Genomic DNA, 43129 nt, shown 5'->3' with positions numbered 1-43129 from the left:
TTCGCTCAGGCGAATTAAAATTAAGAAGAAGAAAAGAAAAAGAACCGCGGCTCTGCATTTCCCTTGACAAGAGCACATAGCAGGAATGACGGCGGAGAGACGCGGAAGAAGGGCCTTTAGTCCCCCTTTCGTAAAGGGGGAATTATAAGGGGGAATTATACTCCGGCGGGGTCAGGAGGAATCGATGGGCACGTCACGCCGTGCCCCTACGTCGCACGCGGGGATTCATCAAAACGGGCACGTTCCCGCGGGGCCGCGGGATGCCCATACAGGGGCGTGTATTAGGTTCGAAAAATCCGTGTGAATCTGAGTTCATCTGTGGTCAGAAATTAGTTCAAGGTTTAATCTTCAAGGTTCAAAGTTGAAAGATGAGAAGAAGGAATTCTCCGTTACCTCTGTTTGCTCCTGTGAAGATGTTTCTAATCCGCGAAAATCTGTGGAATCCCGGATCGGGTCCAGGACGGCGTCTGCGGATAGCCTTCTTTGTGGCGAAACCGGTCAACGCAGGAGGAACGGGATTTCTACGCGCAGGGCCTTCTCCGGGCACTCGACTTCGCACGGGAGGCAGAACCAGCACGTGCGGAACTTGCCGAACGGGCCGCCGCACGAGTAACAGCGCGAGGCCTCGGCGCGGGCGGCATCCTTATCAATCGAGCCGCCAACCTCTTTGAAGTCGCCCTTGTCTTCGAAGCGCTTTTGCGGAATCTTGACGCGTCCGAGGCTGGATGCGCTTGCAGTATCTATCTCGAACTCGAGCTCGACCGGTCCGCGATATCCTCTTCCGTAGGTGAGATGCCTGCCTCTGAGGAATCTGTCGACTGATTCGGCCGCGGTTCTGCCGGACGCCATCGCATCGACGACGGACGACGGCCCGGTTGCGTAGTCGCCGGCCAGAAACACCTTCGGATCGGAAGTTGCGAGCGTGAGCGGGTCGGGCTTCGCATCGTCAGGATTGACGATGCCGGAAACCGCGAGGCATGCGTGTTCGCGTTTCTGGCCGATGGCTATGACGACATGATCGGCTTCAATTGTTTTCAATTCGCACGAGTCGAAGCATGGACTGAATTTCCCGCAGTCGTCGAACACCCGCAGGCATCTTTGAAGCTCTATAGCCGTGGCCTTTCCGTTCTGCCCTTTGATGGTGGCGACGCCCCAGCCGTGGTCGAATGTGATACCCTCCGCCGTCGCCATATTGACGATGCCCTTGAACGCGGGCAGCTCGCCTTCGGTCTCCAATGAAACGACGCGAACGGTTCCGGCGCCGAGCCTGAGGGCGGTGCGCGCCGCATCCACCGCGACGTTGCCTCCGCCGATGACGATGACGTTTCCCGATAATTCCGGCGCGCGCCCGGAGCGGACGTCCTTGAGCAGCGGCAATCCGTGATGCACGTTCCGAAGGTTCTCGCCCGCGATGCCGAGCCTGGCGTGGCCGCCGCAGCCGGCGGCGATAATCACGGCGTCGAACTCGTTCTTGAGATCGTCCAGCGTCTTGTCTTTCCCTATCTTCACGCCGCAGTGTATGACGGCGCCCATTTTCTCCAGCACGTCGATTTCTTCAAGGAGCGCTTTAAGCGGCAGATTGAATTCCGGTATCGCCCAGCGAAGGAAGCCGCCGGGCTCGCTTTCCGCCTCGAAGACGGTGACCGCATGGCCGTGCATGCGCAGGTCGAACGCCGCCATGAGTCCGGCGGGACCCGAACCAACGATGGCTACTTTCTTTCCGGTCGCCTTGTCCGGCGCGGGAACGGCTCGTTCTTTTCCGTGCATCGAATCGACCAGATATCTCTTGAGCGCGCGGATAGCGACCGCCTCTCCCGTTTGGGTATTCCGGTGGCAGGCAGGCTCGCAGGGGGCGGTGCAGACCCGGGCGAGAATGCCGGGGAACGGGAGAGTTTTGGTCAGTACCTGATATGCCGTCTCGTCGTCGCCGCGCGCGATAAGTTGAACGTAGCCGTGGCAATTGACGCCGAGCGGGCAGGCTGAGCGGCACGGGGCAAGCTGCATCCTGAGGTTATCGAGGACGCAGACCTCGATGCATTCGCCGCAGTAGATGCATTTCGAGTTATCGACGATTACATTATCGGTGAGCGCTTCCAGAAAATTTCTTCGTTGCATTTCAGGTTCCTTATAATGTCAAGACAGGCGCGTGCGAAATGAGCACGTCTTCAGGCGACGCGCCGCCCATTTTCAGTACGATGTGCTTGCGCCACTTCTCGTCTTTTGCCGGGTAATCGGAGCGATAATGCCACAGCCCCCAGCGGCTCTCGGTGCGCTCCTTCGAGGCGAGCGCACTCATGAGTGCGCATTGGATGATGTTCTCGACCTCGTACGTTTTGAAGAGGTCGTGCACGTCTCTGACTCTGACGATCTCGAACAGGTCCTTGCGGAATCGAGTCATCCACCAAATCGCGCGATCGAGCTTGTAGTTGTTTTTCGGCGGCACGATGTAGTCGTTGATCATCCTGCGCACCTTGTACTCGAACTCCTCGATCGGGATTTTCCCGTTGGGTTTGTCGCCGCGCTCGTCTCTTTCCCGGATGAACGCCTCGACCTGCGAACTGTCCAATTCGACCGGTCCGCGCGCGGCGGCAAATTCGGTTGCGTTCTCGGCGGCTATCTCGCCGTAGACGAATGCGCCGGTCAGGTGTCCTCTCGCGACCAAAGAGGTATCGCCGGCGGCGTAGAGGCCGGGCACGGTTGACTCGGCTTTCGTGTTAACGCGCACGCCGGTCTGTCCGTGGCCGCCGCACAGGAAGACTTCAGTCGGCCACAGCTCTATTTCGCCCGTGCGAAAGTCGACGTCGCGCCCCTGGTAAAAGCGCTGCTGAACCGGCCGCTCGGTGCTGAAGAGGATGTCTTCGATTTCGCGTATCTTGTCCTCAGGGAGGTGGTCGAGCTTGATGCGCATGGGGCCGCGGTGGGCCTGGTGCTCGGCGTGCATCATGGGGATGCTCGGGTGCGATTCGTGGAAGGGCTGATCGAACGCATTGAACAGGTGTGCGCCCCTCGTAAGCGTGATATAGAGCAGGGGAGCGTTGATGTCCTTGACGATGTAATAGGTGCAGGTGTACTCGAAGCCCGAAAGCTCCGCGCCCGCCTTGTACGCCAGGATATAGCCGTCGCCGGTGTTGCCGGGGAAATCATAGACGCCATAGAGGTAGCCGCTGTTGGGGAGTCCGAACCGCGCGGTTCCGCCCGCGCTCAGGATAACCGAGCGCGCCCTGCAGACAACGATCTCGCCGGTGCGCACGTTCATGCCGATTGCGCCGGTTGCCGCGTCGCCCTGCTTCAGGAGGCGCATCGCCATTGTCCGGTTGACGATCTCGATGCCGAGCTCATGACAGCGGCGGGCGAGGATGGTCTTCAGCTCGGGCTCCTTCATGGTTACACAGAATTTGCCCTTCGGGTGCACTTGCAGGACTTCGTAGTTGCCGTGCTTATCGGTGGGAAAGCACACGTCCCACGACTCGAGCTTCTTGAGCAGGCCGAAGCTGCGTTTCGCCATCTCGTACGCCTGCGGCTCATCCATGACGCCGTGACACGCGATGCTGTTGGACTCGACATATAATTCCGGCGTGTCGAGGCCCGGGATCGCGACGATGTTGAGCGCATCCATACCGCGGGCGATGCAGCCGGAATACTTGATGTGGCCCTTCTCGAAGACAACGACTTTCTGGGCGGGATCAACTTCTTTTGCGCGGATGGCCGCCATTGCTCCGGCGCTGCCGCCGCCAATGATAAGGACATCCGCGTCGATGATCGGGTAGTCGTGGTTCATAAAATTTGTTCCTCACGTTTTGCCGGGGAAGATGTCCGGCGGCTGCGAATAATGACCAATAATAGACCGGCGCGGCGGCAAAGTCAAACGGGGTTGTCGGACGAGTAGAACGAGGTGGACAAGTCGGACGGAATGGACGGGGTGGACGAGGTGGACAAGTCGGACCAGTCGGAGGGGGGCGACGAGTTGGACGGGGCGGACGAGGTGGGCAAGACGTCGGACGAGGTTGACGGGGCGGATGGGGACGGGTCCGCACAGGTGGGACAAGTCGGACAAAAAACGGTGGGCGCCAGAGCGAGCGGTTGGCGCGGGCGATGGCCTTGCTAAAAGACGCCCGATTTCTGATATACTTTTGCAGGGAGTTCTGGTCCACATATCGATAGCATGAAAGATAGGCGTTCGTTACATAAAAGGAGCATGTTATGGGAGAACAGAAGAAACGAAAGCCGTCGTGTGCGGCGTGCGACCTCGATCTCATGAGCAGGGCCTGTGTGTTCGACACCGGCCAGGGGAGCAAAGGCTGTCCCACCCTCACCAGAGCCGATATCCTGGACGAAGCGAACAAGGAGTATGATGATCCTGTGATAGGGGAGTTTGCGCGGCAGGCGTCGATTCAGGAAGGCGAATGCTATGCCAACCGCGATCAACAGCCGTACGTCCTGCAGCCGACGAAGACGCGCCTGATCGAGCTCATCGAGTTCGCCAAGAAGATGAACTATCAGCGGCTGGGCCTGGCATTTTGTATCGGCCTCGTCAGGGAAGCGGATGTGGTCAATACCATTCTTGAGGGGCACGGTTTTGAAGTTGTTTCGGTGTTATGCAAGGCGGGACGCACTTCGAAAGATAAGATTGGGCTCACTGAGGAGCAGAAGATATATCGCGGGATGGACGAGCCGATGTGCAATCCGATATACCAGGCGAAGCTGTTCAATCATGAAAGAACCGATTTCAATATTCTGCTCGGTCTCTGTGTCGGGCACGATTCGCTGTTCTTCAAGTTTGCCGAGAGGCCGACCACTGTTCTGGCGGTCAAGGACCGCGTGACCGGCCACAATCCTTTGGCGGCGGTCTATCTGTCCGAATCGTATTATCAGAAGCTAAGATTTCCGTAGTGAAACGTAGCGCGGCAAAACCGCGCCGGGTTCATATGAATAGTAGGGGCGGCCCCGCGCGGCCGCCCCAAAATCCATTATCCAACAGCCTGCGCTTTCTCCACTTCGACCGAGACGGCGCGGTCAACGGGCTGGGTGCACCAGTTCCAGCGGTAGTAGTCGAGGTGTCCGTAGCCGCCGACGAGGTCGAGCCATTTGATCATACCCGGGATAGCGGCGTCGTAGCTTTTCCATTTCTCGAACTGGTACGGCTCCCAGGCGTGGTAGATGATGACCTGTCCCGGCCGCGGGCCGGCGTCCGATTGGGCGGAGCGCGCGGCTGAGGTGAGCTTGACGTGCACCTTGAAGTCGTCGAAGTCGTTATAAACGCGGACAAGGTCGCCGTCCTCGATGCCGCGCTTTTGGGCGTCTTCCGGATTCATGAACATGAACGGGCGTCCCTGGTGCGTGCGCGCGAGCGTGTCGTCGGTGATCCAGATGGAATGGATGCTCCAGCGCTGATGGCCGCTGGTCATGCGCAGAGGGTAGTTGCCGCCCATGCGCGGGTTGTCCTTATGGACGGGGAAACCTTCGCCGGCTTCGAGGAACCAGTCGTGGTCGATGTAGAACGTGATCCGCCGGTTGTAGGTGGGATAGGGGATCTTTTTCGGGCCGGTGTGGAACGTGAGGGGGACGATCGGCTCGTCCGGCTTGATCTCGGTCATCAGGTGCGAGGCGATAACATCGATTTCGGATATCTTGGTGAATCGGATGATCCCCTCCTTGCGAAGCGTTGCGAGGTTTGTGTCCTGGGGGAGCGAACCCTGCTTTGCGCTCATCTGGAGCGAATCGTTGAGCGCCTGGTCGGCGGTCTCGCGCCCGAACGTCACATCGTCAACTATTTTGGACAGATCGCGCGTAACGCCGCGCCTGTCCTTGTACTTTTCATGGCCGGTCTCTTGCGCAAGCGCGCGCAAGCGCTCGGCGAGCAGCCTCATGATCGTCCACTCTTCTTTGGCTTCGCCGAGCGGAGCGACAGCGGCCTCGGTCAACGTGAGCCATGGCACGTGCGGGGTGGGGAAGCGCGTGTCGGTTTTCTCATAGAAGCCGGCGCCCGGCAGCACCATGTCGGACATCAATGCGGTCGTGCTCCAGCGCGTTTCGATCGTGAAAATGAATTTGTACTTGTTCCATAGAGATGGGTAGATGTTTTTCAGCCAGCCCCGGTTTTTGCGGGCCGGGCTTGTTCCGAAATAGCAGTAAACCAGCGGCTGCTGGTCGGGATACGGGCGGGTTAGATCCTGCCACCACCCGCGCTCGATTGCCTCGTTGAAATATTCCTCGAAAGGCCGTTTCATCGTGGGGCAGTGCCATGCCTTGTTGTTCCAGGTGTCGCGGTAGCCGGAATGGAAATAGTAGAGAAATGCGGGGGGCACCATTGTGCCCTCGCGTCTGCTCCACTGTTTTTCGGACTCGCGCCTCATGATCTCGTCGGTCAAGTCGGGGTCCTTGGCCTTCATTACGAAACGCCCCAATTGCCAGCGCCCGTACTGAAAGAGAGTGCCGACGTCGCGGCGCTCGAACCAGAGCAGCTCGGTTCCCTCGAATAAAGACTCGCTCCAGCCGCGGATACCGCTGCCCTTGTTGCCGACGCTGCCGGTGAGCGCCAGAAGCAGGCACATGGCGCGTTCCATAAGGTCGCCGTGGTAGTATTTGGCCGAGTTCCAGCCGACCAGTATCTGAACGTGTCCTTTCGCTTTCCATGCTTTCTCTGCAAGACGCCGTATTGTATCGGGATTCACACCGCATATCTTCGATGCCTGCTCGGGCGTGTAATTTTTATCCAATTGTTCGCGCAAAAGAGCGAAAGCAGGTCTTACCTCGACCGATTGTCCGTCCTTGAGCCTAACCGAGTAGTTCCCCTCGAGGGCCGGATCGCAGGGGAGCGCCAACGTGTTGCGAGGCGCCTTGATTGGCGCGTCTGCGGCCGGATTCCAGAAGTAGAACTGATCCTCGCGTCCGACGCCCGTCAAGTCGGTCTCGCGCAGGAATTTGCCCGTATCCGTTCTGATCAGCAGCGGCAAATCCGTCTGTTCCTTGACAAAAGCGGTGTCGTAATTGCCTTGTGAAACAAGCACTTGTGCTATACCGAGGCCGAGTGCGGCATCGGCGCCGGGCTCGACCGGAATCCATTCGTCCGCATGGATTGCGGACGGCGAGTAATCGGGCGCGACGGTAATGATCTCGGCGCCGTGATAGCGCGCTTCGGAGATGAAATGGTATGAGGGGATTCGGGTGTACACCGGGTTCATGTGCCAGATAAGCAGCAATTTGCCGAAAAACCAGCCGTCGACCGAGTCGCAGAACTGGAATTTGCCGAAGGTCTCGAATACGCCCTTGTTGAAGTCGCCGATGGTGGAATCGAGGTCCAATTCTGTCGCGCCAAGCGTCTGGAAAAAGCCCCAGAGCGCCATGAGGTGTATCCAGCCGCCGTTGCCGGGGCCGGGCTCGAAGATGATCGATTCGGGGCCGTTGGTCTTGATGGCGTTTATCAAATTGTTGCAGATTTCATCAAAGGCCTCTTCCCAGGATATTCGCTTCCACTTCCCCTCGCCGCGTTGGCCGACGCGCTTCATCGGGTACTTCACTCGGTCGGGGTTATACATCATATTGCTGAAGGAGCACCCCTTTTGGCAGCCGCGCGGATTCCAGTCGGGGCCGGTCGCGTCGATGACCGGGTATTTGCCTGCCTGCTCCTCGCGCCAGACGATGCCGTCCTTTGTGTAGACTCGCCAGAGGCAGTTGCCGGGGTAGCAGTCGACCAGGTGCGTCCCAAAGGTCACCTTGTCCCACTTCCATTCGGTTCGGTGCAGGTCCTCCCAACCGCCGTACTTCCATTCCTGAAAGACCTTCTCGGTCGCGCCTGCGATTCCGCCGAGAAACCCGAGCGAGTCGAGGGCAAGGGCTGCAGTCGTTGTGGCGCTCACTTTCAAGAAGTCTCTTCGCGTGAATCTCATATGGTCCTCCACGGTAGCCGGTGCGTGTATGGCGGAAGGGTGTGATCTATGGTCTTTTCGGGCCACGAAGCAGTTTCATTGTCAAGGCTTAAGTATTTGGTAATGATGATATTAATATTCATATATTCAAGTTTTACTTGAACCAATTTTACCAAAGTGATTTTGCTGGTCGAAGCGGGCGAACCAGCGGCGAAGCCCCAATGAACGAACGTTTAACAAGGAGGCGTCGGCGGATAAAATCAACCATTCGAACAGACCATAGAAAGATTCTTGCCCCGCGAAGCGCGGGGTCAGAATGACCCTGCGGAAGCGCGGAGGAAAAAAGAGAGCACACGCGGGACGCCTGTCTCGTCGGAGAAAAGAGCACAGGCGGGACTTCTGTTCCGCCGAGCCGCTCCGCGCGTCGGAAATAACAGAGGAGATCATTCACTCGCTCCTGTCCATTCCGTCTCTTTTTGGGAGCCTGGTCAGATGCGAAAAATCATTTTGCGAGAGAGCACGCAAATTTCAAGAATCCCGTTTTGGAACTGCTGAACGGTTGCCGGGGCTTCCCCCCGCCGCAAGCGCACCGTCAAACCGGTTATACACGTGCAAGAAGGAATCGTCCTGCTGTGCACCAAAGTATCACTTGTGAACGGAACGCCTGCGGACGCCGGCCAGCGCGATTTGGTTTCCGCCGGCGCGTTTTGCGTTGTACATTGCTTTATCGGCGCTGTTGATGAAATTCTCCAGTTCGAGTCCGGCGCGAAACTGTGCGAGGCCGATACTGAGGGAGAGCGCGCCGCTGAACGCTTGTTTAAGAGAGCGCTGAATGCGTTCGGCCACTTCAGTTGCCTGTCTGATTGTGGTTTCGCTCAAGATAATCGTGAATTCATCACCGCCGTAGCGGAAGGCGTGGTCGACGTATTCGCGGGTGCACTCATTGATGATGGAGCCAACCTGCTCCAGGATGCGGTCACCCGCAAGATGGCCCTGAGAATCGTTAAACTGCTTGAAATTATCGAGGTCGAGAAGCAGGAGGCACAGGGGATGCTTCTGGCGGGCGGCCCGGATCATTTCCTTTTCAAGCACGCGGTAGAAATGTCGCTGGTTGAAAAGGGAGGTCAGATTATCCTTGATGGAAAGCTCTTGCAGCTCGGTCTGCAGTTTTTTCTGTTCGGTGATGTCCTTGAAGATCGCTATTATTGCGAGGTCGCTGTCTTCGACATCCTGAAGGAGCGAAGCAGAGACGCTGGCAGTAGTAATCTGGTTGCTCGAAACAGAGAGGAGCTCGATCTCGCAGTTTCGTACTTTCTGCTGAAGATGGATGGTTTTAATGAGGCGTTCCGCCGCGGGTCTGCCGCCGGAGCAAAACGTGCAGATATGCTGTCCCAGCACCTCTGCGACCGGTCGCCCGAGAAGGTTTTCGGTTGAGCGGTTGCAGAATCTGATCTTGCCGTTCAAATCGAAAGAAATGATGGCGTCGACGCAGCTCTCGATCAGATTCTCGAGGTATTCCTTCGTTTTGCGCAGCTCGTGAAAGACCTTCCGCTGCTCCTGGGTCGCCTCGCGGACCCTCTGTTCAAGGAACTGCTGGTAGTCGCGGTTTTCGATTATGAGGCGCTGTTTCTCCAGTGTTCGTTCGATGCTGATGACCATGTGGTCGAGGTTGAACGGTTTTGTGAGATAGTCGTCGGCGCCGGCTCTCATGGCCTTCACTGCGCTTTCGATCTCGGCCATTCCGGTGATAACGATAATGCCGAGGGCGGGGTATTTTGCTTTCAGCACCTCGATGAAAGTGAACCCGTCGATGCCGGGCAGTCGCAGGTCGGAGATGACGAGGTCAAACTGCCGCTCTCGCACCAGCGCAAGCGCGGTTTCGACATTGGGCGCCGCTTCGCAGGAATAATTCTCCGCTTCGAGCTTTGTTTTTATTAATTCGAGCAGATCGGGGTCGTCGTCAACGATCAACAGCTTGCGTTCTGGGGAATTGGCTGGCTTCATTTCCGCTCCTGTTCCAGCAGTAGTATATCTCAAGAAAACTTTGCAAGTCCAGCGAAAAGCCGCCAAGGTTTTATCTTTGGCGCGGAGAGCGATCTGTTCGACGCCGCGGCGGATAGTCGTTTCTTGTTACGGAACAACTGCGAGTTTTCCCGGTTGTAATTTCTTGCAATTTGTTCGAGATGCGTGTTACAATTTGGACAGGAGCACTCTGAAAATTACATCCCTTATAACTGGAGAGAACGACAGATTTATGGAAAAGTTACATACCACCCTCAATCATATACGGGAGTGCATGGATCAGTTTGTCATCGGCCATGATGACATAAAAGAAGCAATTTTGCTGGGTTTGATAGCGCGCGAACACGTCTATGTCGAGGGTCCTCCCGGGACCGCGAAGACGATGCTCGCCGAAATCGCGGCCAAGGCTGCGAATCTGGAATTTTTCTTTTACCAACTACATCGCGACACCCGCCTTACGGAGTTGATCGGAGATTATGTCATTCATCGGGAACGCGAGGACCAGAGCGAGATGATCCGGCAGGACATTGTGAAGGGCCGGATTTTGACGGCTGATATCTGCGTATTGGACGATATCTCTCGCGCGCCCGGAGAAGCGTTGAACGTGCTTTTGCGGGTGCTGAATGAGCGCAAATTCGGGAAGGAAAGGATTCCGCTGATCACGACGATCGCGACCGGGAATCCGGCGAAGGACGATTATTATAACGAGCCGCTGGACCTGGCGAATCTGGATCGCTTCACGCTGCAGCTTCGTGTCGTTGGCCTGATCCAGAAGAGCCGCTGGGAGATGGCGAGGAAAGTGATCGATTACTATTCTCAGTTCGATTTTGACGATCAGGAAATCGAGCCGGATACATTAGGTAGTCTGAAAGCGAATCGGGACATTCTCCTGAAGGTAACGCTTCCGAATGCCGTCAAGGAGATGTTGCTCACCTTTATCACCAACCTGATGACCAGGTTCGACCTCAACGACAACAATTCTCTCATCACCGACCGCACGTTCCTCGTGAAAGCGGTCAAAATGCTCAAAGCCAAGGCGGTTCTGGAGCGGCGCTGGGTGGTTGAGCCTCAAGACATGATCGTCCTGAAGTACCTGACGACATTTCGGGTTCCGCCGGAGGTTCACGAGAAGATCGAGGACCTCATAAAAGAGGCGGAGCAAAAAAAAAATGATGAAATAGAGCAGGAGCAGTTGTCGGAGCAGGAGCCTGAGGAGACTGTTCCGACCGAGCAGTCCGAGGAGAGCATCGAGGCCGAGGCCTCTCCCACCGAAGAGGAGACCGAACAGGTTTCCCCCTATCGAAAAGAAGTTCATTACGACAAGATCACCAAAGAGAGCCGGCGCCAGGACGAGCATGCGCCCCTGAACAAGGAAAAGATCGACGATCTTGATGCGATCCTGAAGGTCATCGAAGGAGAGGTGCAACGCAGCATCGCGTCGCGGCGCGAAGTTCAGGGGGGAGTTCCGAAGCAACTGCGCTCGATGCGGTCGCTTGACGATTTCTTCGATTCCGATCCGGGCGAAGGCTCGGTCTGGATCGACGACTCCAATCCGACGACTCCGCATGTCTTTCGGCGCACTCGCAAGGAGCGAGGCGGGCGAGTCGCCGTTATCCGCGACATCAGCCAATCGATGACCGGCAGGTCGTCGCTGTGGGTCTCGATGGTGGTCATCGGCCTGGTCGAAATGGCCAAGCGCAGCAAGATGACCGTCGGCTATATCGAGTTCAATCATCAGTCGTACAAGTACATCGACGACGGCCGCTTCTTCACGCACAATTATGAGGCGCTGATGCGCAAGAGCATGGAAACCCAATGCTCCGGATTCACCGATTATCAGAATGCGCTCGACGACGCTCTGAAGGAATTCGGAGCAATGCGGGGCGGGCGCCAGCACGTGATCTTTCTCACGGACGGCATGCCCACCAGCGGCGATAAAGAAGTAAAGCAGGAACTGAAAATGGCAAAAAAGATCGGCGTGGCCATCCACTCGATCTTTATCGGTCGCGAGCAATGTCCGCCGATCCTGAAAAAAATCTCGAAAGAAACCGGCGGGATCCATTTTCAGGTGATGCCGGACAAAGAAGGAATGGTCAAGATATTTGAGTTACTGAACTAGACTTACAGCGATTTCGGCGATCGGGAACAGCGAGTGGCCGACGAGTGAGTTGGTTCCATTTTGCCCCGGGAACAGAGAGGTTGCCCGACGATTGAGGGCTGGTTCTTGCTTCGGGGACAGGCGCCATTCTACGAATTCAAAAAGGCATGAATTCCGTAAATGGAGCAAGTCCCCCTTCGCTTTGTAAGATGGGGACAGAGACCACATTTTTATTAATTAGCATTAAAATCTATTAACGATTTAAATATGGTCTCTGTCCCCATATTTTTAGCGTTATTTTAAGATTTGAATGTTCCTCAAAGGACGCCGGCATTTCATGGATCCTTCAGGATATCTTACCGACATCGGCGGTCTGCGCGTTGGGCATGCAACCGATAGAAGCGGAGTCACCGGTTGCACGGTTATCCTTTGTGACGCTCCCATGACGGGCGGAGTCGACGTCCGCGGTTCCGCGACAGGCACGCGTGAAATCGAGTTGCTTCGCCCGACTCATCTCATTCAGCACGTGCATGCCATTTTACTGGCGGGCGGGAGCGCATATGGACTTGATGCCGCAGCGGGCGTGATGCGTTTTCTGGAAGAGCACGATATCGGTTTCGACATCAGAATTGCCAAAGTCCCGATCATTCCGGCCGCAATCCTGCTGGACCTCGCGATTGGGAACCCCACGGCACGGCCCACGGGTGAAATGGCATACCAGGCGTGCAGCGAGGCTGGCAGTGGCAGCTTCGGCCGGGGCAACGTGGGCGCGGGAACCGGCGCGACTGTCGGCAAGATCTATGGGATGAGCCGCGCAATGAAAAGCGGGATTGGAACGGCCTGCGTTGATGTAGCAGGCGGTATAAAAGTGGGGGCTCTCTTTGCGGTAAACGCTTTTGGAGATATCGTTGATCCTTCCACTGGCGTAATTGTTGCCGGCGCGCGCCTGCCGGATGACAGCGGGTTCGCTGATACTGCATGTGTATTGAAACAGGATCCGGCGGGAACGGTTCTCGGGTTCCCGAATACAGTCATCGGGCTTGCAGCCACCAACGCTTTTCTTACGAAGGAAGAAACCTGCAAATTTGCACAAATGGCGTCCAACGGAATTGCGAAAACGGTCTCACCGGCACATACGTCCTTTGACGGTGATGTCGTCTTCGCTCTCAGCCGAGCCGACAGCCGCCTCTCGGCGCCGGTCTCCGCCATCGGGTGTGCGGCCGCCGAAGCCGTGGCGAGTGCCATTTTGGACGCCGTCGCCTGCGCCGAATCCATCGAACAGATTCCCGCCGCGCGAGATGTTTCTTTCTCGCGGCGGAAAACCTGAACCTTTCGAATGCAGCCTTCGCTTGTAATCTTGTTGGTCACCACAGGTCGCCATTGAAAAAGGCTTATTCAGGTGAACCGAGCAAGCGCCGGTGGTGATATCCGCTACATTGACATGCACTGCCGATTTTTATATAATTACAGCACTTCCGAAGGCTTTTCTTTTATATACAGCAAAATTATGTAACTACACCTCAAGAGGGTGCGCCGGGAGGCGCGCTCAGATGCAGAGGCAGGAATGGCCGAGCTGGACAGAATCCTCCGCCAGGCGCTCGACTTGCGGGCTTCGGATGTGCACATCCTTATTAACATGCCTCCGATGATCCGGCATTTCGGCGACATCAAGAAGCTTCCCGACTCGCATGATATCGATAAGCGGACGGCGCAGAAGATGATCATGGAGATATTTACTGATGAACAGAAGGCGGAGTTCGAGGTTCACCGGGAAGTTGATTTCTGCTACGAGATTCCCGGAATCAGCCGGTTCAGGGCCAACGTATACATGGAAGAGCGAGGTATCGGGGCGGCTTTCCGCATTGTTCCGTCCGATATCCTGAGCGCCGACGAGATTGGTATTTCGGATGCCGTCAAAGGTTTGACGCGATTGCGCAACGGGCTCGTGCTGGTGACGGGTCCGGCAGGCTGCGGCAAATCGACAACGCTGGCGGCGCTGGTGCATCTGGTGAACTCCGAACGCGGCGAGCATATTATCACCATCGAGGATCCGATAGAGTTTGTTCACAAGAATATCAAGAGCCAGGTGAATCAGCGGCAGGTGGGCATCCACACGAAATCATTTGCCGCCGCGTTGCGCGCTTCTCTTCGCGAGGACCCTGACGTGATCCTGGTGGGTGAAATGCGCGACCTCGAGACGATTTCGATGGCGATCACCGCCGCCGAGACGGGGCACCTGGTCTTCAGCACGCTTCACACGCTGAGCGCGTACAAGACCATTGAGCGAGTCATCAACGTGTTTCCGCCCAACCAGCAGAAACAGATACGGACGATGCTGTCCGAGTCGATGGGAGGCGTCATCTCCCAGCAGTTGATCCGCAATGCCGAAGGAACCGGCCGCATAGCGGCCATGGAAGTATTGATAGCGACTCCTTCCGTGAAGACGATGATTCGGGACGACAAAACGTATCAGTTGCCGGGATACATGCAGGCGGGCCGAAAGTACGGCATGCGCCTGCTCGACGACCATATTATCGAACTCCTCCAGCAGGGAAAAGTGGACCCGAAGCATGCATACTACATGGCGGTGAACAAGGACCTGGTGCGCTCGTACCTGTCGGACGGCAAAGTCGATAAGCCCCGCGCAAGAGTGAAAACATAAGCAGGTTCCCGTGGCTGAAATCGACAAGATACTGAAGTTCATGGTTGATGAAGAAGGCTCGGATCTTCATCTGATGTGCGGCGCACGCCCATTGATCAGGGTACACGGCGACCTGAGAAGGATCGACTGGGGTCTTGATGGAGGGGTCGTCCTGACACCGGAGATAAATCGCGGGCTTATTTATGAGATGTTGAATGAGGATCAGATTCGGCATTTTGAGGCGACGGGCGATCTCGATCTGGCGTACGAGCTGGAGGGCGTCGCCAGATTCCGGGTGAACGTGCACAATCAGATAAGCGGCCCGTCGACGGTAATGCGGACGATTCCGACAAACATAGCCAGTGTCGACGATCTCGGACTGCCGGAGCAGCTCAAAGAGATCGCGCGCTTCAGCAGCGGATTGATCCTTGTTACGGGGCCCACGGGGAGCGGCAAAACGACCAGTCTTGCCGCGATGATGGACCAGATCAATGATGAGCGAGAAGGCCACATTGTCACGATCGAGGATCCCATCGAGTTCGTCCACAAGAACAAGAGCTGCCTGATAACTCAGCGGGAGGTGGGGGTTCATACGAACTCGTTCTCGGCTGCATTGCGTGTGGCCTTGCGGCAGGACCCGGATATCATTCTGGTGGGCGAGATGCGCGATCTGGAGACGATCGGGCTGGCTCTTACCGCGGCCGAGACCGGTTCGCTCGTGTTTGCCACACTTCACACAAACAGTGCCGCCAAAACGATCAACCGAATCATCGACGTTTTTCCGAACGAGGCTCAGAACCAGATACGAACGCTTCTTTCCGAGAGCCTTTCGGCCGTTATCGCGCAGACTCTCTTGAAGCGGTCTGACAAGAAAGGCCGGATCGCCGCGATGGAGATCATGATCTGCACTTCGGCCATACGCAATGCGATCCGTGAAAACAAAATCGAGCAGATTGTGTCGATCATGCAGACGAGCACCCGTCAAGGGATGCAGATGCTGGACGATCACCTCCTGCGCCTGATGGAGCAGGGCGTTATTTCACAGGAATCCGCCAGGGAAAAGGCGCTGGAGAAGCACCGCTTTAACTGATCAAGCAGGAGAGAGATATGCCCGCAATAGATTCCGTTCTGATTCGCGCAAAAGAAATGAAAGCCTCCGACGTGCATCTGTGCTCCGGTTCGCCGGCCATGATCCGGATGTACGGCAATATCATCAAGATGGAAGGCTCGGGCGTCCGTTCCCCGGAACAGAATCGGCAGGAACTTCTGGAGATCATGAATGAGGTGCAGTTGCAGGAGTTTGACCGGCACAAGGAGATAGATTTCTCGTATGCGATTGAGGGGGTTGGCCGCTTCAGGGTGAATATTCACCAGGAGGAACGCGGGGTCAGCGGGGCGTTCCGGATCATTCCCAGCGCGATCCGATCGGCCGATTCGATCGGTCTTCCCGAGGTTGTCAAGGAAATAACGCGGCGCGAGCAGGGTTTGTTTCTTGTAACAGGTCCATCGGGTTGCGGGAAATCGACCACGCTTGCCGCTCTGGTGGATTTGATCAACAGGGAGCGCGCCTGCCACATTATCACGATCGAGGACCCCATCGAATTCCAGTACATTAATGAAAGTGCTTATATCGATCAGCGCGAGGTGGGGACGCATACCCGAACATTTGCTTCTGCTCTTCGATCGGTGGTACGCGAGAATCCGGACGTGATCGTGGTGGGCGAGATGCGCGACCTGGAGACGATTTCGCTGGCGGTCTCGGCGGCGGAGACGGGGCATCTCGTGTTCAGCACGCTGCACACGAGGGGAGCCGCGAAAACGATCGAGCGCATCATCAACGTGTTCCCGCCGGAACAACAATTCATGATGCGCACGATGCTCGGCGAATCGCTGGTGGGCGTGATATCGCAGCAGTTAATGCGCAATCGTGAAGGCAACGGAATGGTACTCGCGATTGAGGTGATGATCAATACATCCGCCGTCGCCAGCCTGATCCGGCACGGCGACACCTATCGCGTTCCCTCGGCGATGCAAACCGGGAAAAAGTTCGGCATGCAGTTGATGGACGAGCACATCATCGAGCTTCTCCGGTCGGGCAAGATTGACCCGAAGGTGGCGCAGGTGAAGATAGAGGACAAGGCGTTGCTGCGCGAGTTCATAGTCGAGCAGAAGAGGGGAGAAGAAAAACGGCACAAGGAAGCAAGGCGGTAGAACGATCGAGGTCGACTAGTGGCTGAAATAGATAGATTTCTCGAATTTCTGGTTGAGAAAGACGGATCGGATTTGATGCTGATGTCGGGCTCGCGGGCTGTTGTCCGGGTGCACGGAGAGCTGATGCCGATCACTTTCGGCAACAATTGCGATGTCATGACGGACGACATTTTGCGCCCGCTGGTCTACGAGATTCTGACGAACAGGCAGATCAGAAGTCTCGAGGATGAGGGCGAGCTCGACTTGGCGTACGAACTGCCGGGCGTTTCCCGTTTCAGAAGCAACGTCTACATGCAGTCCCACGGGATAGCCATCGCGTTCCGCGCCATTCCCTCCAAAATTCGGACACTGGAAGAATTGGGATTCCCCGAAGGCGTGAAGAAACTGGCGTCGATGCAGCGGGGCTTTATTCTGGTGTGCGGGCCTTCAGGCAGCGGCAAGACAACGACGTTGGCCTCAATGGTTGACTACGTCAACAAGACGCGCCACTGCCACATTATCACGATTGAAGAGCCAATCGAATACCTGCATAAGAATATCAACAGCATCATCACGCAGCGCCAGGTGGGTCCGCATACCGACAGTTTCTCATCGGCCCTGCGCGTGGCGGTTCGCCAGGATCCCGACGTGATCATGGTGGGCGAGATGCGCGACCTGGAGACGATCTCGACAGCGCTCACCACCGCTGAAACCGGCGCGCTGGTGTTCGGAACCCTTCACACCGATAATGCCGCCAAGACCATCAACCGGATTGTGAACGTGTTCCCCTTCGAACAGAGGAGCCAGGTACGGACGCTGCTATCGGAAACGCTGACCGGCGTTGTGGCCCAGCAACTGCTGACGCGCGCCGACGGCTCCGGAATGGTCGCCGCCGCCGAAATCCTGATTGGCATTCCTGCTATTTCCAACGCCATTCGCGAAGGAAAAATCGAGCAGATGATCTCGATCATGGAGACGGGGCGCAGGTACGGGATGCAGATTCTGGACGAGCACTTGCTTGAACTGGTCCAGAGCTGCACGATCACGCCTGAAGCCGCGCGCAAGAAAGCCCGCAACAAAAGGCTCTTTCAATAGGAATGGCGATGTGTGAACGGAAAACGGAATACTCCGTATAACGCATCAAAATTCGCGCATCAGGTGTTTGGCGATAACGATGCGCTGAATCTGAGAAGTTCCCTCGCCGATCTCCAGCAGCTTTGCATCCCGCAGGTAACGTTCAACATGAAATTCCGACGTGTAGCCGTATCCGCCGAGTATCTGGATCGCATTCAGCGAGGCTCGAGTGGCCGTTTCCGATGCGAAAAGCTTCGCCTCAGCGGCTTCTCGCGTGACGGTGGCGCCGGCGTCTTTCATTGCAGCGGCTCGCCGCACCAACAGGCGTGCCGCATCGATTTGCACCGCCATGTCGGCGAGCATCCACTGAATCTGCTGGAATTGGGCGATCGGCTTGCCGAATTGTTCGCGCTGCTTGGCGTACTGAACGCTGTCTTCGAGCGCGCCGCGGGCGATGCCGACAGAAATCGCTCCGATACCGATACGACCGCTGGTGAGCACCTTTAAGGTGTCGGTAAATCCCTCTCCTTCTTTTCCCAGGAGGCAATCGCGCGGCACGCGCACGTCCTCGAGAACCAGCTCGGCGGTATCGCTGGCGTGCATTCCGAGCTTGTTAAGGATTTTCCGGGCGGAGAATCCGGGAGTTGCAGTTCCGTTTCGGCCGGTTTCGAGGATGAAGGCGGAGATCGGCCGCTTTCTGTCTCCCTCGCCGGTGACCGCCATGATGACGATGATATCGGCGACAGCGCCTTGCGTGATGAACATCTTCGAGCCGTTCAGGACCCATTCGTCACCGTCCATTTTGGCATGGGTGCGCATGCCGGCGGCGTCGCTGCCCGATCCCGGCTCGGTCAAACCCCAGGCGCCAAGCTTCTGGCCGCTTGCGAGCGGGGCAACGTATTTTTGTTTCTGCTCTTCATTGGCGGCGACCATGAGGTGGCCGAGGCACAGCGAGTTTTGCGCGGCCATGTTCAGCGCGACCGATGCGTCCCATCGCGCGATCTCCTCCATGATGATGCTGTAGGCGAGCGCGCTCATGCCCGCTCCGCCGTATTCCTCCGGCACCATGATCCCGAGGAAACCGAGAGGGGCGAGCTTTTTCATGATGTCCAGCGGATACTCTCGCGTCGCATCCCGCTCGATGGCGCCCGGAGCAAGTTCTTTCAGCGCGAAATCGCGGGCCGTTTGCTCCAGGATGCTGAGTTCTTCGGATAGTTCGAAGTCCACTGTTCTCTCCTTTATCCTCTCCTTGATGCGTTGGGGTGGTTTTATCGCCGGATTCGGATCAATCGTAGGGTACAGGAGGACAAGCATTTGGATTGAGCCCGATGTCCAGGATGAATTCTAGCAAAGACCGGCGAGACTGTCAATGAGTATCGGCTTTTGCTTCGGCGGCTTTTCGTTCGAATATTTGGTAAAGTAAGGTGCAATGAGTACAACAGCGATTCTCGGAATCGATTTAGCCGCTTCTCCTCGCAGGCCGACCGGCATATGCCTTCTCACCGGCGGAAAAGCTGTCGCGCGGGTGCTTTATTCGGATGACGACATCCTCGCTGCGGCAGTTCCGGGAATCCGTCTGATCGTGGTCGATGCGCCATTGAGTCTGCCGGAAGGCCGTTGCTGTTTGAAATCCGAATGCGCATGCGCCGCCAGCGGCAAGCATTTCAGGAGATGCGATCTTGAAGTAAGAAACCTTGGCATCAGGATTCTGCCGTTGACGATCGGGCCGATGCGCAGATTGACTGAACGGGGAATGATGCTGAAACAGGAATTTAGTCGCAGCGGTTTTGAGGTGATAGAGACGTTCCCGCATGCCGCGCAAACGATCTGGAGAATTAAACGGACACAGGTGCAGAAGGGCATACGGTCATTTTTAAAGGGGGCGGGAATAGCATTGGAAGGAGTGGAATCGTTGTCGCTTGACGAACTGGATGCGGTGACGTGTGCGCTGGTCGGCGTCTACTATCTTGGCGAAAGATTTCTTGAAACCGGGACGCCGGATGAAGGTCGAATTATTTTGCCCGTACCTGGAACCTTGAAACTGGGAAGCGGCGAATGAAGTCAGGCCGCTCGAACGGATCATATAACCTCGGCTCCTCCCGCGATGTTCAAGGCGATTCCGGTGATGTTATCCGCCTTGCACAAAAATACGACGCCCTGGCCGATGTCTTCGGGGGTCTGCGGGCGGCCCAGAACTGTTTGGCGCTTGACGAATTCTTCAAATGCATGCTCGAGGTCGACCCCCAGAACGGTTGCCGCGGCAGGGGAGAGGCAGTCGGTCCACATCGAGGTCTTAAGATAGCCCGGACAAACCGCATTTACCGTCACATTGAAAGGGCCCAGTTCTTCGGCCAGCGATTGGGTGAGGGAAATGACGCCCGCCTTTGATGCTCCGTATGCGGCGACGCCCCCATGTCCCCGCTTGCCCGCGATCGAGGAGATATTGATGATGCGTCCGAGCCGCTGGTCGATCATGTGTGAGGCGACGGCCTTGCAGCAGAGGAACGTTCCTTTCAGGTTCACGTTCAGAACCGCGTCCCATTGCGACTCATCCATGGCCAGAACGGGAGCGGCGATTATGATGCCGGCATTATTGACGAGGATATGCAATCCGCCGAGCCCGTCGAGTGTTTGCGCCAGCATGTCTTGCACCTGGGAGTAATCGGTGATATCGGCTCGTATGGCGAGCGAGCGAACACCCCCCGCGGCGACTTCGCGGGCGGCCGCCTCGAGTTGAGTTTCGCCTGAGAGCTGATAATCGGGGGCATTCTTCGGTTTGGCGCCGATATCTGCGACGGCGACATGAACTCCTTCGGCGGCAAGCGACAGTGCGATCGCTTTACCCAGTCCTCTCGCGCCGCCGGTTACCAGGGCGCACTTGCCTTTCAGTTCCATCTCATTCCTTTCATTCCACCAAAAAAAGGATTGGTACGTATGAAAAATAGTTCGGCAGGACGAGGATTCGGGAGTCGGCCCCTGTGATTCCGCCCGCCCGTTCGAGCGCATCATCCACGGTCGGAGCGTATTCAGCGCCGACGCGTGCCGGCGCGTCAGGGTTTTCAGCCGTCGCTATAATAACTTTAGCGGCGTGGTCGAGCGCATACTGGTTTTCGTTGAACAGCCATATGGGATGAACGGGGGAATACGCGCTGCGATTATGATAGCGGTCGAGCAGTTCCTCATTTCTTATGAGACTATCGAGATGGTTTTTCTCGAGAGCTTCGGCAGACCCCGACTTTTCGAACAGGTCGAGCGCATGAATGTAGGATGGATGTTTCACGGGATCAATGCAGCCATCGCACTTGCTGACCAGAATGATCACGCCGCCCTTCCTGAGAACCGGCTTATTGCGCCAGCTTCGCATGATCGTCGTTGCGCCGACAATATTGACGATAGGGTTTCGGGTGTCGCCGTACAAGAGGTATTTCGCCATACCCGCGATAATAACGTCGGCCTGAGGTGAGCCGTGCAGATGCTGGCGGTCGGCGCATTCCCACTGCGGCTGCTGAATCGCCTTGTAATGGCCCGCAAAGAAACCCGCCCAGTTGCCCGTCGGATCGGGCACCCCATTCAAATAGAATATTTTCTTGCCGATGTACTCCTCGATTTTATCCATGACGGCGTCTTTGTGACGGCGATATCCGTGCATGCGGGGATCGCTGTGGACGGAGTCCGGCGCGCCGATAACGGAGAACTTGTGGTGTGAGTAGATACTGCGCGCGCTCCCCAGCCCAATGACGACCCCCTCTCCGCTGTAGCCGCCCCAGATGAGCGGAAAAACAGAGCCCACGTATACCGTGAGGTCCGATTCGATGAGAATCTTGTTGTGCTCGACAAGATCGCCCATGCGAGACGTTCCCATATTGATGAGGCCCGCCGGATCGTGCGCGTCGTGATTCAGAAAACGGTCGGGCCAGAATTCCTCAACGATCTCATCGGGGAGAACCGGATATTGGCCGCGATAGAAGCCTGTGAAGTCCTCCTTCGGCGGTTTGTCATGCGTCCCGTTTGCGCTTATCAAGGTTATGTTTTTTCTCTTTACGCCAGCATGCTCGAGTTCATCGAGGAGAACGGGGACGGCAAGGTGTTTTGGGCCGTACTTGAGCGGGTCGTCGAAAGCGATGGCGACTTTGCTTGAGCTGCCGACCAGATCGCGCAGCGGCGGCATTCCGAGCGGATTGGCGAGGGCGTCGCGAATGGCGGCGACGGGATCCTCGAGGGCGGGATAATCCGGTTTCGGTTCGGCCTGAATTACGACTGAGGAAGCAGGCACCGATATCTCGATCGGCTCGTCCCATCTGTCCACAAAAAGCTTCTTGCGGTTCATGCGAAACATCTCCTCCTTTAACAAAGCAGAGAGAACCCAGGCGGGATTTGATTATATTCATTGGATGTTCGAAGTGTCAAAGGTTCATCAGGACAAAATGGGCGACCCCAAAAGCTGGCGCAATCGATTCGCTCTTTGGCGGGGAGAAACGGGCAGGCGTCGCCGCAGTTTGCCCTCCTACCGTGAAAATATCACTTTTCCGCCGACCATGGTCATTTCGACCGATATCTCACGCAGGCGGGGTGCGGGGATCGCCAACGGGTTCTGGGACAGGACGACCAGGTCGGCGAGTTTTCCGGCTTCTATTGTTCCCTTGGTGTTCTCTTCGAACGCGGCGTAAGCTGCATTTGAGGTGTACATGCGGATAGCGTCGTCGACGCCGACGGCTTCCTCGGGGGTCACGCCCAGGCGATTGGCCGCGGAATAGATGCCGAGGATTGGGTCTGGCACCTCGATCGGCGCATCCGAGCCGGCGCAGACGGTTAGCCCGTGCTCGAGGAGCGAATGAAACGGATAGACGTTGCGTAATCTCTTGCCAACCCGTTTGCCGAGCCATTCGCGTTCGGAATAAATGAACGGCGGCTGCACCGAGAGGATGACGCCCAGCCTTCGAGCGCGTTGGATGAGGTCAGGCGTGATGACGGATGCGTGTTCGATCCGGTGCCGATGGTTTTCGCGCGGGTGTTCGGCGAGGGCGCGCTCGAGAATCCGGATGACGATGTCGCTCATGCGATCTCCAATACAATGAATCGCGAGCTGGATGCCGCTGCGGTGCGCCTCGAAAATCATTTTCTCAAGTTCTTGTTCCGACCATACCATGATTCCGCTCATGGCCGGCGCGTCGCTGTACGGCTCGTACATTACGGCCGAATGTCCGCCCAGCGAGCCGTCGCAGATGATCTTCCACGCGCCCACCTTGCAGGTCGAGTCGGGGCTTTCATCGTGAAGCTCGCTCGCCCTGGCCTGCTCGATATCGGAAGCCTCGGTCGTCATGATCATGAGGTACAGGCGCTGCGGGATTTTATTGCGAAGCGCCTTGAGGGCGCTTATTTCCAGATACCCCAAATTGCCTGACGGCCCATTCCCGCTGGTTTGCAGGATGCCATGTATGCCGGTGACTCCATAGGCGGCAAGCTGTTGGAACGTCTGCTCGGCCGCCTGCATGAAAGAGTCCCAATCGGGCGGCGGGACATTGTCGGTAAGAAGGGAAACTGCCGTCTCGCGCACGACTCCGGTGAGTCTGCCATTCGCATCTCGTTCGATTTCCCCCCCATGCGGGTTCGGGGTGTCGGCGGTGATGCCGGCGAACGCAAGGGCTCGCGAGTTGGCGACGGCAAGATGTCCGCAGTAACGGAGAATAATGAGCGGATGGTCCGGGATTTCACGGTCCAGTTCCCCGAGCGTCGGGAGGCGTTGTTCGGCAAGGCCCTCCTCATTGAAGCGGAGCCCGAGAATCCACTGGTCGGGCGTAGCGCCGGAAGTCTTATCCGCCAGGCGCTTAAACAGCTCGGCCATCGAGCGAACGCCATTAAGGTCGAGGTTCATTTGGAAGAACGCCAGCAGGATGGGGTGCATGTGGCAATCGATGAATCCCGGGAGCACCGTCATCCCGGCGAGGTCCATTTTCTCGCATTCGGGGCCGCATTGAGCGGCCAGTTGATCGTATGCGCCCACGGCTTTGATTCGAGAGCCGTCAATCAGGACAGCGCCGGCATGCGGCTGTGCCGGGTTCAAGGTCATGACATTCGCATTGTGTAACAAGAGCATTTTGCGTTCCCTTGGGCGGATTGATTCAGCGCCCTGTCTAGTATCTACCTTCCCGAAAGCCGACGATGATGATGAACAGTGCAATTGCCAGATACAGTAGTATACCAAAAATGAGAAGCGCAGAATTTATTCCGCCCAGAATAGCTCCGGCCAGAGCAAACGGTTTTCCTTCGGGAGGAGCCGCTCCCCGCTTTATTCTTGTAAGTTCCGTCAATCCGATGATGAATGCGGGTATTCCGGCGCAGGGGCCGCAAACGGCAAAGGAAAGTATACCAAGGACCAATGATGCGATTGCGTATCCGCCGGGCGAGGACGCCGAATGCGGGGGATACACAGGGTACGGCTCTTGAGGGGCGTTGTGTCTGTCGGACGTCGAATTCATAGGATCTTATTGACAGACCCGGTTCATCGGATCAGGAAGACCGACAGCTTGAATACCCATGCCAGCAGGAAGAGGATTCCTGAAAGCCAGCTCAGCGGTTTCAACGGAAGCTGCTTGACTTTGAGCCAAGGGTTGCTTCCATTGAATGCGGCAAAAAGAAAGACCGGCAAGAAGAGGATGCACATGAGAAACCCCAAGGCCCCAAGCGGCTGGGCCAAGAAAGCATCCCGAAATTCTGCCCGAGCCATGTGAGCGAACGCGGTGGTCATTCCGCAGGAAGGGCAGGGAAGGCCGGTTTGGGAATAAAAATTGCACGGGTGCAGCAGGAGTTGTTCGTGAGTCCCAAGACCGCGCGGATCGGGCTTCAGCCGATATGAGAGCAGCAGGGCGGCTGCAAGCGCCGCCGCAGTGAAGATGTTCAGAAGGCGCACCATGAGTGCGCGATTATTTTGAATGGGCGGGGACGCATCATCTGCAAGAAGCTTCTTATCTTCAGATGATGGCAGTATGCAGGGCGAGGGGAATCTCACGCTAAACCCTTTCTTCAGGCGGAGACGATATCCTGATCCGGCGGGAATCCGGCCAGACCGAACATGTCGCGATATGCAGCTGCTGAAGCCGCGATAGCGATGGGAGTCGTGATCAGCCATCCCAGCACCAGAACGTAACCGGCTGTGTGGACAAGAATCAGCACAAGTGCGAACAGCGTGAACTGCATTCGGCGATCGGCGATCAACGGAAATGTGAAGAGGAAGATCACCTGGGCTAACAGCAGAATAATGATTCCGATAAGCGCGCTGGCCAGGGAGAGGCCAACGAAAACGAGGAGAAAGAAGAAGAATCCGGCCAGAAAGGACTCGCTAAACAAGTCAAAGCCTTTGAAGAATCGCCGGATATCCGATTTCCCGCCTTTCATGCGGTCCAGCGCCATGAGGCACATCCCGCACGTCAGCGGGCCGTACAGGATCAGTCCTCCGAGACACGTGCCGATAATTACGTTGTAGATCAGACTCGCCAGAAGGAACATTCCGACGTCCGATTTGAATATCTGCCATCCTTCCTTGAGCCAGCCGCCGATTTTGACTTCGGGTTTGCCTCCCGGCACAGTCGTCATTGGGCCACCTCGCTTCCTTATCCTTGACTTCTCTCTTCCTCAAACTGGAGCTTTATTGATCTCAGATTAAGACAGACAAGCAGGACGACCGGATAGATGAGCTGGAAGAAAACCGCAACAATTCCGGCAATCACCAGAAAGATCATTTGTTGTTCCGGGGTGAACTGGTCGCTCACCATGCGACTTTGGGTCGGGAAAAGGAAAAACAGGTTGATTGCGAAGGCGATAAGGATCCAGATGATCAAGGCCACAGCGGTGCTGATCGACAGGCTTCTTCCCCAGGGCCTCAGCCGCAGCAGCCCTATACCGCCGATGATTAACAAGATTCCCAGTCCGATAATAACGATTCCATTGATAATGTTATAAGCTTGCAGCGGGCCTGCGGACTCAAAACCGGTTAGCTCTTGTTCTTCGGCAAATTTCTGGAAGACGGGTCCGAGAAATGAAGTGAAAATGGAGCCTAATCCGCAACAAGAGTAGAAGAGCGCCGAATAGACGATGTTTATGATTCCGAGGGCGACAACCCCGCCGGAGGGCTTTCGCGGGGGCAGAGGCGGGGGCATCTCATTCTGGAAGTCTGTCACAGTATCTCCTTTTCGTTTTCTTTTAACAGATAACGGTGACGAGCAGACAAATCTTACTATAGCGCAACTGGAGTGTCAAGGAAAGCATGCATGGGCGCGGGGGAGACTGCAAGGGGGATCTTCACTTGGGCGGTATGTCCGGGGAGCGTTTTCAGTATTCGCGAGTCTCTACGAGCATGGGGAGTGGCTCCTAGTGCTTCACGAGTTTGATGTTGTACATTCTGTAGAGTTCTTCATTCACATCCCGCTTCTGCGGTAGAAGTTTTTCCCGGAAGACGAGGTGGAATTGACGCAACTCACTATCCGAACAATCCGGCATTATCGGCATGATCGTGAAATTATGGAGGCCTTCCGAAAGTCTGAGGGTTGTCTGTACTTCCCATACGCCTGGTTCGGGGATCGGGCCGTCGTCGCCCATATTGTATATTTTTGTTGCAAACTCATTATCGATATATAAAGCATAGGCTTTTGGCGGATTAGTTATCACGAGGTCGTAAGCTCCATCCTGGTCAACTCTCATTTCCCAGATGAGCGAGTTAGAAGTGCGCCGCTGAATGGTGGCTGTGAGTCCATCTGCGCTTGCTATCTCGTAGGGCGTTATTGGCTCAACAGGCTGCTGCCGGTTCCCATCCCTGTGGGGAAGGAGCAAGGGTCCATAGAACAGGCCGACGCAACCGAGGAAGACCCAAGCGGCAATCGATTTTCTTTCCCGCACGAACAGGAAAAAGATTACAGCGACGGCTGAGAGACTGATGAGCAGCCCGATAATCACGGGCCGCGGGCGGTAGAGAAATCGAACCGTATGTTCGCCCTCAGGAACGGGTAATCCGCGGAAGAGGTAGTTTGTTCGGTACATCTTTACCGGCTTGCCATCGAGGTATGCCTTCCATCCGGGGAACATGAAATCGCTCACGAACAGGAAACCCGGGCGCGGAGCGCGAGTGCGGATTTCGACCCGATCGTTTCCATATGAGAGGATCTCTGTTTGCTCCTTGATCTGTTGGAGTCTCTCGGTTTCCTCGGGCGCAAGGTAAGGTTGCTCGGCCAAGGTCTTCTTTATTGAATCGGGCAGGTCATCTTCAATGAAATGAGTGTTCAACGGATCAAAATCAGGGGCAAGCATCCTCTGCAGCATTTCCTTACGTTCCAGTTTCTCGACGTTATATACGATGAATGCCCGCGGGAGAAAGTATTCAACATCAATCCGGGTGTTCAAGAGGCTTCTCACTCGCCTGCTGTCGATCGTCTTGACGAAGAAATAGTTGGGGTCCGACAATCCCCACTGATAGCCGAACTTGCTGCAATGGCTGACTCCCGGCACAATGCTGTTGAAGAAGAGGAAGGGATAATTGATATTGAGATAGGACAAGCCCAGTCTTTCCTGCTCTTCCGGCGGAAGCACAACAAGCCTCTCATTTATGGAATTGGTCACGAGGGATTTCGTGTCGACGATCCCGGGGTCCTCTGCGAGGTAATAGCTTATGTGCGTCTCATCCGACGGGTCGTTTTTCCGATACGTGACGTAAACCAGGTCGACGATAATGACAGCGATGATTATGACCGAAACGAAATTTTTCCGCCGTTGGTCATCTAACCTAATGAATAACAGTAAGATCAGAATCGAGAGGAGGACCAGGAAAGGAGCGTCATACGGATTTGGATTGTCGAGTATTATCGATTTCACGCCAGGAACGAAATATCCCGTTACAGAAACGATCAGAAGACAAATAAAAGATATGGCCGATATCTTCAAGATCGATTTGCGGGAAACGGAAGAGGTGGTTATCGCGTCCATTCCGTATCCGGCCAATATCGAGAGGCAGAAGACATGCAGAATCAAGAATCTTCCCGGACACCTCAATTGGTTGAACGGAGGCACGTAATCGTAGAGGAATCTTTGAAGCGGAGTGCTGATAAAAGACCTCATCGCGTACACGGAAGTCAGGACGATGACAAACAGCAGGAATTTTTTGAAGCGGTATCTTTTGTCGGGGAGTGCCATGCCGAGAACGACCAAAAGAATGGGAATGATTCCGACATAATGGTCCTTTTCGGTGGACGCCACTTCAGGGAAAATATACCCGTACAGGAACTGAGAGGGCGTACAGCGGTAAATCATTGTGTCCAGGAAAGAATAGCCCCCGCGAACCCAATTGTCGGCGTATTCCAGATTCGGCAGGAATTGAACCGCGATGAGAGAGACTCCCAGCGCTGCCGCAGCAAGAAATCCGGCTGTTCCTCGCGCGTAGATTTTTGGCTCAAAATCCCGCAGATTATCGAATGGCGAAAGAATCGCGAATAGGCCTATGAACAGCATTGCAGGCAGGAAATTGACCGCGTAATTCGCGAAGTACATCAAGCCGAACAACAACGCAAAAAAGGCGATATTCCTTTTCTCCGACTTCGATAATAACCGGTAGGTGACCAGGAAAATGAGCGGCAGCCAGATGAAGGTATGCACCGAGCCGGGCTCCAGCCGGACGGAGTCGTCGAACCTCAGATTAAATCCCCACACGATCGACCCGACGAGAGCGCCCCATCTGTTGATTTCGAGGTTTCTCATGACGAAATAAAAAAGAATTGCCGCGGCCGCCTTCGCCATGAAGAGATACAAGATGAAATTCGTGAAAGGAAGGCCGTTCTGATGATCATTGAACAACGAGAGGATTATGGTCGGAGGGTACAGCATTCCGGAAACGGGAAAGCCCAGGTACGGCATTCCGAAGCCTCTGGAGGGATACCAGAGACAGCTTTCCTGATTCCGCACGATATCAGTAGTGAGCGAAAGATAATTATAGGTATGAAGGAAATCGTTTCGGTAAGGGAAAATCTTCGGGAAAACCGAAATCGAGAAGAAAACATTGAAATTGATGAGGAAAGGGAGTAAGAGCAGGAGGAGGATGACGAGCAGGTCGTACTTATGTCGCGATACGCTTTCCCTTTTCAGTATACCCATAGATTGGAGACATTCCTTCAAGAGGTTATTATAATTCCGCGGAGCGTTTATTTTCAAGGTGAAAACGCGAAAGCGCGCCGGAGTTGCGATGTTGTCCGAGATAATTTTTAAGAGGCAGAACAGGATAATTCCTCGCGTGCGGGACCTCCCGCGTCGCTCGGGGTCCAACGGGGATTAATAAGAAAGAGGAAAGAAAGGATTCTTCAACAGGAGGGAACAGAGGAAACACAGCACAGCGCGGCAAAGCTGCAACCAAAGGGTCTTGCAATATGGCCTTTTGATTCTCAAAAACCCATCTTTTACGAGGCCGATTGGAGTGACTAATTTGAGGCCGTTAATTGCTCGACGTTATTCCTTTGCTCCTATCTGCTGGAGCGACCGCACGAGGTCAATATAGCCTCCATGGGCGGCCCAGGCCATCGCCGTATGCCCGTTTTTATCGCGGATATTCAAATCGGCACCCCGCGAAATGAGCAGGTCGACCATTTCGGTGTTGCCCACACTACATGCTGACATGAGCGGAGTGGCGCCCTCAAAAGTCCGCACGTTGATATTTGCGCCATTGTCCAGAAGCTTTGTGACCAGGTTCATCCGCCCCCAATATGTGGCCACCATGAGCGGGCCTAAACCTTCTGGATGCAGCGGATCAACGTTGGCTCCCTTGTCAATAAGCAGTTCAGCGATTTCCTCATGCCCTTTTTGGGCCGCGTTCATGAGGGGCGTCCATCCGTCCGGAGTCGTTACATCCAAATTCGCGCCATTATCGATCAGTAATTTAGCAATCTGGAGGTTGTTTTGTCCGACGCAAACATGTAACAGCCCCCCGAGATAGTCCTTGTCATTCGCAACTTTTGGACTCTCCTCGATAAGCGCTTGCACCGTTTCGTAATGCCCATTTTTGATGGCCAACCCGCCGGCGGTCCAACCGGGGGCGCATTTTTCAAACGGGTCGGCGCCCTCCCGGAGTAATCTCCGGACTTCTTCGACTTTGCCCGCTTCAGCGGCTTGATGAAGAGGCGTGGTCGTTCTGTAAGCAGTAACGGTTTTCGTGTACGCGCGATTCTGCTGCGGTGCAGATGAAATGAAATTGAGGTAGGCCGAGTACAGCGGACTGTGCTGCGCAAATCGGCTGGACGCAATGAGGATGGCGCCGATCTCTATTCCGGCAAGAGCAAGCGCTGTAACGGGAAGACCCTTCCGCGCATGCTTTAACCATGCGGTCACAACCGCCAGTAAACCGAGGATGAGACTTGAACCCAGGAGCACCTGGAGCACCAGTTTGAAAGGAAAAGAAACTGTGATACGTGCAATAGCCCAGAACCACGGCGAGGAGCGATAGTCGGTGACGATGAAGAAACCTATCAGCAGAAGGGTCAAACAGAGAACCCCGGCAACCCCGAGGATCAGCGAAAGAAACGTGAAAACAGTTGCCAGGGCCGATCTTTTTTTCATCTTTATTGTCTCGTCCGTTGGCTTCCCCCTGTCACGGTGACTGCAAGACATCCACCGAGGCGGCCAAAACATTAACCGGCGCTCACTCCCTTGCTCCCGCACTTTGAAGCGCCCGCACAACATCTATGTGACCCTTATGGGCCGCCCATCCCATTGCGGTGTGGCCGTTCTTGTCGCGGATGTTCATGTCGGCGCCCCGCGAAATGAGCAGTTCCGCGATTTGGGTATTCCCGACGTTGCAGGCCGCCATTAAGGGGGTCCAGCCCTCCGCGCTTCTCACATTAATGTCGGCGCCGTAGTCCAGAAATTTTTCGACCATTTGTGCATTCTCATCGAGGACCGCCATTGTGAGCACATTCCAACCCATTCGATTTTTGAAATTGACATCGGCGCCGCTTTCGAGGAGGAGATCGGCCATTTGCCAATTCTGCATATCGACGGCATGCATGAGGGGAGGCATGCCCATTACATCCGTCTTACCCGTCTCGGCGCCGTTATCCAGGAGCATGCCCGCAATATCAAGTTGGTTTTCGGTGGCTGCAACGAGTAGAAGCTCTCCCAGGTATCCTTTATCGTTTGCAACCGCATCTTCTTCAAGAAATGCCTCGACCGTTTCTATGTGTCCGTTCTTTACGGCCAATCCCCCTGCAGTAAGAAAGCCCGATTTTACATAGGGATCGGCTCCATCTCTCAGCAGCGCCTTCACTTCCTCTGTTCTGCCCGCTTCGGCCGCTTTCATGAGTGGGGTGGTCGCAGTCGTGACATTTGATACGCCGCGCAGCATGGCCTGCAACTGCTGCAGATCTGCGCCGGACGCAGTAAGAGAGGTGGCGCTAGAGGCTTTTCCTGCGAAGGTTATACCAAAGGAAATGAGAATAAGAGCCACCGCAATGAATGGAGTTGTTTTGGTTGCTTTTTTGAAAAAAGCGACGATAATGGCCGTCACGCCAAAGGAGAGAGCCAGTGCGTGCATGTAGAGCGAAATGCGACCGACGGTCGAAAGTACCAGCGTCAGAGGACCAATCAATTCCGATGGCAAACGACCGCCGAGAAGGATGGGTCCGGAAATCAGGAGAACGGTTATCGGTAGGGCGAGTATGACGACGATAAGCCCTATGATCGAGAGAGCGAGAACGAGTTTTGATTTTATGGGTCTTGATGCTTTTTCTTCCATTTTTTTCTCCTTGATCTGCGGGAAAAGCGCAATTCATCACTCCGATTCATCGCGCCCTGTGGGCCAATGAGTTGCGCCTCCGGACATCGACGGACTGCAAAAATCTAAGGGTTGGTTTTCGATCAAGAAAGTCAAAAGAGAGAGTCACGCGAAGCTTTGGGAGGCTTTTTCTCTCCCGCGAATACCGGACTGTGAGTCATCTCAACTCAGTCATTAGTTTCTCTTATTCTTCGGGCCGACCGAGAACGATGAGAAATGCTGTATGTCGATGGTGATCTCGTTATGCTCGGAATCGACCGTTCCGCCGAGCGGCGTCCAGACTGGATGCGCCGGATCGCTTTCATCGTAGCAGTAAATCTCGAGCATGCCTTCATCAAGGCCGGCGACCTCATCGTCGGTGTACCTGATGGTGAGAGTCATCGGTTCAATGAACTTGGGCTTTTCAAGTCCCTGCGCATCGAGCATTCGCATCGCGAACAAAGGAGTTTCGCCCGGCATCACCTCGGTCTCTTCTTCGATGGTGAATGGAGTGCTGATCTTGACCTTGAAGTTTTCCTCGAGGGCGCCCGGCGGAACGATGAGGTTCGTGCCGCTGTTGTCGATGAGGACGCCGCCAAGGTCCATATCCATATCGGCCTCGATATCGAAGGTGACCACACGCAGCTCATATGTCGGATGATTGTAGTATGCATACACCAGACGATTCCCTTCGGGTGACAGCCGCAGGAAAGCCTGGTTTCCCGCTAAATGAATCTGGCTGAACTTGCTCGGTTGATTTGGCCTCGCATCGGCATAAACGAGATCAAAATCACAAGGCGTTATGTCTTTCGGTGTCGCGAATTTCCAAGCCCTGTTTACGTCCTCTTGATAAAAGACGAGCGATTCGTCATAGGAGAAACTGGCTGGGAGTTGGGTGTTTGGGGAAGGGGCTACCCGTTTAATTCGTGGATCGTCCAGCGAAATTGGAGGCGGGGCAACGCCGTCGAGAATATCTTCAATGTCATAAAGGATATAAACATTACCGCTATCGAGCATCATATTCTCGCCGGCTGCGAACAGGATTTTGTTTCCCGACGGCGCCCAGATGCCTCCTGCGATGTAACACTTATATGGATGGAAAGAGGTGAGAAAGAACCCGGGGGAGCCGGCGACGGCCTGTCCGTCGGGTTCGATGGGGATGTATGCGAGATTGCCCGCATTGGCGCAGAGGAGCGCGTCGCCCCACGGCAGGTTCATGATGATAGGCGCCATGGTCCTGCCGGTGCTGAAATCGAAAGAGACACGCGATTCCGGCAGCGGGCTTTCAAATTCGCGAATCGGTCCCTCGTTTGGATCGATTGGAGCGATCTTCAGATGAAGAGGGGCTGCCCACCACCATTCATAACCATCTTTCCCGAATTCCATGTGGTCGGCCGTCATGAACAGGACGTGCCGGTTGTCGGGCGCCCATGCAATCGGAAAGTAAGGAAGAACCGTCTCGTAATCCTGCGAAATATCCCATGGATGGTCCAGGTCGTCGAGTCGGGCGACTCTGACTCTTGCCTGCCAAGAATAGATGCTGGTTTCAATAAAGGCGATCATCGAGCCGTCGTGAGACCACATAGGCCAACTCGCGGCGCTATAAGGGGTGACGGAGACAATCTTTTCCTTTCCGATGGCAATCGAGCGGTTGCTGGGAGAGAAGAGGCTTTCATAATATTCGGCGACTGCGGTTGTATCTGTCTTGGCCAGGGTGGGCGGGGATGGCCGCGCATATGATACAAAGCGAATTCCGCCATCGAAGCGGCTGCCGGTAAGAGCAAGCGCCGGGTGAAGGAGGGATTTCTCAATGCTCTTGACATGTTTTCCAGCGTATTTGGTCACTATCTTTTGAAATCGGTCCTGAATCCTGTCCATCGTTGTCACATTGAGTCCGGCGAATGGGTTCTGTGCCACCGTGGATACCACCTGAACTTCTTTGGCGAAGACGAGCGCTTGCTTATGCGGCTCAAGCCTGTGTTCTTCTCCACTTGTCGAGAAGGCTGCCTCTCCACTTATGCAGGTGACCGCCGGCGGGTCAGCCTCCATAGTCAGGATCGAATTTGATTCAACGGCAGCGCGAGCCGGGCCAAAAGTGACAGAGAATGGATTTTCCAATTTGCCTGTTGCAAGAGCGAGTTTGCCACTGTTGAGGGATAAGGCATCAGAATGGTGTACAGTTATCTCTGCGGGGCCCTCGGTCATCAAGCGAATGCCCCTGAATGAAAGGATTGATCGATGAGAGCCAGGCATCCTGAGTCGCATGCCATCGTGGATTTTTTCTCCCGGTTTCAGTTGTTTCCATTCACCGGAACACATTTGCTGGATTCCATCGGAACAGCGGATAACGAAAGCGCCAAGGCTGGGAATTGAATGATGTCCCTGAACGAGTTCTTCTTTGGTGCTGCTCGATACCTCAGGGGAAGAAGCGGGGTTTGATGACGGACGTGCAAGCAGAAAGGTATAAACAAGCAGCAGGAAAATCATTAATCCTATTACAGTGAAGAGCTTGGTGAGGGATTTGAGGGGTGCACTTTTCATGCCCGACTCTCCTTTAATGGCGCCATTTTTCGCGCTAACAGAAGGTGATGTTCTTCAAAAAACAGGATTATTGTGCCGCTCCTTCGCTTTGAAGCAGTCTGACGATGTCTATATTCCCGGAATAACCAGCCCAGGCCAAGGCCGTGCGACCTTCGTTATCCCTCATATTCATATCAGCTCCCCTCGAGAGGAGCAGTTTAACGGCCTCAATCTGTCCGCCCTCACACGCCGCCATGAGGGCAGTAGCGCCACGGATGAAACCCCGGGCGTTTATGTCGGCGCCTCGGTTCAGCAACTTGGCAATCGTATCGGTATTCCCTACATAAGCGGCCATCATCAATACCGTCCAACCGGTAAAATTGGCTGCGTTGACGTCTGCCCCTTTCTCAAGGAGTAATCCGACGATTTCCTCATTGTCATGATCGACCGCATGCATCAAGGCAGTCCCTCCGAAAGAAGATTTTTTTTCCAGGTCGGCATCATATTTCAGCAGCAATCGAGAGATGTCGGTATGGTCATAGTCGGTTGCCATATTCAGCAAATCGCCAAGACAGGATTTGTCGTTTGCGATTGCGTCTTCAAGCAGAAAAACTTTTACTGTTTCCATGTGACCGTCACGGACTGCAAAGCTACACGCGGTCCAGCCGTTAGAAGCATTTTCGAGCGGGTTTGCCCCTTCCTGCAATAAGCGGGCGACTTCCTCCGTTTTGCCTGCCTTGGCCGCTTTCATCAACGGCGTCCGTGCGGCTCGTGTTATTGATGCGTCATCGTCCATCATAAACATTTGACCCATGCCCGCATTGGCTGTCTTTACAGGAAATATCTTCAAGTATCTTCCTGTAAGAGACAGCGCAATTGAAATGAAGGCAAGTACGACGACGGCAAAAGGCAAAGCCTTGCGAGTCTTCTTGATACATGCGAGAAAGACGGCCGCCAGCCCGAGTCCGAGCGTCAATGACGCTGCGGCGTAGGAAGAATATTTAATTGTCGAAAGTATTCCTGCGAGAGGAGCGAGGACTTCAGAAGGAAGGACGCTTGCGGCAACGAAAGCAGCAAGAGCGGCTCCAGCAAGCAGGAAGGCAAGTACTCCAAGAAGAAGACCGATTATCGAGAGGACCAGAACGAGTATTGATGTTTTAGGGGTTTCATTTCCATCCATTTTTTCCTCCCGCAAGCTGAAGACAGAAAACAAGTCCGACGACGTTGATCTTGTCTTCAGGAACCCGCCTGTCGGAACCTACAATGCGGAGCTTCGTGTATGAACTCGGGCCCCAAATGGAGTCACTCCCTGACAGCGTGTAAGTTATTTTTCAAGCCGACTGAGAACGATGAGAAATGTTGAATGTCGATGGTGATCTCGTTATGCTCGGGATCGACCGTTCCGCCGAGGGGCACCCATGCGGGATGCGCCGGATCGCTTTCATCGTAGTAGTAAATCTCAAGCATGCCTTCATCCAGACCGGCAACCTCGTCGTCGGTGTACCTGATGGTGAGAGTCATCGGCTCGATGAACTTGGGTTTTTCCAGTCCCTGCGCATCGAGCATCCTCATCGCGAACAGAGGAGTTTCGCCCGGCATCACCTCGGCCTCTTCTTCGATGGTGAACGGAGTGCTGATCTTGACCTTGAAGTTTTCTTCGAGGGCGCCCGGCGGAACGATGAGGGTCGTGCCGCTGTTGTCGATGAGGACGCCGCCGAGATCCGTATCCATATCGGCCTCGATATCGAAGGAGACCACACGAAGCTCATAGTCGGGGTGGTTGGCGTACGAGTAGGCGACGCGGTTGCCCTCGGGCGACAGCCGCAGGAACATCTGATTACCGGGCAGATGGATTTGGGTGAATTTGCTCGGCTGATCGGGCCGGGCGTCGGCGTAGAAAAGATCGAAATCACAATTGAGTAAAAGGGCAGGATACCAGGCGGTCCAGGCGCCATTCACGTCTTCCTGGAAGAACACGAGCGATTCGTCATACGAGAAGCTGCCGGGAATTTGAAAATTCTTTGAGGACGCGACTCTTTTGATGCGCGGGTCATCGAGCGTGCGCGGGGGCAGGGCGAGACCGTCAAGGATATCCTCGACATCATTCAAGATAAACACGTCGCCGTTATCGAACCGTAAATCCTCAGCGGCCGCAAACAGGATCTTGCTTCCCGACGGCGACCAGATGCCGCCGGCGATAAAATCTTTTCGCGGGTTGAAGTTCGTGAGGAACAATCCGGGCGCGCCCGCGACGGCCTGGCCGTCGGGTTCAATCGGGATGTACGCCAGGTTGCCCCAGTTGGCGCAGAGCAGCGCGTCGCCCCACGGCAAATTTATTATAACGGGTGAAATGGTTTTTCCAATCGGCAGCGGAAGGGAAATGGGAAGGTCGCTGAACGGGCTTTCGAACTCGCGGAGCGGCCCTTCAGCCGGATCGATGGGCGCGATCATGATGTGGTATGGACCTTCCCACAGGATGCTCGCGTTCGGGTCGGGATTCACGCTGTCCGGGACCATGAAGAGCACGTGGCGGTTATCAGGCGCCCACGCGATGGGGAAGAACGAAAGCACATCGTCGTGGTCCTGCGAGATATCCCACGGATGATCGAGGTCGTCGAGCCGGGCTACCCGCACCCGCGCCTGCCAGGCGTAGACGCTGGCCTCGATGAACGCGACCATCGAGCCGTCGTGCGACCACATCGGCCAACTCGAGCCGAAGTGGGGAGTGAGCGGGATGGCCTTTTGTTTTCCAATGGAAATCGAGCGGTTGCCTGGCGCAAAGATGTTGTCGTAGTAATCGGCAACGGCGGCCGCATCGCGCTGAGCCAGCAGAAATGGCCGCGGCCGCAGGTATGAAGCGAACTGCAATCCATCGGCGAAGAAACCGCCGGTGCAGATATTGGGGCGCTGAGCGCGCGCAGACTGGAATTTCTCTTGCGCCCGCGCGTATTTCGCCAGCACCTCTTCAAACCGGTTTCGAATCCGGTCGAGCGTTGACACTTTCAACCGTTTAAAGGGGTCATCTAGTTGAGAAGACGTGAGCGACGGTTGCTGGCCGGAGAGATCGGCCTGCGAGCCCGGCTCGAGCATATACTGTGCTCCGTTCGCCGTGAGGATGGCTTTGCCGGTTACACAAGCGAGGGTTGGCGGTTCGGCTGCAAGTCTCATGACGGAATCAGACATCTTTACGCATCCTGCGCCGCAGAATATTTCGGGCGTCTCCGCTACCGATCCCGCAGCGACAGCGATAGTGCCGCTCTGAATCGAAAAACTGCGGATGTTCCTGATAGAAATCTCAGCCGGCCCGTCCGTCAAGAGCCGGATGCCGCTGAACGACAGGAGAGACCGGCGCCCCACCGGCATCCGAATGCGCATGCCCGGCGCTATATTATCTCCCGGATGCAGCGGCTCCCAATCGGCGGCGGATTTCCGGAGGATACCGTCAGAGCAGCGAATGACGACGCCGTTGATCTGATGCGAGAAGGTTCGCTTGAAATAGAAGTGCGTGAAGATGAGGGTGGAAATAACCAGCAGGGCCAGCACTGCGCCGAGTCCAAGCAGCAGGTTCCTGAAAATCTTTCCGGCGCTCGGAGTTTTCATGAAGATTCCCCTCCTTCGGAAGCCGAAAAAGAACTGCGGGCGCTGAATATAGAATGTTTTCTTACTGGTGAGAGATTGCCTGTCTCCTTTTCTGAATCGTTTCCTTAGTCGATAATAATATCACTACAGATAACCGATGTCAAATGTTTTACCGAGATCGGAGGGGGTCCGGAATTGGGAGCCCGGTTTTCCAAAACAGCTTTTCGATTTCGAAAAACTGTCGGTGGATTCTGAAATTCATTCAACCGCAAAGGCGCAAAGGCGCAGAGGCCGCAAAGATGGAATAAAAGGAGTATTTAAGAGGTCTTGTTGTGCATTGTCTTTCTCTGCGCTCTTCGCGTCTTCGCGGTGAAAAAAGCTCTTATAAAAACAATCTCAAATTAGTCACTCTGATCGGCCTTATAACACATGGGTTTTTGAGAATCAAAAAGGCCATGTTGCAGTTATCCTGGACAGCAGTGAAAAAGTTCAAGAAGAAAGAACATCGTATCCCCCCGGGGTATAAACCGTGGGCATCGTATTAATCGACCGCCACCATGACACTGGAGGCTTTAATCATCGCATATGCTTCTTTTCCCACCTCCAGGCCGAGTTTTTTTGCGGAATTGATTGTGATGATTGATACCACTTTCTGGCCGTCGCCCAGTTCGATTTCAATCTCCGCGTTTACGGCTCCCATTGTAACTCTGGATACCTTTCCCTTCAACAGATTTCTGGCGCTGACTTTCATAAGTCACCTCCGTTTTCCGAATCCTAACTATCGTTTAAATATGACATTTATTTTCTTCCCTGCAATGCTTCCTTCGGAGAAAGAACCATTGCCTGTTTCCGGAATTTGAGACATTCGCAATAGAAAAAAGCGGTGAGGAAATCAACGTAATCTGTGGACACTGTCTGAAGCGGGAATAGCTGCGGGGACATGATCGGAATCGTGTCCCCGCAGGTCTTAATCTCTTACAGCTTCTCGACGCGGACGGCGCAGACCTTGTATTCCGGGATCTTGGCGACCGGGTCGAGCGCTGGATTAGTGAGCGCGTTTGTCGGGCTTTCGGAGAAGTGGAACGTCATCGAGACCTCGCCGGGCGCGGAGTCGGCGGTGACTTTCGCGCGCGCGGTCACCTCGCCTCGCCGCGACTTCACCCTGACCATTTCGCCGTCGGCGATGCCGAGGCTTTGAGCGTCGCGCGCGTTGATCTCGACGAGTTCTTCTTTCCGCATGACGTTGAGGCCGCTGACGCGGCGCGTCATCGTGCCGGTATGGTAATGGAACAGGCTGCGCTCGGTGGTGAGGACGAGCGGGTACTCCGCGTCGGGGAGTTCCGCGGGCGGCCGGTACTGGAGCGGAGTGAATTTGCCCTTGCCGCGACTGAACTGGCCGGTATGGAGGAAGATGGTGCCGGGATGCTCCTTTGTCGGGCACGGCCATTGGAGACCGTTCCGGTCGATGCGGTCGTAGGTGATGCCGGCATATTGCGGCGTCAGGCTTGCGAGTTCTTTGAAGATTTCCTCGGCGGAATCGTACGAGAAGTCCTTGCGTCCCATACGGGTGGCGATCTCGGCGATGATCTGCCAGTCGGGCTTGGCGTTTCCGACAGGCCGGATCGCCTGCCGTACTCTTTGGACGCGTCGCTCCGTATTTGTGAACGTGCCGTCCTTTTCCGCAAACGTTACGGCCGGCAGGACCACGTCGGCAAGCTGCGCCGTCTCGGTCAGGAAGATATCCTGCACGACGAGAAAATCGAGAGCTTTGAGCGCCTCGCGGACGTGGTTGAGGTCGGGATCGGAGAGCATCGGGTTCTCGCCCATGATGTACATCGCCCGAATCTTTTCGTGCGCGGCCGCATTCATCATCTCAACTACGGTCAATCCCGGCTTTGGGCTGAGCTTGCTTCGCCACGCTTTTGAGAATTTGTCGCGGAATGCCTCGTCTGCGACCTGCTGGTATCCGGGGAACACGTTGGGCAGCGCGCCCATATCGCAAGCTCCCTGCACGTTGTTCTGCCCGCGCAGCGGATTGACGCCGGACGATTCCTTGCCGATGTTGCCGGTGAGCATCGAGATATTGGCGACGGCCAGCACGTTATCGGTTCCGTGCGTGTGCTGGGTGATGCCCATGGCATAGAGGATCGATGCCGGTCCGTTGGTCGCATACATGCGGGCGGCCTCGGCGATTTTGTCTTTCGGCACGCCGGTAATTTTCTCGACATCGTCGAGGTCATACGCCAGCGCTGATTGTTTGAATGCCTCGAAGTCCTCGCATCTGTTTTCCACGAAGCTGGAATCGAACAGGCTCTCTTCGATTATCACGCGCATCATGCCCATCAAGAGAGGCACATCGGTGCCGGGCCGCTGGCGCAGCCAGATATGGGCGAAGCGGACGAGGTCTATCTTTCTCGGGTTGGCGACGATCAGTTTGGCGCCGTTCCTCACGGCCTTCTTCACGCGCAATCCGATGACAGGATGGCTGGCGGTGGTATTGGAGCCGATCGAGAAGATGCAGGCCGCGCGTTCGATTTCGCCGATGGAATTGGTCATGGCGCCGCTGCCGAATGCCGTGGCCAGACCGGCCACAGTGGGGGAGTGTCAGAGGCGGGCACAATGGTCGACGTTGTTTGTGCCCATCACCCCCCTCGCAAATTTTTGGAAGAGATAGTTGTCTTCGTTGGTACATCGGGCCGACGAGAGGGCTGCAAATCTATCGCCGGTGTATTGCGAGAATTTTTCGGCGATGAGATCGAGCGCTTCATCCCACGATGCCTCGACGAAACTCCCCTTCTTCTTGATGAGTGGTTTTCTCAGCCGGTCGGGATGGTGGATGAAGTCGTGTCCGAACCGGCCCTTCACGCAGAGATTGCCCGCGTTGACGGCGTTTCCGGCGTCTCCTCTTGCGCTGACGACGGTTCCTCCGCGAACGCCGAGATAGATGCCGCAGCCGACTCCGCAATAGGGGCAAACGGTTTTGACTTCGTACGCCGGATTCAGGTATTTCTTCGGCTCGAGCGCGCCCACGGGGCAGCTCGCCACGCAGAGGCCGCACGAAACGCATGTGGTTTCGAGCAGCGGACCGGTTCCGCCGGTCGACGTGATGCGGTAGTTGAGGCTCAGCGCGCCGATACCTTGGACCTCCTGGCAAATGCGGACGCAGCGCCCGCAGGCGATGCATTTGTTGGGGTCTCGTTCGATGAAGGGGTGATCCAGATCGCGCGGCAGGAGCGGGGCATCCTGCGGCGATTTCAGGGAAGCGACGCCATACTCCGTGGAGAGATCACGGAGGTCGCAATGATTTTGCGCTTTACAGCCACACTCGAGACAGCGGGCGGCCTCGCGCATTGCGGCGTCTTCGCTGTACCCAAGCTCGACCTGCCGGAAATCGATAATCCGTTCCTTTGGAGAAATCGCCGGCATTTTCTGGCGGCGCTGTTTCTCTTTGGCGGCAAGTTCCTTCCCGAAATCGTGCTCTTTAACTTCGAACAATTCGCCCCGGCTGATTTCGAAGGGCATCTCATTGAGAGCCAGCGGTTTGCCATTCAAGTAGCGAAGGATAGCCATTGCGGCCCTTCGGCCTGCGGCGATGGCCTGGACCGCTGTAGCGGCGCCACTGACGCAATCGCCTCCGGCGAATACTCCCTTCATATCGGTGACGAGCGTATCCTGATTCGCGACGATATTTCCCCACTTGGTTGCGATCTCGCTCGTGCCGTCGATGGGGGCCAACTCCGGCTTCTGGCCGATTGCGGCGATGACGGAGTCGACCGGGAGGAGGAATTCGGAGCCTTTCAGGGGCTGGGGGCTGCGGCGCCCGCTTTTATCCGGCTCGCCGAGCTCCATCTTTGTGCATTCAATCGCCTTAACTCTCCCGTTGTCGCCGACGATCCTGGTGGGCGCGGCCAGGAAATGCAGTTTTACTCCTTCTTCCTCGGCCTCTTCGACCTCCCAATCGGTTGCGGGCATTTCGTGTCGCGAGCGCCGGTAGATGATGGTAACTTCTTCGGCTCCGAGCCGGAGCGATGTGCGGGCGGCATCGATCGCGGTATTTCCGCCGCCGATGACGGCGACTCGTTTGCCGATGTTGACGGTTTCGCCCAGCACGACCGAGCGGAGGAAGTTGGTGCCGGGATAAACTCCTTCGAGGTTCTCGCCGTCGACGCGCATGGTTGAACTCTTATGAGCGCCGATGGCGAGGAAGACGGCATCATAGCCGTCCTTGAACAGGCTGTCTATCGTGAAATCCTTGCCGAGCGCCTGACTGGTCCTTATTTCAGCTCCCATATCCACGATGGCCTGGATTTCGCCATCGAGGGTATCCTGCGGCAGGCGGTAATCCGGAATCCCGTAACGCAGCATGCCGCCCGCCTTCGGAAGCGCCTCGAACAGGGACACACCGTACCCTTCGCGGCACAGGTAATAGGCAGCGGACAAGCCTGCGGGGCCGGCGCCGACAATGGCCACTTTCTTTCCGGCAGCGGGTTTGATTTTGGGGACGAATTTATTCGGTCCGGCCAGTTCCTGGTCGGCTGCAAATCTCTTCAGGGCGCAAATGGGGATTGGGTCGTCCACCAGTGCTCTGCGGCAGGCGGATTCACAGGGATGCGGGCAGACGCGCCCGATGATTCCCGGCAGGGGAAGCCGCTCTTTAATGACTTCGACCGCCTCCGCATACGCTCCTCTCGCGATCAGGGCCAGGTATCCTTGAATATCTATGCCCGCCGGGCACGCTTTCTGGCAGGGGGCGACGCAATCGCCGTAATGGCCGGCGAGCAGCGTCTCGAGGCTGCGCTTGCGGGCGGAGATCACGTTTTCGCTTCGGGTTTCGATGACCATGCCGTCAGCGATGCGGGTGTTGCACGAAGTCAGGAGGCCGTGCCCTTCGAGTTCGACAACGCACAGTTGACAGGACGCGATCGGGCTCAATTGTTCGTCATGGCAAAGAGTAGGAATGCGAATATTGTTTTCCTTACAGACCTGCAGGATCGTCCGGTCGCTCTGCGCATAGACCGGGCGACCATCGATTGTTGCTTTCACACGTATCTTTTCCTGTTGTTGCGCGGGCGGTACCGACATAGAGTCTCCCTCTCTTCGATTTACGGCAGACAATCTGGTTATCCCCGGATTGAAAGGTTGAATTATTATGTCGGGGTGTTCAATCCGGTTTGAGCCGCCGGGAGCCCCCAGGGGGCTCATGCTGCATCTCCGCAATCGAATTTATTATATCTGATAAGGGGAAAATGGTGCAAGAAAAAAAGGAGGCGGGCAGCGATTCCGCAACCCGACATTCGGAAGTGAGTGAAAGGGCACAAAGACAGGGTTTTTATGGTGAAAGAGGAATAGAGCAATGTCGCAGAGGG

At 55.7% G+C, this 43129-nt stretch carries 32 protein-coding genes; 10 read left to right on the top strand and 22 right to left on the bottom strand.

Features of this window, described 5'->3' with window-relative positions:
- Positions 1 to 498: 498 nt before the first annotated feature.
- Positions 499 to 2115 carry an FAD-binding protein gene (locus tag C4520_16110; protein RJP17651.1) on the bottom strand — a complete coding sequence of 539 codons (1617 nt, stop codon included), beginning with the start codon at positions 2113 to 2115 and terminating at the stop codon, positions 499 to 501.
- Positions 2116 to 2125: 10 nt separating this feature from the next.
- Positions 2126 to 3778, bottom strand: a complete 1653-nt coding sequence (locus tag C4520_16105; protein RJP17650.1) for an FAD-binding protein — start codon at positions 3776 to 3778, stop codon at positions 2126 to 2128.
- 114 nt (positions 3779 to 3892) lie between these two features.
- On the opposite strand from C4520_16105, the gene C4520_16100 reads away from it, so the two are divergent.
- Entirely contained in the window at positions 3893 to 4105 is a 213-nt protein-coding gene (locus C4520_16100; GenBank protein ID RJP17649.1) for a hypothetical protein, read from the top strand.
- Between the two features lie 95 nt (positions 4106 to 4200).
- Positions 4201 to 4890 (top strand): DUF1847 domain-containing protein, encoded by a 690-nt coding sequence (locus C4520_16095; protein RJP17648.1) that lies wholly within the window; start codon positions 4201 to 4203, stop codon positions 4888 to 4890.
- A 77-nt stretch (positions 4891 to 4967) separates the two neighbouring features.
- Here the strand turns inward: C4520_16095 and C4520_16090 are convergent, their stop codons facing one another.
- From C4520_16090 to C4520_16080, 3 genes are all read right to left on the bottom strand, one after another.
- Positions 4968 to 7886: a twin-arginine translocation signal domain-containing protein gene (locus tag C4520_16090; protein ID RJP17647.1), complete on the bottom strand. Its 2919-nt coding sequence runs from the start codon at positions 7884 to 7886 to the stop codon at positions 4968 to 4970.
- A gap of 126 nt (positions 7887 to 8012) precedes the next feature.
- Complete coding sequence (locus C4520_16085) at positions 8013 to 8312, bottom strand: hypothetical protein (GenBank protein ID RJP17646.1); 300 nt, start codon at positions 8310 to 8312, stop codon at positions 8013 to 8015.
- A gap of 198 nt (positions 8313 to 8510) precedes the next feature.
- Positions 8511 to 9869, bottom strand: a complete 1359-nt coding sequence (locus tag C4520_16080) for a diguanylate cyclase (protein RJP17645.1) — start codon at positions 9867 to 9869, stop codon at positions 8511 to 8513.
- 250 nt (positions 9870 to 10119) lie between these two features.
- On the opposite strand from C4520_16080, the gene C4520_16075 reads away from it, so the two are divergent.
- The 6 genes from C4520_16075 (at position 10120) to C4520_16050 (ending at position 17911) form a co-directional block, all read left to right on the top strand.
- Positions 10120 to 12006 carry a VWA domain-containing protein gene (locus C4520_16075; protein RJP17644.1) on the top strand — a complete coding sequence of 629 codons (1887 nt, stop codon included), beginning with the start codon at positions 10120 to 10122 and terminating at the stop codon, positions 12004 to 12006.
- A 316-nt stretch (positions 12007 to 12322) separates the two neighbouring features.
- Positions 12323 to 13312, top strand: coding sequence for a peptidase S58 family protein (locus C4520_16070; protein RJP17643.1), 990 nt, complete (start codon positions 12323 to 12325; stop codon positions 13310 to 13312).
- Positions 13313 to 13549: 237 nt separating this feature from the next.
- Entirely contained in the window at positions 13550 to 14647 is a 1098-nt protein-coding gene (locus C4520_16065; GenBank protein RJP17642.1) for a type IV pilus twitching motility protein PilT, read from the top strand.
- Positions 14648 to 14657: 10 nt separating this feature from the next.
- Positions 14658 to 15716, top strand: a complete 1059-nt coding sequence (locus tag C4520_16060; protein ID RJP17641.1) for a type IV pilus twitching motility protein PilT — start codon at positions 14658 to 14660, stop codon at positions 15714 to 15716.
- Between the two features lie 17 nt (positions 15717 to 15733).
- Positions 15734 to 16837, top strand: coding sequence for a PilT/PilU family type 4a pilus ATPase (locus C4520_16055; GenBank protein RJP17640.1), 1104 nt, complete (start codon positions 15734 to 15736; stop codon positions 16835 to 16837).
- An 18-nt stretch (positions 16838 to 16855) separates the two neighbouring features.
- Entirely contained in the window at positions 16856 to 17911 is a 1056-nt protein-coding gene (locus C4520_16050) for a type IV pilus twitching motility protein PilT (protein RJP17639.1), read from the top strand.
- Between the two features lie 45 nt (positions 17912 to 17956).
- On the opposite strand, the gene C4520_16045 is transcribed toward C4520_16050, so the two are convergent.
- The gene (locus C4520_16045) at positions 17957 to 19117 is read right to left on the bottom strand and encodes an acyl-CoA dehydrogenase (protein RJP17638.1); all 1161 of its coding nucleotides are present in this window, start codon (positions 19115 to 19117) and stop codon (positions 17957 to 17959) included.
- Positions 19118 to 19319: 202 nt separating this feature from the next.
- Between C4520_16045 and C4520_16040 the strand changes: the two genes are divergently transcribed.
- Positions 19320 to 19949, top strand: a complete 630-nt coding sequence (locus C4520_16040; GenBank protein RJP17637.1) for a DUF429 domain-containing protein — start codon at positions 19320 to 19322, stop codon at positions 19947 to 19949.
- Positions 19950 to 19969: 20 nt separating this feature from the next.
- Here C4520_16040 and C4520_16035 read toward each other — a convergent pair whose 3' ends face one another.
- The 13 genes from C4520_16035 to C4520_15975 form a co-directional block, all read right to left on the bottom strand.
- Positions 19970 to 20899: an SDR family oxidoreductase gene (locus C4520_16035; protein RJP17636.1), complete on the bottom strand. Its 930-nt coding sequence runs from the start codon at positions 20897 to 20899 to the stop codon at positions 19970 to 19972.
- The gene (locus C4520_16030) at positions 20796 to 22226 is read right to left on the bottom strand and encodes a DUF2088 domain-containing protein (GenBank protein ID RJP17635.1); all 1431 of its coding nucleotides are present in this window, start codon (positions 22224 to 22226) and stop codon (positions 20796 to 20798) included. Before C4520_16030 ends, C4520_16035 begins: the two co-directional genes overlap by 104 nt.
- 168 nt (positions 22227 to 22394) lie before the next feature.
- Positions 22395 to 23984 (bottom strand): amidohydrolase, encoded by a 1590-nt coding sequence (locus C4520_16025; GenBank protein RJP17634.1) that lies wholly within the window; start codon positions 23982 to 23984, stop codon positions 22395 to 22397.
- 37 nt (positions 23985 to 24021) lie between these two features.
- On the bottom strand, positions 24022 to 24366 hold the full coding sequence (locus C4520_16020; GenBank protein RJP17633.1) for a DUF4190 domain-containing protein: 345 nt from the start codon (positions 24364 to 24366) through the stop codon (positions 24022 to 24024).
- A 23-nt stretch (positions 24367 to 24389) separates the two neighbouring features.
- Positions 24390 to 25016 carry a DUF2752 domain-containing protein gene (locus C4520_16015; protein RJP17632.1) on the bottom strand — a complete coding sequence of 209 codons (627 nt, stop codon included), beginning with the start codon at positions 25014 to 25016 and terminating at the stop codon, positions 24390 to 24392.
- Complete coding sequence (locus C4520_16010; protein RJP17631.1) at positions 24911 to 25480, bottom strand: hypothetical protein; 570 nt, start codon at positions 25478 to 25480, stop codon at positions 24911 to 24913. The genes C4520_16015 and C4520_16010 overlap by 106 nt, the downstream gene beginning before the upstream one ends.
- A gap of 17 nt (positions 25481 to 25497) precedes the next feature.
- Positions 25498 to 26064 (bottom strand): hypothetical protein, encoded by a 567-nt coding sequence (locus tag C4520_16005; protein RJP17630.1) that lies wholly within the window; start codon positions 26062 to 26064, stop codon positions 25498 to 25500.
- A 190-nt stretch (positions 26065 to 26254) separates the two neighbouring features.
- Complete coding sequence (locus tag C4520_16000) at positions 26255 to 29188, bottom strand: hypothetical protein (GenBank protein ID RJP17629.1); 2934 nt, start codon at positions 29186 to 29188, stop codon at positions 26255 to 26257.
- A gap of 180 nt (positions 29189 to 29368) precedes the next feature.
- A complete protein-coding gene (locus C4520_15995) occupies positions 29369 to 30595 on the bottom strand; it encodes an ankyrin repeat domain-containing protein (GenBank protein ID RJP17628.1) in 1227 nt (408 codons plus the stop codon).
- The gene (locus tag C4520_15990; GenBank protein RJP17627.1) at positions 30555 to 31646 is read right to left on the bottom strand and encodes a hypothetical protein; all 1092 of its coding nucleotides are present in this window, start codon (positions 31644 to 31646) and stop codon (positions 30555 to 30557) included. Before C4520_15990 ends, C4520_15995 begins: the two co-directional genes overlap by 41 nt.
- 213 nt (positions 31647 to 31859) lie before the next feature.
- Positions 31860 to 34205 carry a hypothetical protein gene (locus C4520_15985; protein RJP17626.1) on the bottom strand — a complete coding sequence of 782 codons (2346 nt, stop codon included), beginning with the start codon at positions 34203 to 34205 and terminating at the stop codon, positions 31860 to 31862.
- A 67-nt stretch (positions 34206 to 34272) separates the two neighbouring features.
- Positions 34273 to 35364, bottom strand: coding sequence for an ankyrin repeat domain-containing protein (locus tag C4520_15980; GenBank protein RJP17625.1), 1092 nt, complete (start codon positions 35362 to 35364; stop codon positions 34273 to 34275).
- Between the two features lie 122 nt (positions 35365 to 35486).
- Positions 35487 to 37784 carry a hypothetical protein gene (locus C4520_15975; protein ID RJP17624.1) on the bottom strand — a complete coding sequence of 766 codons (2298 nt, stop codon included), beginning with the start codon at positions 37782 to 37784 and terminating at the stop codon, positions 35487 to 35489.
- Between the two features lie 311 nt (positions 37785 to 38095).
- Here C4520_15975 and C4520_15970 point away from each other — a divergent pair, with 311 nt between their 5' ends.
- A complete protein-coding gene (locus tag C4520_15970) occupies positions 38096 to 38308 on the top strand; it encodes a hypothetical protein (protein ID RJP17623.1) in 213 nt (70 codons plus the stop codon).
- On the opposite strand, the gene C4520_15965 is transcribed toward C4520_15970, so the two are convergent.
- The 3 genes from C4520_15965 to C4520_15955 form a co-directional block, all read right to left on the bottom strand.
- Positions 38305 to 38514 (bottom strand): transporter, encoded by a 210-nt coding sequence (locus C4520_15965; protein ID RJP17622.1) that lies wholly within the window; start codon positions 38512 to 38514, stop codon positions 38305 to 38307. The genes C4520_15970 and C4520_15965 overlap by 4 nt on opposite strands.
- A gap of 224 nt (positions 38515 to 38738) precedes the next feature.
- Positions 38739 to 40355 carry a formate dehydrogenase subunit alpha gene (locus tag C4520_15960; GenBank protein ID RJP17621.1) on the bottom strand — a complete coding sequence of 539 codons (1617 nt, stop codon included), beginning with the start codon at positions 40353 to 40355 and terminating at the stop codon, positions 38739 to 38741.
- A gap of 12 nt (positions 40356 to 40367) precedes the next feature.
- The gene (locus C4520_15955) at positions 40368 to 42965 is read right to left on the bottom strand and encodes a pyridine nucleotide-disulfide oxidoreductase (GenBank protein ID RJP17620.1); all 2598 of its coding nucleotides are present in this window, start codon (positions 42963 to 42965) and stop codon (positions 40368 to 40370) included.
- Between the last annotated feature and the right edge of the window lie 164 nt (positions 42966 to 43129).

The organism is Candidatus Abyssobacteria bacterium SURF_5 (genome assembly GCA_003598085.1).
Classification (GTDB): Bacteria; Abyssobacteria; SURF-5; order SURF-5; family SURF-5; genus SURF-5.
The sequence above is the reverse complement of the archived record's forward strand: the minus strand, read 5'-3'. Positions and strand labels throughout refer to the sequence as shown.

What these genes read in the sequence shown, in the direction of transcription:
- C4520_16025 (RJP17634.1), bottom strand. Translation starts at nt 23,984, where the DNA reads ATGCTCTTGTTACACAATGCGAATGTCATGACCTTGAACCCGGCACAG.
- C4520_16030 (RJP17635.1), bottom strand. Translation starts at nt 22,226, where the DNA reads ATGTTTCGCATGAACCGCAAGAAGCTTTTTGTGGACAGATGGGACGAG.
- C4520_15980 (RJP17625.1), bottom strand. Translation starts at nt 35,364, where the DNA reads ATGGATGGAAATGAAACCCCTAAAACATCAATACTCGTTCTGGTCCTC.
- C4520_15990 (RJP17627.1), bottom strand. Translation starts at nt 31,646, where the DNA reads ATGGAAGAAAAAGCATCAAGACCCATAAAATCAAAACTCGTTCTCGCT.
- C4520_16070 (RJP17643.1), top strand. Translation starts at nt 12,323, where the DNA reads ATGGATCCTTCAGGATATCTTACCGACATCGGCGGTCTGCGCGTTGGG.
- C4520_16065 (RJP17642.1), top strand. Translation starts at nt 13,550, where the DNA reads ATGGCCGAGCTGGACAGAATCCTCCGCCAGGCGCTCGACTTGCGGGCT.
- C4520_16040 (RJP17637.1), top strand. Translation starts at nt 19,320, where the DNA reads ATGAGTACAACAGCGATTCTCGGAATCGATTTAGCCGCTTCTCCTCGC.
- C4520_16080 (RJP17645.1), bottom strand. Translation starts at nt 9,869, where the DNA reads ATGAAGCCAGCCAATTCCCCAGAACGCAAGCTGTTGATCGTTGACGAC.
- C4520_15995 (RJP17628.1), bottom strand. Translation starts at nt 30,595, where the DNA reads ATGTTGTGCGGGCGCTTCAAAGTGCGGGAGCAAGGGAGTGAGCGCCGG.
- C4520_16010 (RJP17631.1), bottom strand. Translation starts at nt 25,480, where the DNA reads ATGACGACTGTGCCGGGAGGCAAACCCGAAGTCAAAATCGGCGGCTGG.
- C4520_16055 (RJP17640.1), top strand. Translation starts at nt 15,734, where the DNA reads ATGCCCGCAATAGATTCCGTTCTGATTCGCGCAAAAGAAATGAAAGCC.
- C4520_16075 (RJP17644.1), top strand. Translation starts at nt 10,120, where the DNA reads ATGGAAAAGTTACATACCACCCTCAATCATATACGGGAGTGCATGGAT.
- C4520_16020 (RJP17633.1), bottom strand. Translation starts at nt 24,366, where the DNA reads ATGAATTCGACGTCCGACAGACACAACGCCCCTCAAGAGCCGTACCCT.
- C4520_16090 (RJP17647.1), bottom strand. Translation starts at nt 7,886, where the DNA reads ATGAGATTCACGCGAAGAGACTTCTTGAAAGTGAGCGCCACAACGACT.
- C4520_16110 (RJP17651.1), bottom strand. Translation starts at nt 2,115, where the DNA reads ATGCAACGAAGAAATTTTCTGGAAGCGCTCACCGATAATGTAATCGTC.
- C4520_16015 (RJP17632.1), bottom strand. Translation starts at nt 25,016, where the DNA reads ATGGCTGATCACGACTCCCATCGCTATCGCGGCTTCAGCAGCTGCATA.
- C4520_15985 (RJP17626.1), bottom strand. Translation starts at nt 34,205, where the DNA reads ATGAAAAGTGCACCCCTCAAATCCCTCACCAAGCTCTTCACTGTAATA.
- C4520_16085 (RJP17646.1), bottom strand. Translation starts at nt 8,312, where the DNA reads ATGATCTCCTCTGTTATTTCCGACGCGCGGAGCGGCTCGGCGGAACAG.
- C4520_15975 (RJP17624.1), bottom strand. Translation starts at nt 37,784, where the DNA reads ATGAAAACTCCGAGCGCCGGAAAGATTTTCAGGAACCTGCTGCTTGGA.
- C4520_15955 (RJP17620.1), bottom strand. Translation starts at nt 42,965, where the DNA reads ATGAGCCCCCTGGGGGCTCCCGGCGGCTCAAACCGGATTGAACACCCC.
- C4520_16095 (RJP17648.1), top strand. Translation starts at nt 4,201, where the DNA reads ATGGGAGAACAGAAGAAACGAAAGCCGTCGTGTGCGGCGTGCGACCTC.
- C4520_16035 (RJP17636.1), bottom strand. Translation starts at nt 20,899, where the DNA reads ATGATGCGCTCGAACGGGCGGGCGGAATCACAGGGGCCGACTCCCGAA.
- C4520_15965 (RJP17622.1), bottom strand. Translation starts at nt 38,514, where the DNA reads ATGAAAGTCAGCGCCAGAAATCTGTTGAAGGGAAAGGTATCCAGAGTT.
- C4520_16105 (RJP17650.1), bottom strand. Translation starts at nt 3,778, where the DNA reads ATGAACCACGACTACCCGATCATCGACGCGGATGTCCTTATCATTGGC.